Raw genomic sequence first — 52,394 nt, 5'->3', positions numbered from 1 at the left:
GTAGGGCAGGTGCTCGGGGGCGCGGGGAACGGCGCGCGGGGGAACGCGGCGGGCTGTGTGCCGGGGGCGGAGGCTCGGTTGCAGGTGGTTCGCCGTGCCCGGCACGCGGGTTTGTGTCTTCCGGTTCGCGCAGTTCCTCGCGCCCCTGACTGCCCTGCGGGCAGCCCGGGCGATCGAACAGGTGGGGCGGTAGGGCAGGTGCTCGGGGGCGCGGGGAACGGCGCGCGGGGGAACGCGGCGGGCTGTGTGCCGGGGGCGGAGGCTCGGTTGCAGGTGGTTCGCCGTACCCGGCACACGGGTTTGTGTCTTCCGGTTCGCGCAGTTCCCCTGACTGCCTCCGGGCAGCCGGGGCAGCCCGGGCGCGGCGGGTGGGTAAGGGCTGGTCGGGTGGGGTGATCGGGTGGCTTCGGGGTTGATCGGATGGGTATCGATCGTGTGCGGGTGGATGTTGCCCGGAGGAGGGGACGCCTCCGGTTGGTGCGAGTTACGGTCCAGCGGAGGTCCGGCCGCCTAGGATGCGAAACGGTGCACCAGGCGGACGGGGCACACGGCTCACGCCCGCGGCTGGCGCCCACGAGGAGGTCCGCGGCAGTGACCAGTCAGGTGGATCAGGCAGAGGCAGTGGACGGCTCGGACGACGAGGGCCGGGCGGGCCCGGCCTCGCCACCGGGTGTGCGGCAGCGCGCGGCGGCGAAGCCGGTCCGGAAGCTCGACCGGGTGATCATCCGCTTCGCGGGGGACTCCGGCGACGGGATGCAGCTCACCGGGGACCGCTTCACCTCGGAGACCGCGTCCTTCGGCAACGACCTCTCCACCCTGCCGAACTTCCCGGCCGAGATCCGGGCCCCCGCCGGCACCCTGCCGGGCGTCTCGTCCTTCCAACTGCACTTCGCCGACCACGACATCCTGACCCCGGGCGACGCGCCCAACGTGCTGGTGGCGATGAACCCCGCCGCCCTCAAGGCCAACCTGGCCGACCTGCCGCGCGGCGCCGAGATCATCGCCAACACCGACGAGTTCACCAAGCGCGCCCTGGCCAAGGTCGGCTACGCCGCCGACCCGCTCACCGACGGCTCGCTGGAGGCGTACCACCTGCACCGGGTGCCGCTCACCACGCTGACCCTGGAGGCACTGAAGGACTCCGGGCTGGCCCGGAAGGACGCCGAGCGGGCGAAGAACATGTTCGCGCTCGGGCTGCTGTCCTGGATGTACCACCGGCCGACCCAGGGGACCGAGGCGTTCCTGCGGCGGAAGTTCGTCAAGAAGCCCGACATCGCCGAGGCCAACATCCTTGCCTTCCAGGCAGGTTGGAACTTCGGCGAGACCACCGAGGACTTCGCGGTCTCCTACGAGGTCGCGCCGGCCAAGCTGCCGCCCGGCACCTACCGGAACATCTCTGGGAACCTCGCGCTCTCCTACGGGCTGATCGCGGCGGGGGAGCGCTCGGGGCTGCCGCTCTTCCTCGGGTCTTACCCGATCACCCCGGCCTCGGACATCCTGCACGAGCTGTCCCGGCACAAGAACTTCGGCGTGCGGACCTTCCAGGCCGAGGACGAGATCGCCGGGATCGGCGCCGCGCTGGGGGCGGCCTTCGGCGGGGCGCTCGGTGTCACCACCACCTCCGGGCCGGGCGTGGCGCTGAAGTCGGAGACCATCGGGCTGGCGGTCTCGCTCGAACTCCCGCTGCTGGTGGTGGACATCCAGCGTGGCGGGCCGTCCACGGGGCTGCCGACCAAGACCGAGCAGGCCGACCTGCTGCAGGCGATGTTCGGCCGCAACGGCGAGGCGCCGGTGCCGATCGTGGCGCCGGCCACCCCGGCGGACTGCTTCGACGCGGCGCTGGAGGCGGCCCGGATCGCGGTCACCTACCGGACCCCGGTGTTCCTGCTGAGCGACGGCTACCTGGCCAACGGATCAGAGCCGTGGCGCATCCCGGCGGTGGACGAACTCCCGGAGATCGCACCGGACTTCGCCACCGGACCGAATCGCGAGGACGGCTCGTTCTGGCCCTACCAGCGCGACCCGCAGACGCTGGCCCGCCCGTGGGCGGTGCCCGGCACGGCGGGGTTGGAGCACCGGATCGGCGGCATCGAGAAGCAGGACGGCACCGGGAACATCTCCTACGACCCGGCCAACCACGACTTCATGGTCCGCACCCGGCAGGCCAAGATCGACGGCATCACCGTCCCGGACCTGGTGGTCGACGACCCGTCGGAGGGCGCGCGCGTCCTGGTGCTCGGCTGGGGCTCCACCTACGGCCCGATCACCGCCGCCGTCCGCCGGGTGCGCGCCGACGGCGGGCAGGTGGCCCAGGCGCACCTGCGCCACCTCAACCCCTTCCCGGCCAACCTCGGGGCGGTGCTGAAGGCCTACGACCGGGTGATCGTGCCGGAGATGAACCTCGGTCAGCTCGCCCTGCTGCTGCGGGCCCGCTACCTGGTGGACGCCCAGTCCTACAACCAGGTGCGCGGACTCCCGTTCAAGGCGGCCCAGTTGGCGGACGTGCTGACCGCCGCCATCGGCACCCTGGAGGAGAACTGATGGAGAGCCTTCGACTGGTGCCCAAGGCCGACGGGCCGCAGAGCGCCAAGGAGTTCAAGACCGACCAGGAGGTGCGCTGGTGTCCGGGCTGCGGTGACTACGCCATCCTGGCGGCCGTCCAGGCGTTCATGCCGGAGCTCGGCATCCGCCGGGAGAACACCGTCTTCGTCTCCGGCATCGGCTGCTCCTCGCGCTTCCCGTACTACATGAACACCTACGGGATGCACTCGATCCACGGCCGCGCCCCGGCCATCGCCACCGGCCTGGCCGCCTCCCGGCCGGACCTGAGCGTCTGGGTGGTGACGGGGGACGGGGACGCGCTGTCGATCGGCGGCAACCACCTGATCCACGCGCTGCGGCGCAACGTCAACCTCAAGGTGCTGCTCTTCAACAACCGGATCTACGGGCTGACCAAGGGTCAGTACTCGCCCACCAGCGAGGTCGGGAAGATCACCAAGTCCACCCCGATGGGCTCGCTGGACCACCCCTTCAACCCGCTCTCGTTGGCCATCGGCGCCGAGGCCACCTTCGTCGCCCGGACCATCGACTCCGACCGCCAGCACCTCACCTCGGTGCTGCGGGCGGCGGCCGAGCACCGGGGCACCGCACTGGTGGAGATCTACCAGAACTGCAACATCTTCAACGACAACGCCTTCGAGATCCTCAAGGACCCGGGCACCCGGGACGAGGCGCTGATCCGGCTGGAGCACGGGCAGCCGGTCACCTTCGCCGGCCGGGGCGTCTTCCGCGGCCCCACCGGCGAGCTGTACGTGGCCGAGGTGACCGAGGCCAACCGGGGTGAGGTGCTGGTGCACGACGCCCACCACGCCAACCCGGCGCACGCCTTCGCGCTCTCCCGGATCGCCGACGCGGACACCCTGCACCACACCCCGATCGGGGTGCTGCGCAGCGTCGGGCGGCCCGTCTACGACGAGCTGATGACCGGTCAGCTGGAGCGTGCGGAGGAGCAGCACGGCCGGGGCGACCTGGCCGGGCTGCTCACCGGCCGGGACACCTGGACGGTGGCCTGACGGTCACGGGCGGCCGTCAGCGCGCGTCGTACGCCTGACGGTTCGCCAGCACGCCGGGCGTCTGCCGCTCGACCCAGTGCGCGAGGCCGCCGACCATGTCGGCGGCCTCGCGGCCGAGCGGGGTCAGCCGGTAGTCCACCCGCGGCGGGATCACCGGGTGCGCCTCGCGCTCGACGAAGCCGTCCCGCTCCAGGGTCTGCAGGGTCTGGGCGAGCATCTTCTCGCTGACCCCGGCCACCCGGCGGCGCAGCTCGCTGAACCGGTACTCGCGCTCGGCCAGCGCGATCAGCACCAGCACGCCCCAGCGGCTGGTGACGTGCTCCAGCACGCCGCGCGAGGGGCACATCCGGTCGTTCACGTCGGGGGCGTGGACCAGTGCTTCGACACTTACCTTCATGTCAGTACCCTACTTCAAAGTGCGTACTTCCGATTGGTAAGTGCAGTACATACGGTGAGTGTGGAAAGCGCAAGACCACACCGACCAGGGAGTACCTGATGATCGTCGTCACCGGAGCCACCGGACAGCTCGGCCGCCTCGTGGTGGAGGGCCTGCTCGCCAAGGTGCCCGCGAGCGAGCTGGCGGTCGCCGTCCGCTCGGCCGGGAAGGCCGCCGACTGGGCCGCCGAGGGCGTGACGGTCCGCGAGGTCGACTACAACCGCCCGGAGACGCTGGCCACCGCCTTCGAGGCCGGTGACCGGGTGCTGCTGATCTCCGGCAGCGAGGTCGGCTCGCGGGTGCCGCAGCACACCGCCGTGGTCGAGGCCGCGAAGGCCGCCGGGGTCGGGCTGCTCGCCTACACCTCGATCCTCGGCGGGGACGAGGCCACCTTCCGGCTGGCCGAGGAGCACCAGGCGACCGAGGCCGCGATCCGCGCCTCCGGTCTCCCCTTCGTGCTGCTGCGCAACGGCTGGTACACCGAGAACTACACCGCCAACGCGGCCGTCGCGGTCGAGCACGGCGCGGTGGTCGGCAGCAACGGCGACGCCCGGATCGCCACCGCCGCCCGGCAGGACTACGCGGACGCGGCCGTCGCGGTGCTCACCGGCGAGGGCCACGAGGGCGCCGTCTACGAGCTGAGCGGGGACGAGGCCTGGAGCTTCTCCGAGTACGCCGCCGCGCTGGCCGCGCACACCGGCAAGCCGGTCGGCTACCAGGACGTCCCGGCCGAGACGCACCGGGAGATCCTGGTCGGGGCCGGCCTGCCGGAGGGTTTCGCCGCGATCCTGGTGGACGTGGACGCGGCCATCGCCCGGGGCGAGCTGGACCGGGACAAGGGCGTGCTGTCGACGCTGATCGGCCGTCCGACCACCCCGCTGGCCGCGACGGTGGCCGCCGCGCTCTGACCCGGCTCCGGGCCGGCGTCCCGAGGGGTGGGACGCCGGCCCGGCATCCGGTCCCTGTCATGAGCAAAACCCGGATTCAGGGATGACACCCCGCCCCTCCGCCCGCTACCTTCGTCCCGAGAGCAGCGCGCGCGGAGGGCAGGCCGGTCGATGGCAGAGCAGCAACAGGCCGGTGGCAACGCCGCCGGCCTCGGGTACGGATTCGCCGCCTACGGGATCTGGGGCCTCTTCCCGCTCTTCTGGCCGCTGCTGGAGCCGAGCGGCGCGCTCGACATCCTGGCCAACCGGATGACCTGGTCGCTGGTGGCCGTCCTGGTGATGCTGGCGGTGCTGCGCAAGTGGTCCTGGATACGCCCGCTGCTGCGCCAGCCGCGCCGGCTGGCGCTCTCGGTGCTCGCCGCCCTGGTGGTCTCGGTCAACTGGGGCGTCTACATCTGGGGAGTGAACTCGGGGCACGTGGTGGAGACCAGCCTCGGGTACTTCATCAACCCGCTGGTGACCATCGGCTTCGGCGTGCTGCTGCTGGGCGAGCGGCTGCGCCGGGCCCAGTGGGTGGCGGTCGGGATCGGCGTGCTGGCGGTCGCGGTGCTCACCGCCGGGTACGGGCGGCTGCCGTGGATCGCCCTGGTGCTGGCCTTCTCCTTCGGCACCTACGGGCTGCTCAAGAAGAAGGTGGCACTCGGCGGCACCGAGAGCCTGGCGCTGGAGACGGCCGCGATGTTCCCGTTCGCGGTCGGCCTGCTGGTCTGGCTGGGCGTCACCGGCCGGGGCAGCTTCGGCACCGAGGGCCTCGGCCACACCGGGCTGCTGATGCTCAGCGGCGTGATCACCGCCGTCCCGCTGCTCTGCTTCGGGGCCGCGGCCGTCCGGGTGCCGCTGAGCACCCTGGGGCTGCTCCAGTACCTGGCCCCGGTGCTGCAGTTCCTGCTCGGCATCACGGTCTTCCACGAGCAGATGCCGCCCGCCCGCTGGGCCGGCTTCGCGCTGGTCTGGGCCGCGCTGGCACTGCTCACCTTCGACGCGCTGCACCGGCTGCGGGTGAGCCGGGCGGAGCTCGCGGACGCCCTGCCCACCCCCGTCCGCGAGCCGGAGCGGACGGTGCTCCAGGGGTGCGCCGACTGACGCTCCGTCAGCTTCCGGCGGACGGTGAACAACTCGTTTCGAGATCTCCTCAAGCCGCCCGCAACCCTGCTAACGTCCGGGGTGCCCGCAGCCGACGGCGGCGGGTTGGCACCCCCTCGCCAGGGCCACGGGAGGAGTCGCGATGGTCCCGCTGAAGGCACCGCTGCCCCGGGCCCTGCCCCGGCCGTTCCGCCGGTCGGCGGCGGCCGACGGAGCCGCCGTGCTGGCCTCCGGAGGAGCGCTCCGGGTGCCCGCCGTGCGGCGCGAGATGGACGCCGCCGAGACCGGCGAACTGCTGCTGAGCGCCGACCGCCCCGGCGGCCCGGTCACCATCCGCTGGCAGCGCCCCGGCCGCCCGCCGATCACCCTGCAGGCCCCCAGCCGGCTCGACCGGGTCGAGCTCAAGGGCTCGCACCGGGCCCGGCTGCACGGGCTGACCGCCGGGGTCCGGCTGGTCTGCCACGGCTGGTCCCCGCTGTTCCTGGTCGCGCCCGCGCAGCTGCCGGTGCTGGCCTGTGCGGCGGCCAGCTCACGAAGTGACGTCGCGGGCCGTGAATCGGGCCCAGGCCGCTGAGCCGAAGACCGCCACGTAGAGCGCCTGGAGCCCGAGGTTCTTCAGCACCTCGTCCCAGTACATCGGCTGCCGCAGCAGGTCGCCGAAGCTCAGCCAGTGGTGGGTGAGCAGGTAGGGCTGGATCGCGTGCAACTGCGGGAAGGCGTCCAGGATCTGCACCGTGATCACCAGCACCACGGTGGTGGCCATCGCGGCGATCCCACTGCCCGTCAGGGTGGAGACGAACAGGCCGACCGCCACCAGCCCGGCCAGCGAGGCCGCCACCACCAGGGCCACCAGCACCGCCCGGAGCAGGGCCTCGCCCGGCCCGATGGTGTCGCCGGAGAGCAGCGTGACGTCGCCCAGCGGGAACAGCACCGCGCCGGTGGCCAGCGCGGAGGCCGCCACCGTCAGGGTGGCGCCCAGGCAGAACGCCAGCCCGGCCAGGAACTTGGCCACCAGCAGCCTGGTCCGCCCGGCCGGGGCGACCAGCAGGTAGCGCAGGGTGCCGGCCGAGGCCTCGCCCGCGATCGCGTCGCCCGCCACCACGCCGACCGTCATCGGCAGGAAGACCGGCAGGGTGACGGCGAGCGAGGTGAAGACCAGGAACATGCCGTTCTGGGTGACCTGGGCGATGAAGGCCGGGCCGCCACCGCCGCCCTCGCCGTCGGTCTGCCACCTGATCACCGAGCCGATCAGCACCGGCAGCCCGGCCAGGATGGCCAGCAGGGTGACGGTGCGGGCCCGCCGGAAGGTCAGCGCCAGCTCGCTGCGCAGCAGCGAGGGCGAGAGCGCGGCGGCCAGGGTGCCGGGCGTCCGGTGCCCCGCCCCGGGCCTCCGTGACGGTCCGTCGGGAGCCGGCGGCGGTCCGTCGGGGAGCAGCTCAGCCTGCGACATCGAAACCCTCTCCGGTCAGCGCCACGAAGGCGTCCTCCAGCGTGCCGCGCTCCACCGCGAAGCCCTGCACCCGTACGCCCGCCGCGACCAGGGCCGCGCACAGCCCGGGCAGCGCCTCGTCGGGCGGTGCGTCGGCGGTCAGCCGTCCCTCGCCGCCCTGCACGCCCGGGACCTGATGTCGAGTCAGCACCTCGGCGGCCCCCGCCACGTCCGGGGTGCGGACCACCAGGCGGCCCTGCGCCCGGGCGGCCAGCCCGGCCACCGTGCCCTGCACCAGCAGCCGGCCCTTGGACATCACGGCGGCGTGCGTGCAGACCTGCTCGATCTCGTCCAGCAGGTGCGAGGAGAGGAAGACCGTGGCCCCCTCGGCCGCCAACTCCCGGATCAGCGCCCGGATCTCCCGCATGCCCTGCGGGTCCAGGCCGTTGGTCGGCTCGTCCAGCACCAGCAGCTCGCGCGGGCGCAGCAGGGCCGAGGCCAGCCCCAGCCGCTGCTTCATGCCGAGCGAGTAGGCGCGGGCCTTCTTGCCGGCCGCGGCGGTCAGGCCGACCCGGTCGAGCGCCTCGGCCACCCGGCGGGCGCGGGTGCGCGGGTCGGTGGTCGGATCGGCCGCGTCGAACCGGGCCAGGTTGTCCCGGCCGGTCAGGAAGCCGTACAGGGCCGGGCCCTCGATCAGGGCGCCGACCCGGGGGAGCACGGCGGCGGTGCCGCGCGGCATCGGCTCGCCGAGCACCACCGCCTCGCCGGAGCTCGGGGTGATCAGGCCGAGCAGCATCCGGATGGTGGTGGTCTTGCCGGAGCCGTTCGGCCCCAGGAAGCCGAAGACGCTGCCCCGGGGGACCGTCAGGTCCAGCCCGTCGACGGCGAGTTGGCCGCCGGGGAAGCGCTTGGTCAGCCCCCGGGTGCGGATCACCTCGGCCGGAGCGGCCGGGCGGCCCGCAGCCGCCCGGCCGTCCGGCCGTTCCAGCAGGTCGGTCATCCGGGTCTTCCTCCTCGGCAGGGCCGGGCCGGGCGCCATCGGGGCGCGCGGCCCGGCGTTCTCTGGTCGGTCGCCGGTCCCGGTCAGGGGCTTCCTCCCCGGCGGCACCGGCGGCACCAGCGGGACCGGCGCACGCGCCGTGGCGACGCCCGCCGATCCGGCCCGACCGGGGAGGTGCCCGCTACTTCGCCCCGGCCGCGCTCTGCAGCACCTGCGGGGTGACGGCGCCGGCGAACACCCGGCCGTCGTCGGTGAGCAGCACGTTGACCACCTTGGTGGAGATCAGTTGGCCGCCGCCGACCGGCTTGCCGAGCGCCTTGGCGAAGCCGCCGGCCTCGCCGCCGGGAGCACCGGCCGCCTCGCTCGGGAGCTTGGCGCTGAGCACGGTGGTCCAGCCCTTGCCGGTGACCCGGAAGCCGCCGTCCTCGACGGCCTTCCCGGCCTTCGCCGGCTCCTCCGGGGAGGGGGCGGCCTGCCCGCGGGCGGCGTCGTGGCCGGCCCCGTCGGCCTGCTGCTCCGTCACCTTGGCGCCCTTGGGGGCGGTGAAGCGGAAGGTGTCGGCCGACGGGGTGGCGAACGAGACCTCGCTGAAGCGGGCGTCCAGCACCTTGGTGGAGCCGGCCCTGACCTGCACCGCGAGCGGCACGCCGTTCTCCGCCGCGACGGCGATCCGGACCTCGGTGATGGTGGAGCCGCTCTGCTCGGGCTTCACCCGCAGCTCGTAGGCGTCCTGGCCGGCGATGGTGGTGGTGCCCGCCACCGCGACCTCGGTGGTCCCCGCGCCCAGCTCCAGGAACTTCTTCGCCGCCTCCTGCGGGGTGACCGGCAGCGGCAGCTCCGGCTTCGCCTGCTCGGCCGCGCCGAGGCCGGTCAGGTGCACCGCCTCGTTGCTCTTGCTGTCCCAGGCCCAGGCCTCGGCGCCGTCGTGCACCAGCTCGTAGCCGGACAGACCGCCGATCAGGCCGAGCCGCTGGCGGTCCGGGCCGTCCACCGCGATCCGCAGGGTGTGCTCACCGCCCAGGAGTTGGAGCAGCTTGGACCCGGGGTCGGCGGACGAGCCGCCCCGCTCGCCGCCGTGGCCGCCGGCCGCGCCGCCGGGCAGGCCGCCGCCGAGCAGCTGGGTCGGCAGGCCGAGGTCGGCCTTGATCTTGACCGTGCCGGAGAGCGCCCGGGCGTCGGAGCCGAGCGCCTTGGCGACCACCTGCTCCGCGGTCAGCTCGGGCAGCTTCGGCCCGGACTCCCCGGCCATCGCGGGCACCAGACCGATCCCGGCGGCGGCCAGTGCCACCACACCGGCGGGCACCAGCACCCTGGCGGCCTTGCGTCGCGTGGTCCGTTCCATGACTTCCTACCCCTCATCAGGCGTCAGAACTACCGTGCTACCGCTCCATTGGACCCCGGGAGGCGGCCCCGCGGCATCGCTCCAGAGGGCCGGATCCGTCTACACCCAGCGTCGCACGTGACCCTGAGCACGTCTCAGGGTCGGGTCGTCCGGCAGGACGAACGGGCGAGCCGCCACCCGTTATCGTCGGCCCATGGACGCTACCGATCCCCGCCCCACCGCCAACTCGATGCGCCGTGCGCTGCGCAGAGCGCGGGACGGGGTGGCGCTGGACGCCGCCGAGGCGACGGTGCTGCTCCAGGCCCGGGGCGAGGAGCTGCGCGACCTGTGCGCGAGCGCCGCCCGGGTCCGCGACCAGGGGCTGCTGGCGGCCGGGCGGCCCGGGGTGATCACCTACTCGAAGAAGGTCTTCATCCCGCTCACCCGGCTCTGCCGGGACCGCTGCCACTACTGCACCTTCGTCACCGTGCCCGGCAAGCTCCGCAAGGACGGCCACGGCCTCTACCTCTCGCCCGACGAGGTGCTGGAGATCGCCCGGCAGGGCGCCGCGCTCGGCTGCAAGGAGGCCCTCTTCACCCTGGGGGACCGGCCCGAGGACCGCTGGCCCGAGGCCCGGGAGTGGCTGGACGCGCACGGCTACGACGACACCCTGGCCTACGTGCGGGCGATGGCGGTCCGGGTGCTGGAGGAGACCGGCCTGCTGCCGCACCTCAACCCCGGGGTGCTGAGCTGGACCGACTTCCAGCGGCTCAAGCCCGTCGCCCCCTCGATGGGCATGATGCTGGAGACCACCGCCACCCGGCTCTGGTCCGAGCCCGGCGGCCCGCACCACGGCTCGCCGGACAAGGAACCGGCCGTCCGGCTGCGGGTGTTGGAGGACGCCGGCCGCAGTGCGGTGCCGTTCACCACCGGCGTGCTGATCGGCATCGGAGAGACGTACGAGGAGCGGGCCGACGCGCTGTTCGCGATCCGCCGCACCGCCCGGTGCTACCAGGGCGTCCAGGAAGTCATCGTGCAGAACTTCCGGGCCAAGCCCGACACCGCGATGCGGGCGATGCCGGACGCGGAGCTGGAGGAGCTGGCCGCCTGCATCGCGGTCGCCCGGCTGGTACTCGGCCCCGGCGCCCGGATCCAGGCCCCGCCGAACCTGGTGGACGGCGAGCTCCCGCTGATCATCGGGGCCGGCATCGACGACTGGGGCGGGGTCTCGCCCCTGACGCCCGATCACGTGAACCCGGAGCGGCCCTGGCCGCAGATCGAGGAGCTGGCGGCGCGGACCGGCGCCGAGGGCTTCGCGCTGCGCGAGCGGCTGACGGTCTACCCGGAGTACCTGCTGCGCGGCGAGCCGTGGCTCGACCCGCGCGTCCTGCCGCACGTACGGGCCCTGGCCGATCCGGAGACCGGCCTGGCCCGGGAGGACGCCCGGCCGGTCGGGCTGCCCTGGCAGGAGCCGGACGAGCCGCTCACCGCCCGCGGCCGGACCGAGCTGCACCGGGAGATCGACGAGACCGGGCGCACCGGGGACCGGCGCGGTGACTTCGAGGAGGTCTACGGGGACTGGGCCGAACTGCGCGAGCAGGCGGCCGGGTTGGCCGCACCCGAGCGGCTGCCGGGGGACGTCCGGGCCGCGCTGGCACAGGCCGCCGACGATCCGCAGAAGCTGACGGACGCCCAGGCGCTGACGCTGTTCGAGGCGGACGGGGCGGCGCTGGACGCGCTCTGCGCCATCGCGGACGCGGTGCGGCGGGATGCGGTGGGGGACACCGTCACCTACTGCGTCACCCGGAACGTCAACTTCACCAACGTCTGCTACACCGGCTGCCGGTTCTGCGCCTTCGCCCAGCGGCGCACCGACGCCGACGCCTACACCCTCTCGCTGGACCAGGTCGCCGACCGGGCCGAGCAGGCCTGGGAGGTGGGCGCCACCGAGGTCTGCATGCAGGGCGGCATCCACCCGGACCTGCCGGGCACCGCCTACTTCGACATCGCCCGGGCGGTGAAGGCCCGGGTGCCCGGCATCCACGTGCACGCCTTCTCCCCGATGGAGGTGGTCAACGGGGCGACCAGGACCGGTCTTTCGATCCGGGAGTGGCTGACGGCGGCCAAGGAGGCCGGGCTGGACTCGATCCCCGGGACGGCCGCGGAGATCCTGGACGACGAGGTGCGGTGGATCCTGACGAAGGGGAAGCTGCCGGCCGCGACCTGGGTGGAGGTGGTCAGCACCGCGCACGAGCTGGGGCTGCCGTCCTCCTCCACGATGATGTACGGGCACGTCGACAACCCGTCGCACTGGCTGGCGCACCTGCGGCTGCTGGCCGAGATCCAGCAACGGACGGGCGGCTTCACGGAGTTCGTCACGCTGCCGTTCGTCCACACCAACGCCCCGGTCTACCTGGCCGGGATCGCCCGGCCCGGGCCGACGGCCCGGGACAACCGGGCGGTGATGGCCATGGCGCGGCTGCTGCTGCACCCGCACATCCGCAACGTGCAGACCAGCTGGGTCAAGCTCGGGGCGGAGGGTGCGGCGGAGATGCTGCGCTCGGGGGCGAACGACCTGGGCGGGACGTTGATGGAGGAGACCATCTCGCGGATGGCCGGTTCGTCGTACGGGAGTTACAAGTCGGTCCGGCAGCTGGAGGCCATCGCGGAGGCGGCCGGCCGGCCGCACCGGCAGCGGACCACCACCTACGGCGAGGTCCCGGCGGAGCGGCGGGCGGCGGCGCTGGCCTCGGACGGGCACCTGCCGGCACTGCTGCCGGTCCTCGACTGAGGACGGATGCACCGCGGCGCGCCGTCCGGGAGGGCAGTCAGCGCGGCGCGGCCTTCGGGAGGGCAGTCAGCGCGGGCCGGCGTCCGGGAGGGCAGCTACCGCGCCGCGCCGTCCGGGAGTGCAGCTACCGGACGCGACGTTCGGGAGAGGGCAGGCGCCCGGGGGCGCGGGGAACTGCGCGCGGGGGTACGGCAGCACCTGCAACTGGCTGATGGTGGGTCAGTTGCAGGTGGGCCGCCTTCCGACCCGCGCAGTTCCTCGCGCCCCCGGGCGCTGCATGGTTCTCGTGCCGGGGAAACCGGGCGCTGCATGGTTCTCGTGCTGGGGAAACCGGGCGCTGGATGCGTCTCGTGCCGGGGAGGCCGGGTGCTGCGTCGGCCTCGTGCGCTCGGGTCAGCCGACCAGGAGGTTGTCCTGGAGGTGGCGGAGCTCGTTGCGGTCGAGGCCGAGGCCGTTCTTCAGGTAGCGGTCGAAGGTGCCGTACTTGGCGGTGACCTCGTCGTAGCCGGAGTTGAGGTACTCCGGACGGACGTCCAGCAGCGGCTTGTAGACGGCCTGGTAGGGCGCCGGGAGGTGGGCGAGGATCGCGGCGTTGGCGGCGGCCCGGTAGTCGTTGCTGGCCAGGTAGTCGGCTTCGACGGTGGCCTTCGGGACGCCGAGGGCGGTGAGCAGGGAGGCACCGGCCCAGCCGGTGCGGTCCTTGCCCGCGGTGCAGTGGAAGAGGATCGCGCCCCGGTCGTCGGCGGCCCGCAGCACGCTGCGGTAGGCGGACTTGGCGCTGGCCGCCGAGACCATCACCTTCTCGGCGTCGATCATCGCCTGCACGGCGGCCTGCGGGGAGGTGACGTTGAACGCCCCGGTGTCCTCGACGCCGAGCACGTTGGCGTTGGTGACGGTGGCCCCGGCCGGGATGCGGTCCGGGGCGGCCTTCTGCTCGGCGGGGGTGCGCAGATCGAAGACCTGCTTGATGCCGAGGCGGCGGAGCTTGGCCAGGTCGGCGTCGGTGAGCTTGGAGAGGTCGTCCGAGCGGTAGACCTCGCCCATCCTCACCCAGCGGCCGTCGGTGGTCCGGTAGCCGCCCGCGTCACGGAAGTTGGGGGCCGAGGCCAGGTGCAGCGAGCGGTCCGCGACGGTCAGCGACTCGCCCCGGTCCGGGACCAGCTCGAAGTACCAGCGGTCGGCGGTGGCCAGGCCGGAGACGGTCACGGTGGCCGAGCCGGTGCCCCGGGCGACGGGGGTGCGGTGGCGGATGGCGTCGCGGTCGGTGCCGGCGTAGACGGTGACCCTGCGGGCGGTGGGGGCGGCCCAGGTCAGGGTGAAGCTGCCGTCGGCCCGCTGCGTGACGGTGGCGGCGGTGAAGGGGATGCGGTGGGAGGCCTGCTGGGCGTGGCGGCCGGTGGAGTCGGCCAGGGCGGGGGAGGCGGCCAGCGCGGTGGTGCCGAGGGTGAGGGCGCCGGTCAGGGCGACGGCGACGGCGAACCGGGTGCGGGTGGTGGTCATGGAGCGGACCGTAGGAAGTCCGTCGCGCGGTCCGGTGGCTCCGGGATGACGAGGCGGCAACGCTTTGTTGACGAGCTGGTGTTCCGGTCCCCGGCGCCTCCCGGGGTGGTATTCGAATACAGTGCGAGGGCGCTCCGGGGGGCGGGGCGAGGCAGTGGTCGAGGAGAGGTGCCGTACCCGTGATGGCCTTGTGGTCCCGAGCCCAGCAGCAGGACTTCCGCAGCCGGGTGCGCGGCTGCCTGCTCGGCGGGGCGGTGGGAGACGCACTCGGGGCCGGGATCGAGGACGACTCGCTGGAGAAGATCCGGGCCGCCCACGGCCCGGACGGGGTGACGGGCTACGTGGCCGCCTACGGCCGGCCGGGCAGCGTCACCGACGGCGCCCAGCAGACCCTGTTCACCGTCGACGGCCTGATCCGGGCGCACGCCCAGCGGGACGGCGGCAGTTGGCACCCGCCGAGCGACGTGCACCGGGCCTACCTGCGCTGGGCCGTGACCCAGCAGGACTGGGGCCCGGACGAGCGCAGGCCCGAGCTCGGCTGGCTGGGGCGTCAGGAGTGGCTGTACGCCCGGCGTTCGCCGGACCCGGCCGCGCTGGCGGCGCTGTCCGGTCCGGAGGCGGACCGACCGGGCTCGCTGGGCGAGCCGCGGAACCCGGAGTCCCGGGGGAGCGGGACGGTGGTCCGGGCGGCGCCGTTCGGGCTGCTGACGGCCTGGGACCCGGCGCTGGTCTTCCAGCTGGCGGTGGAGTGTTCGGTGCTGACGCACGGTCACCCCACGGCCTACCTGTCGGCCGGGGCGTTCGCGGTGATCGTGCACGCCGCCGCCCGGGGCGGGACGCTGGAGGAGGGGGTGCACCAGGCGCTGGCCACGCTCTCCGACCACCCGGGGCACGAGGAGACCACGGCCGCGCTGCGCCGGGCCCTGGACGCGGTCCGTTCGGGGGAGCCCGGGGCGGAGCGGGTGGAGCAGTTGGGGGACGGACGGGCGGCCGAGGAGGCGTTGGCGATCGGGGTCTACTGCGCGCTGGTGGCGCACGACCTCAAGTCCGGTCTGCTGCTGGCGGTCAACCACTCGGGGGACAGCGCCTCGACCGGTGCGCTCTGCGGCAGTCTGCTGGGTGTGGTGCACGGGGAGACCGCGCTGCCGCCGGAGCTGGTGGCCGAGTTGGAGGGCCGGGGGACGTTGCTGGAGCTGGCGGACGACTTCGTGCTGGAGCTGCTGCACGGCAGCGAGCTGCGCGGCCGGGCCTGGACGGAGCGGTACCCGATCTGACCGGGCACCGCTCCGGGGCCTGCTGTTCCGGGGGCTGCTGTTCCGGCGCTTGCCGTTCCAGGGCCCGCCGCGTCAGGAGCTGGTGCTCCGGGGGCTGCTGAGGGAGGCTCAGATCCGCCCGAAGGCGCCGGCCGCGGTGGCGGTGGCGAAGGCGGCCCAGGCGGCGTTCGAGAAGTGCAGCTGCGGGCCCTCGGGGTCCTTGGAGTCCCGCACGGCGATGGTGGAGCCGTTCGGCACGGCGATCTCGACGCAGGCGCCGTTGCCGCCGCTGTGGCTGCTCTTGCGCCAGGTCAGACTGCCTTGCGTGGACGTGGTGCTCATCTCTTGAACCCCTCTGCATAGGATCGGATCAGTGTGCGGCTCTCCGCCACGCTGAGCGCTGCGGCCCGCAGGTGGTCGTACAGATTGGTATAGCGGCGGACGTCGGCGTCCTTCTCCAGGTAGAGGTCGGCCGTCACTCCTTCGAAGTAGACGACCGTCGAATCCGCCGACTCGGGGAACTCCATCAGGGAGAATGTCCCGGTCATGCCGGGATGCGCGCCGTGGCGGAACGGGATGACCTGCAGGTTGATGTTCGGACGCTCGCTCAGTTCGATCAGCTGGTGCAGTTGGTCCGCCATCACCATCGGGCTGCCGACCTCGCGGGCCAGCACCGCCTCGTCCACCACGACCCAGAGGCTGCCCAGCGGGTTCTCACCGTTTATCCGGCTCTGCCGCTTCATCCGCACCTCGACCCGCCGCTGCACCGCCCCGGCGTCGGTGTCCGGCTGAGTGCCCTCGACGACCGCCGCCGCGTACTCCCGGGTCTGCAGCAGCCCCGGGACGAACGAGGACTCGTAGGCCCGGATCGAGCTGGCCTCGGCCTCCAGGCCGATGTAGACCGAGTACGGGATGTCGCCGAACTCGTGCCACCAGCCGCGCTGGCGGGACTCCCTGGCCATCTCCATCAGACCGGCCCGGACCCGCTCGTCGTTGACCTCGTAGACGTCGCAGAGGTCCCGGACGTCGCGCTGGCTGATCGAGCGGCGCCCGTTCTCCAGGCGGCTGATCTTCGACTGGGAGACCATCAGGCGGCCGGCCACCTCCTCGGCCGTCATGCCCCTCAGTTCGCGAAGGCGCCGCAGTTCGGCGCCGAGCCGGCGGCGCCGGACCGTCGGATTGATGTTGGCGGACACGTCGACCTCCGGCCGTACCTCTGGCGCACCGGGGTGCGGCGCGCCTCGGAAGAGTGTGGAAATTGGTACCAACCCCCCTGACGTGGAGCAGCATGCCATCCCGGCCCGTCCTGGCGTGCGGGAATGGCCTCTGCGCACATGAACGGATCATCTGAAATGCACTCAAACGGGATCTCGTCCCTTGCGCCGCAGTGCCCCGCTGCGGTAATGGGGATCGCCGTCCCCGGAACGCCAACGGGGCGGCCGTCCCAGACAGTTGACTGTCTGGGACGGCCGCCCCGCGAGCTGGTGCGCGTGTCGGCACGCCGACCGGTCGCGCGCTGGATCAGCGCGCCACCGCCCTGCCCGCCAGACCCCGGCCGGTGGCGCCGCCCGAGGTCGGACGGCTCGGTGCCGGGTGCCCGGTGGCCGCGGGACGCGACGGTGCCGCGCCCCGGGCCTGCGTGGGCAGGCCGTTCTGAACGTCCATCACCGCGTGGGCGACCATGCCGCCGAGCGGGTCGTACCGGATCAGGTCGCGCAGCCGGGACCGCGACGACCTGCCCTCGTTGCCCGGGTACAGGTGCTTGCCCAGGCCGACGGCGTGCGCCAGCGCGGCCAGCGCGGCCGTCCTGGGGTCCGGTGGGACCCCGGTCCGGATCGCGGTGTCCAGCCGCTGCTTGATGGCGGCGTTGGTGCAGTCGTCCGACGCCTGGTACCGCGTCGTCGGCAGCACGCCGCACACCTGTCCCGGCACGGCGGTCACCATGCCGCACCGCTCCAGGTGCGCCAGGTAGGTCTGCCGCAGCCCCAGGCGGGGCCCGCCGATCCAGTGTGCAGCTCGCACGGGACTGCCACGACGGCGCAGCAGTTCCAGTGCGTGGTCCAGGGTCGGATCACCGGTCGGCCGTGCCATCACCACGGCAATCCGGTCCCCGTCAGGGACGATCCGCCCGGCCAGGGACAGCTCGACGAGCTGTGCCCCGGCGAGTCCGAGGTCGAGGGTCTGCGGCTGCGCCGTGGTGCCCGTGGTCGGGTCCAGGGCGAGCAACAGGAGTTCCTCGGGAATAGTTCTACGACTCTTGCCCATCCAAGCCTCCCCGCGTGGATGAATGACAGCGTGACGCCTCTCACAGCGGCTTGTCGAGTACGCCTCCGAATTGTGACCTGGCGGTGGGGGCGGGAACCGGGCCCACCGGGCCCCGCGTCTGAGGCTTGGTATGCCCCCCGACGGGCCGGTCCGAGCGAATAACGGCCGGTCGGGCGGGGTGTGACGGTCGTTACGGTCCCGGTAGCGGAGACTGGAGAGCTAACCGGCGGGCGGAAAATCCGTTCGGCCGGTCCGGCGGACGAGGAGGATGGGTTACGTGGGCGAGTCCCCCGACAAGGTGCGGCGTGACGGGGAAACGGTGGAGGAGGAGGCAGCGGCGCCGGCCACCGTGCCGAACGGCTCCACCGTCCAGCTGAGGGTCCGCGATGTGGACAGCCGGACCACCATGCTGAGACTGCCGGTGGACAACGCGACCACGCACTTGCGGGTGCCGGACGAGTCCGCCGAGCCCGTGGAGCCCGCCGAGCCTGCGAAGCCCGTCGAGTCCGCCGAACGCGCTGAGCCCGTCGAGTCCGCCGAACGCGCTGAGCCCGTCGAGTCCGCCGAGCGCGCTGAGCCCGTGGAACCGACGGAGGAGCCTGCGGAGGCCGCCGCGGCGCCGGTCGCCGACGAGCCGCAGGCGGCCGAGGAGGCCGGGCCCGCCGGGCCGGTCGCGGCTGTCGAGTCGGTCGGGTCCGTCGAGGAGGCTGCCGAGCCCGAGCCCGCTGAGCAGCCGGAACGGCCGGCGGAGCCGGTCGCGCCCGCGCCCGCGTCGGCGGTGCCGCCCGTGCCGCCCGTTCAGGCCGTTCAGGCCGAGAAGTTCGAGAAGCCCGCCCCGGTCAAGCCGCCGGTGCAGGCGTGGAACGTGCCCGAGCCGACCGCGCCGCCGGTGGTCGAGCCGGAGCCGCTGCCCGTGCCGGAGACCACCTCCGAGGCGATGGAGGTGCTGGCCGCGCTCTCCGCCCGACCGGTCTCGCCGTTCCGACGGGCGGTCAAGCGGATCACCATCTGGACGGTCTTCCTGGCCGTGGTGATCGGTGCGGTGGTGGTGGCCCAGCTGCTCCGTCCGCTGCCGGACCCGAAGACCAAGCTCTCCCTGGCGGGTTCGTACACCTTCGCCGGGGACCAGCTGACGGTGCCGTGGCCCGCCAAGGGCCAGGCCGCCGCCGAGGTGGTCGGGGTCGGGACCCTCGGGAGCTCCGGCCCGGAGACCCCGGCGCCGATCGCCAGCGTCACCAAGGTGATGAACGCCCACCTGATCCTCAAGGCCCACCCGTTGCGGAAGGGTGAGCCGGGCCCGGTCATCACGGTCGACAAGCAGGCCGCCGCCGAGTCCGCGAACACCGACGAGTCCCGGGCCCAGCTGACCGAGGGTCAGAAGATGACCCAGTACGAGGCGCTCGAACTGCTGATGCTGCCCTCGGCCAACAACGTGGCCCGGCTGCTGGCCCGCTGGGACGCCGGCTCCGAGGCCGCGTTCGTGGAGAAGATGAACGCCGAGGCCAAGGCGCTCGGCATGACCAACACCACCTACGCCGACCCGGCCGGCTACGACAACAACACCAAGAGCACCGCGAAGGACCAGCTCAAGCTGGCCCGCGCGGTGATGGACGACGAGGTGTTCCGTCAGGTGGTCGCCACCCCGGACATGACCTTCAACAACCAGCGGATCTACAACACCAACGGGCTGCTCTCCGCCCGCAACGGTGTGATCGGCGTCAAGACCGGCTCCAGCACCCCGGCCGGCTCCTGCCTGATGTGGGCCGCCACCAAGGAGATCGGCGGCACCAAGCGGCTGATCCTCGGCGTCACCCTGGGCCAGCCCGCGACCGCCACCGACAACCTGCTGAAGGCCGCCCAGTCGGCCAGCCAGAAGATCATCACCAGCGCGCAGAACGGCCTCACCGGCCAGACCCTGGCCAAGCAGGGCGAGGTGGTCGGTCAGGTGGACGACGGCCTCGGCGGCACCGTCCCGGTGGTCGCGGCCAAGGACCTGACGGTGGCCGGCTGGTCCGGCGTCAAGGCCGAGCTGACCATGAAGACCGAGGGTCTCGGCCACACCGCCAAGGCCGGCACCCAGGTCGGTACCATCGCGGCCGGCGAGGGCGAGGACCGGGTCGAGGTGCCCGTCACGCTCCAGTCGGACCTGGCCCCGCCGTCCATCGCGTCCCGCCTGCTGCGCATCCTCTGACGCTCCGGCAGCACCCCTTCAACGAGCCCGGCCGCCCCAGCGGCCGGGCTCGTCGGTCGTACCGAGCAGCCGCGCCACGACGGGCTCCTCGGCCAGCACCCGGCCCAGCGAGATGGCCAACGTGACGGCGGAGAACAGCACGATCAGCCAGCTCAGGCTGGTGAACACCACGCCGTACGGGCCGAACCGGTCCACACTCTGGGCCACCGCGCGCGGCAGGTAGAGCTGGGCGGCCAGGCCGAGGCCGAGCACCGCCACCCCGCAGAGCACGGCACCCGGCAGCAGCGGGAACCAGCGCACCCGGTTGCCCAGCAGCAGGTGCTGGGTCCACCACCAGAGTGCGGTGGCCAGCAGCAGGTAGAGCGGCAGGCCGAGCCAGGGGCCCGCCCCGAAGCCCTTGCGCACCGGCGCCTGACCGACCAGGAAGGCCAGCCAGACCACCAGCCAGGCCAGCCAGCGCCAGGCGGCCAGCCGGACCCCGGACTTGGGCAGCTCCCAGCACCGCTCGCAGACCCGCTGCATGGCCCGGCTGAGCGCGGTGGCCGAGAGCAGGGTGACCAGCGCACCGACCACCCCGAAGCTCTGGGTCACGTCGTCGCTGCCGGCCGCCATCAGCTGCCGCACCTGCTGCTGGGCCTCGCCCTCGATGCCGAGCTGGTCCTTGAGCGAGCCGACCACCCCGTCCCGGACCGAGGCCGGGGCGAAGACCGCCACCACGAAGAGCGCGGGCAGTGCGCTGAGGAACGCCTGGGCGGCCAGCCGGGTGGCGTTGTCCAGCAGGTTCACCCGGATCAGCTGGCCGACCGCCCGGCCGACGAGCGGCACCCGGTCGGGGAGGCCCTTGGCGGTGGCCGTGAGGGCGGCGGAGCGGGCCTTGAGGCGGTCACCGCGGCTGCCGCTGCCGCTCTCCTCGCTGCTGCTGCTGTCGCGGCCGGCCGGTGGCGGCTGGGTCACCTGTACCTCCGTCTGGCTCGGCCCTGCCCCCACCGGCCATCCTCACCCGGGCGGTCCGGTGCCGCATCCGCTGGCTGACGCTCCGTCACCCGCGTGGTGACCCCGCCCCGAGGACCCCGCTCCGAGGGTTCCGCTCCGAGGTTTCCGCTCCGGGGTCACCGCCGTACCAGGAGGACGACCGTCAGGCCCCGGACGTACTGCACCCGGGCAACGGTGAACTCCGCTCGCAGGGCGACGGTCTGAGCCGACGTCAGGCCGGTGAGTGGATCGCTGACCGTCGCCAGGTTGACCACCCAGGTCCGGGGCGCGGTGCCCAGGCAGTGGGCCGGGGCCGGGCACTCCACCGGATAGAGGTCGTCCGCCTGCACGGCGCTCCGCTCGACCAGCAGCGGGGGCGGCCGGACGCCCGACGGCAGGTGGTAGGCGATGCCCGGGCCGACCATCGCCCACGCCTGCTCCCCGGCCACCGGCACGATCCCGTCGCCCGGCCGGTACCCCGCCGCGACCAGTGCGGCGGCGCCGCGGTAGTCCCGGTCATCGCTCCCGAACGCCACGTACCCGCTGTGCCCGTAGCGCTGACGCATGCTCAGCTGCGGGAAGGCGCCCAGCGCCAGCGACAGCAGCACCAGGGAGACCGCCACCGCCGCCGCCAGCCGACGGGGCGCCACCCGGGCCACCGCCGTTACGGCCGCAGCCACCCCGCCGCCGGCCAGGGCGGCCCAGGCCGGGACGGTGAAGAGCAGGTAGCGGGCGAGGAAGTAGGAGGACGGGCCCTGCGAGAGCAGCCAGACCGCGACCACCGGCAGGGTGCCGAGCAGCAGCACGCGGACGGCGGCACGGGTCCGCCCGGGCCGCAGCAGGGCGAGCCCGGCCAGCAGGCAGAACAGGGAGAGCACCTCGTGGGAGTCGAGGATGCCCGCCCACACCAGGCGGAGCTCCTCCGCCCCCGGCCGGCCCAGCCAGCCGAGTTGGCGGCCGGACTGACTCCGGCCGAGCAGCGCCACCGGGACGGCCGGCAGCAGGGCCGGCAGGACGGTCAGCAGCCACGGGCCGGTCGGTCGCCGGAAGCCGGGCGTGGCGTCTGCGGGGCTTGTGGGGGTGGGGTCTGTGGGGTCAGGGTGTGCGGGGGTGGGGTCTGTGGGCGTGGGGTCGGGTACGGGGTGGTCGGACCGACGGTGCGTCAGGACCAAGGCCGCGTGGCCGGCGAGTGCCGCCAGGGAGACCAGGTGGAGCACGCCGCCGGCCGCCACCGCCAGCCCGTACCAGGCCCAGTGGCCGACCGTCGGCCGGTCCAGTGCTCGCAGCAGCAGCCAACTCCCGGCCGCCACCGCACAGGTGACGAGGGCGTAGCTGCGGGCCTCCTGGGCGTACCGGGAGACGGTCGGCACCGTGGCCAGCAGCAGCCCGGCCGCGAGGCCGGCGGTCCCGCTGCCGTACACCCGGCGCGCGGTGAGCGCGGCGAAGGCGGCGGCCCCGGCCATGGCGAGGGCGGAGGGCAGTCGCAGGGCCGGCACGGAGGAGCCGAACAGTCCGCTCCAGACGTGCATCAGCAGGTAGTAGGCACCGTGGCTGGCGTCCACCCGGCCGAGCATGCCGAACAGCTCGGGCCAGTTGCGCGAGGTGGCGCTCCAGGTGGCGAGCTCGTCCCGCCAGAGCTCCGGGGTGCTGATCCCGAGCAGGCCGACGGCCAGCGTCAACAGGGCGGGGAGCAGCCAGGTCAGGGTGCGGTGCGGGCTCACGGTGCTCGTCTGACTGTGCGGGGCCGGGTGGTAGGAGCGCCGTCAGGGTAGGGGCGCGCTCCTGGTCGGTCGGTCGGCCGGCATCGGCCCGGGGCTCAGCCGCCGCCGAGTCGGCGGTGGCGTGCGGCCCGTGCTGCCAGGCGCTCTCCGTCCGGACGGGCCGTCAACCCGGCGAGCGCGGTACCCACCGCACGGGCGACCCGGGGTGCGAAGCCGGGGTCCGGTGCACCGTCCCCGCCCTCCGACAGGATGTGGTCGACCAGGCCCGCCGCCATCAGGTCGGCGGCCCCGATGCCCTGCGAGCGGGCGAGCTCGGCCGCGTGTGCGCCGTCCCGGTGCACGATCGCCGAGGCGCCCTCCGGCGGCAGCGGGGCCAGCCAGCCGCTGCTCGCTGCCAGTACGGTGTCGGCCGGCAGCAGGGCCAACGCCCCGCCGCCCGAGCCCTGGCCGAGCAGCACCGCCAGTACCGGTGAGCGCAGTGCCACCAGGGTCTCCAGGGTGCGGGCGATCTCCAGCGCCAGGCCGTCCAGCTCGGCACGGACCGAGAGTTCGGCACCGGAGGTGTCCACCAGCGTCACCAGCGGCAGGCCGAGCTGCTCGGCCGTCCTGGCCGTCCGGCGCACGCTGCGCAGCTCGGCGGCGGTGAACGGCCGCTCCTCGCCGGGGCGTTGTCCCACCACCAGGGCCGGCTGCCCGTCGAACCGGGCCAGCGCGCGGACCAGGGCCGGGCCGGGCGAGGCCAGCTCCAGCCACCCGGGATCGGCGGCGGCCAGCACCGCGTCCGCGCCCGGTCGCTCCGGTGCGCGGCTGCGCAGCACCGCTGCCCAGGCATCGGCGGCCACCGCCCGGTCGGCTGCCGGGGGTGGTTCGGGGGCAGCGGACGGGTCGGTGGGCGCGGCCGGCGGGTCGGCGGACGGGCCGGTGGACTGGTCGGTGGGCGCGGCCGGTGGGTCGGTGGACGGGTCGGTGCACGGGGCCGGCGGGTCGGCGAGGACGGCCAGGGCCCGGGCCACCGTCTCGGCGAGCCGCTCCGGCGGGACCACCGCGTCGATCAGCCCGTGCGCCGCCAGCGTCTCGGCCCGCTGCACCTCCTCCGGGAGCTCCACCCCGCGCAGCTCCCGGTAGACCCGGGGCCCGAGGAAGCCCAGCCGGGCGCCTGGCTCGGCCAGCACCAGGTGGCCCAGCGTGCCCCAGGAGGCGAACACCCCGCCCATGGTGGGATTGCGCAGGTAGGTCAGATAGGGCAGTCCGGCGGCCCGGTGGGCCTGCACGGCGGCGGTGATCCGCACCATGCAGAGGAACGCGGCAGTGCCCTCCTGCATCCGCGTGCCGCCGGAGACCGGCAGGGCCAGCAGCGGCAGTCGCTCGGCCGTGGCCCGTTCCACCGCCCGGGTGATCCGTTCGGCGGTGGCGACCCCGATCGATCCGCCCAGGAAGCCGAACTCCGACACCACCAGGGCCACCTGACGGCCCGCCATCCGGACCCGGCCGGTGGTCACGGCCTCGTCCAGCCCGGTCCGCTCGCGGGCCCGCAACAGTGCCGCCCGGTAGTCCGGGTCGTCCGGCGGCAGTCCCACCGGCTCGTCCCAGCAGGTGAAGCCGCCGGTCTCCGCCAGCAGCCCGATCATCCGCTCCGCCGTCAACTCACCCTCCCGGTCAGGTCCCTCCGGCACCATTCCCGGTCCGGAGGGCGTCAGCCTGTGGCGGTGCTCACGCGGGGCGCCCCGGCTGCTCGGTGGCCCGGCGGTGGCCCGGCGGCGCCCCGGCCGTCCGGGCTCGTGCCGGGGCCGCCGTGGCCGGGGCCGGGGCCGTCCGACCCTCCGTCAGTCCTGCTGGGCCGCACCGAAGGTGCCCACGCCGACCAGGCGGACCGCCGTGGCCGCCGCGACGCCGAGCAGCGAACCGGCCACCACGTCCCCGGGGTAGTGAACCCCCGTGTGCACCCGCGAGTACGCCACGGTGGCGGCCAGCAGGGCCAGCGGTACGGCGGTCTGCGGGACTTCGGCACCGACCGCCACCGCGAAGGCGAAGGCCGAGGCCGAGTGCCCGGACGGGAAGGACGCCGAGCTCGGCATCGGGACGTGCCGGGCCTCCGGCACCAGCGCACCGGCCCGGTCCGGGCGTTCGCGCCGTACCAGGTTCTTGCCCAGCAGGTTTGCGGTGGCCGAGGCCAGGCCGATCGCCGCCACTCCGAGCACCGCCGCCCGCCGGGTCGAACCGCCGCGCAGCGCCAGCAGGCCGGCCACCGCGAACGACAGCTTCGAGTGGTCGGCCGCCGCCGACAGCCGCCGCATGACCCCGTCCAGCACGGGCGTCGGCGTCGCCGCCACCGCGCCGTACACCGAGCGGTCCAGCGCCGCCAGGTCCGTCACCACCGCTTGGGACAGCGGCCACCACCTACCGGTCGTCGGGCTCCGCATCGACCGTCACCTCCCTCGTCATCACTGTCATCCTCACCCACCACCGGCCCCGACCTCCGCACCGGCACCCGTTCGGCCGCCACCATCCGGCCGTTGCCGGCCGGCCCTGACGGGCGTTCAGGCGGCCTTCCCCGGGTCCTCGCCCGCCGCGGCCTCACCGGTGGCCAGCCGCCAGACCCGCCGCCAGTCCCGCAGCGGGGCCACCGTCTCGGCGCCCGGCCGGTCCCTGGGCACCCGCACCCGGAGTGCTCCGGGCCGGATGCCGCACCGTACCGGGGTCGGCAGGGTCAGCGCCTCGCCGTCCACCGCGACCGGGATGGTGTCGGTGCCGGCCTCGGCCGTCACGGTCACCTCACGGGCCGTCAGCACCGTCAGCCCCTGGGCCTGTTCCCCCCGGAGTGCCAGCTCGGCGGCCTGCGCGGCGCCGTCCACCTTCAGGCTCAGCACCCCGAGCCGGCCGGTCTCCAGGCTGGGGCGGCTGCCCGCGCCGAGCAGGTCGCCGGTCTCGTACGGGTTGTTGCTGACCAGCACGGCCTGCGGGTCCGTCAGGCGGGTGCCGTCGGCCTCGGCGGTGAGCCGGGCGCCGATCTTGTTGGCCAGAAGGTCGGGCAGGGCGCCGAGGGCGGTGACGGTCTTGTTGTCCCGGTAGTCCGGGCTCTGCACGATCTCGGCGTAGGCGCCGAACGAGACCGTGTTCACGAACGGCAGGTCCGCCACCCGGCCCAGGTCGACCCGCAGCTCGATGCCGTCGGTCAGTGCGTCCAGGCAGGTGGACGGGTCGTTGCGGTCCAGACCGAGGTCCATCGCGAAGTGGTTCCGGGTGCCGGCCGAGATCACCAGGAACGGGAGGTCGTGCTCGGCGGCCACCTCGGCCACCAGCGCCTGGGTGCCGTCACCGCCCGCCACCCCGAGCAGGTCGGCGCCCTCGGCGACCGCCCGCCGTGCCAGCTCGGAGACGTCCTGCCCGTCCAGCAGCACCACCCGGGCCCCGCGTGCCTCGGCCTTGCGGACCAGGTCGAACTTCTCGACCTTCCCGCCGCCGGACTTCGGGTTCATGATCAGCACCGGCTTGCGGGCCCTCGGCGCGGCCGGGGTCCGGTCGGCGCGGCGGGCCCGCTTGTCCAGCCGCAGCGCCTCGGTGGCGGCGGCCATCCCGCCCGCCCAGAGCGAGACCGTCAGCACGGCCTCCAGCCCGAGCCCGCTCTGCACCAGGAAGCCCAGCACCCAGACCGGCGCCGCCACGGCCAGCACCGCGCCGAACACCCGGGGCGCCCCCCGGTGCGCCACCGCCCACCAGGCCCCGGCGGCTGCCACTCCGAGCCCGATCGCCCCGGCCAGCACCACGCCCAGACCGCGCCAGCCGATCATCAGCACCAGCACCACCGCCGCAGCCCCGGCACACCCGACCGCCACCTGGGCCAACCGCTGCACCCGCACCGCAACCTCCCGTTCCGTCACCTTCACACCCCCGTCGCCTGTACCCCCGACACACCGTCAAACCCGCATCCTGCCCCACCGGACCCACCTGCACTGCTCAACCGGCCTCGTGCCGGGGCGCGCGCCCGGGAGGGCCGGTCCTGATCGTGGTTCTCGTCATCGGTTCCGCGGAGCCGGGCTGCTCACGGCGATCGAGGTCCCCGCGCCCACGACCAGGGCTGCCCCGACCGGCCCGGCCCCGGCCGCGCCGCGGCGGCGTTCTGCAGCTGCCGGGCGGGACAGGGAGCCCCCGGCGGTCCCTGATCGACAGTCAGGGGCATCGTAGCCACGGTCGGCGCCGGGGCGGCCCGGATCGGTGCCGGACCGGTGGGGCTGATCGGCGGCAGCGCGATCCGCTAGTCTGTGTCCGGTGCTCGCTCCAGGCTGTCCGGACGGTCGCGTACGGGATCCCGGCGAGTGCACCGCAACCCCGCCTCATTAGCTCAGGGGATAGAGCACGGCTCTCCTAAAGCCGGTGTCGCAGGTTCGAATCCTGCATGGGGCACGGTAAACGCGCTGGTCAGAGGCCCTGCCGTCCACAGGACGGCAGGGCCTCTGCCGCTCTGGTACACATTGAGTACAGGTCAGGCCGGACGGTCGTCGGCCGAAGACGTGACGGAGGCCGGCCCCCCATCAGGGAGCCGGCCTCCGTTCGTGTCTGCTGAGGGGCCGTCAGGGGCCCGCCCGGGCGGGTCAGCGGCGGTGCTTGCCGTTGCCCGGGCCGGGGTCGGCGGCCGGGGCCGGGGCCGGGGTCGGGGCCGGGGTCGGGTAGGGGATGCGGAGCTTGCGGGCCAGCGGGGCGACGGCGGGGCCGGCGCCGAGCGGGCGGGCGAGCAGCAGGACCGAGGCCAGGATCAGGACCGAGCCGGCACCGAGGGAGAGCAGGGCGGCGATGACCTCGTTCGGGACGAGGTCGGAGACGGCGCCGGTGAGCCAGTAGGCGGCCAGGCCACCGGGAGCGCAGGCGGCGGCCAGCGCGAGGTGCAGCACGACCAGCTTGACGCCGTCGAGGCCGCTGCCGGCCGGGGCACGGCGGGCCCCTCCGGAGCCGAGCCCGAGACCCGTGCCGAGCACCAGGGTGGCGTCCGGCGGGAGGTCGGCCCGGGCGGGCGGTGCGGCGTGGCCGGCCGGCGCGGTGGTGCCCTCGCGGCGTAGGCGGCGGCCGAGCGCCCGGCCGGTGAGGGCCACGCCGAACAGCACGGCCAGGGTGTGGGCGCCGGCCATGCCGACGATGATCCAGCGGCCCGGCAGCACCAGGAAGGCGAGGCCGGAGAGCGCGACGTTCCCGCCCGAGATGGCGGTGGTGAGCCAGAACGGGGTGCGGGCGTCGCTCATCGCGTAGAAGCCACGGGCCAGCGCGTACTGGGCGCAGAAGGCGGGGAGGCCGATCGCGAAGGCCATCAGGACCTGGGCGATCACCTCGACGTCCTCGGCCTTGACGTTGCCGTGGCCGTAGGCGAGGCGGGCGATCGGGGTGGCCAGCGCGAGGAAGACGGCGGCGGCGGGCACGATCATCCCGGCCGAGCTGCGCAGGGTCTGGGACAGCTCCCGGCCGACCTCGGCGAAGCGGCCGGCCGTCACCGAGCGGGACATGTTCGGCAGGATCGCGGTGACCAGCGAGACGGTGATGATGCCCTGCGGGACCACGAAGAGCAGGTAGGCGTTGTTGTAGGCGGTGTAGCCGAGGCCGATGCCCGTGAAGCCGTCCGCCTCGGCGGAGGCCAGCGCTCCGGTGGCCAGGTTGGTGATGCCGAGGAAGCAGAGCTGGGTGACCACGACCAGCATCAGTGCCCAGCCGGCCGCCTTCAGCGGGGCGGTCAGGCCGGAGCCGCGCCAGTCGAAGCGGGGCCGGAAGCGGAAGCCGGAGGCCCGCAGCGAGGGCAGCAGGGCCAGGGCCTGGACCAGGATGCCGAAGGCACTGCCGAGGCCGAGCAGCAGGGCCCCGCCGCTGGAGACGGCGGAGGCGTTCTCGGCGAAGTCGAAGAGCACCATGTAGAGGCCGAAGACGGTGATCACCACGACGTTGTTCAGCACCGGCGCCCACATCATCGCGCCGAACCGGTCACGGGAGTTGAGCACCTGGCCGAGCAGGCCGAACAGGCCGTAGAACAGGATCGCCGGGAGGCAGTACCGGGCCAGGGCCAGGGTCAGCTCGCGCTGGGCGGTGTCGTCCGGGCCGTAGTTGGTGTAGGCGTCGACGATCGCCGGCGCGGAGAAGAAGGCCACGGCGGTGATCCCGATCAGGGCCACCCCACAGACCGTCAGCAGCCGGTTGGTGTACGCCACGCCCTTGTCGGCGTGCTGCTGGGCGGCCCGGACCAGCTCGGGCACGAAGACCGAGTTGAGCACCCCGCCGATCAGCATGATGAAGATGGTGTTCGGCAGCATGGTGGCCACCGCGTAGCCGTCGCCGACCTTGGCGACGCCGATCGCGGCGGCGATCACGGCCGCCCGGACGAAGCCGAGCGCGCGGGAGCTGAGCGAGCCGAGCGCCATGATCATGCCGTTGCGGGCGGTCCGGCCGGCCTTGGCGGCCTCGGACTCGGCCTCGGGCTGCTGCTCCGGCCGCGGTGCCTGGGGCCGCGCGGGCGCGGTGGCCGGTACGGCGGTCAACTGCATGGTGGCGTCCGGCATCCCGCCCCCGGCGACCGGGACCATCGGGGCGACCACCGGGACGGCGGGTGGCATCGGCGGAGCGGACGGCATCGGGGGAGCCGCCTGCTGACCCGGTCCCTGCGTCTGGCCCGGGTACGGCGGCCGGGGCCCGGGGAGCTGGGACTGGCCGAACTGCATGGTGGGGTGGCTGAGCGGCTGGCTCAGCTGCATCGTCGGGTGGGGCTGCGGCTGGACCTGGCCGAGCTGCACGGTCGGCTGGGCCGGGGGCTGCTGGCCGGGGATGCCGTACGGGCCGGGGGCGTCGTAGCCGTAGCCGTAGCCATCGGGGCCCGGGACGGGGCCGGGCGGAGCAACGGGAGCAGCGGGTGCGGCGGCGGGTTCGTCGCGGAAGAAGCCCTCGGGGAACCGGCTGTCGGGCACCTGGCCACTGCCGCCCTGGCCATCGGGGCCGGGGACGTCCGGGCCGTGGTGGAACGGCCCGGCGGGCGGCTCGCCGTAGGGGTTGGCCGGCTCGTCCGTCCTGTGCATGGTCATCCGACCCCCGTCACTCGGTGCCTGGGCAGCGGAAGTGCGGCGACTGCCCGGCCCGGCCGGGCGCAGGCACACCCGGCCGGAGAAGTCTGCCGCACCGTGGCACCGACTGGGGAGCCCCGTGCCGTGTGCCGGAAATCTCTCCGGCCCGGGCGGTCGGCATGCTGACGGAGCGCCGTGCGTCGTGAAAGTGCCGGTTCAGGGTGATTTTTCCGCTGCCGATAGGGAGTGAATTGGTTGATGATGCCCTGCCCGATCCCTCCCCATGCCGCCCGGAGGTCTCCATGTGATCCTTCTCACGATCCGTCAGGAGTGCGGTCCGGTACCGGTCCTGGGGTCCGAAGCGGGACCGGGGGTGCGGCCGGGGTCCGGTGCGGGGGGTCGGTGCGGGCTGTCGGCCGAGGTGGCGAGGGGTGGCGGTGCGGGGAGCGGGGCGTCGGAGGCCGGGGCCGGAGCCGCGAGCACCCGCTGCACCCGGGGTCTGGTCCGCCAGCCGACCCGGCGGACGTCCCGGGAGAGCGCACCCGGCCGCCAGAGCTCGATCGCCAACGTGACGCCGCCGATCACCAGGACGGCGGCCAGCCAGCCGGCCAGGACGTCGCTGGGCCAGTGCAGTCCGAGCGCGATCCTGGTCCAGCCGATCGTCAGCACGGACAGGCCGGCCACGGTGCAGGCGGCGATCCGGCCGGTCCGGTCGGCTCGGGGCCAGACCAGGATCACCAGGGCCCCGCAGGTGATCGCGGAGGCGAGTGCGTGCCCGGAGGGGAGGGCGAAGCCGTCGGCGGAGGCCACCGGATCGCGGAAGGCCGGGCGCTCACGGCCCGTCAGCTCCTTGCCGAGCGCGCTGGTCAGCCAGCCGGTCAGTATCAGGGAGGCCGCCCAGCCGCCCAGGGTGCGGGCCCCGATGGCCCAGAGCCAGAGTGCCGCCAGGGTGAGCAGCCCCCGCATGGTCACGGTGCTGCCGATGTCGGCCAGGGTCTGCATGGAGGCCGACCACATCGGGTGGTCGACGGCGTACTCGTGCAGGGCGGTGATCCAGCTCCGGTCCAGGTGCCGGAGTGGTCCCCAGCCGCCGAGGACCAGCAGGACCAGCACGGCCAGCAGGGTGGCCGAGCCCAGGCTCGCGGCGGTGCAGGTGAGCAGTTGCCGCCGTCGGCGCAGCGCGGCCCGGCCCTCGGGGGTCCGCTGGTCGGGGCTCCGGCCGCCCGGGGGCCGGCCGCCGACGGACCGGCCGCCCCGGCCCCGACCGCCGAAGGACCGGCGGGGCAGGCCGTTCGGGGGCACGACCTGGGCGCGGGCGCCGGAAATGGGCGGGTACATGACTAACACCTTCCCAGTGGGGGTGCTGGTTCGGGGGTGGTGCGGATCGCGATTCGGCATCTTTTGTGCGGAGAAGCTGCGGATGGCGGGTGTCCGTCCGTTGTGCGGACTGGGGGGTGGTTCGGGGCTCCGCAGGTCAACGCCCCGTAGTCCGTGCATCACACACCGTCGACCACCGCGCGGGAAAAGTCGCAGGATACTGCATGCCGGGAAGAAACTGGGCGAGTTGGGAATGTTGTCCTATTTCTGTGCGTTGGATCGTTACGTGTGAGCCTCCTGGGGCCCGCACACCTTTGCCCCGGCTGACACCCGGCGGGGAGGGATCCAGGCAGATCGGCACCAGCAGCAAGGGAGCAAGCATGGCCACTCGTGCCGTCGTTCGCGACAAGGCCGACCGGACTCGCACCGCCCGGCCGAACAACCTTGAGGCCGACCGTGACCTCGTCGGCATGTACCTCGACGAGATCGCGCGCACGCCGCTGCTCGACGCCGCCGAGGAGGTGGAGCTGTCACTGCGAATAGAGGCGGGCGTCTACGCCCGGCAACTGCTGGAGGAGGGCACGCTCCCCAAGGGCGTCAAGCGCGAGGAGCTGGAGGCGATAGCCGAGGACGCCGAGCGGGCCAAGGACGTCTTCATCCGGTCGAACCTCCGGCTGGTGGTGGCGGTGGCCCGGCGGTACCCGCGCAGCGGTCTCCCGCTGCTCGACCTGATCCAGGAGGGGAACGCGGGCCTGGTCCGGGCGGTCGAGAAGTTCGACTACTCGAAGGGCTTCAAGTTCTCCACCTACGCGACCTGGTGGATCAGGCAGGCGATCACCCGGTCGATCGCCGACCAGTCCCGCACCATCCGGCTGCCCGTGCACCTGGTCGAGGAGCTCGGCCGGATCCGCCGGGTGCAGCGCGAGAAGTCGAAGGAGCTGGGCCGCGAGGCCGATCCGGCCGAGGTGGCGGCCGAGCTGGACACCACCGAGCAGCGCGTCAAGGACGTGCTGGACTGGGCCCGTGACCCGGTCAGTCTGAACATGTCGGTCGACGACGAGGGCGAGACCCAGTTCGGCGACCTGGTCGAGGACACCGGCGCGGTCTCGCCGGAGGACGCCGTCATGGTGATGCTCCGACGGGAGGAGCTGGACGGGCTGATCGGCCGGCTGGACGACCGGACGGCCTCGATCATCCGGTCCCGGTACGGGATGGAGGACGGTCGGGAGCGGACGCTCACCGAGGTCGGCAAGCAGCACGGGCTGACCAGGGAGCGGATCCGCCAGATCGAGAAGCACGCGCTGGCCGAGTTGAAGAAGATCGCGGACCACGCGGGCTTCGAGGCGGCCTGATCGCCGGCCAGCAGGTGGGCAGGTGATCGGCGGACGCGTGGCCGACGGCAGGTCGGTGGCGTCGGGTCGGCGGTTCGGACGGACCCTGCCGGGGCTTCGGCCCCGGCAGGGTCCGTCCCCGTTGCGGCCTAGGCTGGGTGGCGAGCGGGCGGGACCGAGCTGAGGAGTGGTGGCAGTGACCGAGCAGGTGGAGGAGCCGGGCCAGGGGGCCGAGCAGGAGAAGGGGGCGGAGTCGAAGGCGCGGCGCAAACTGGTCTTCGAGGATCCCTTCGACCGGCAGACCAGTGACGACACCGACCGGGGTTGGGGCGGCTCCGAGGGTGGTGGCGGCGGTGACCGGGGGCTGGACTGGTACCTGAGTCAGCGGCCACCGCACCACGGGGGATGACGGCGCGGCAGCCGCAGGGGGAGGGGACGGGGTGAGGCGCCGTCAGCGCTGGCGGACCAGGGCGTCGCGGATCTCGGTGAGCAGTTCGACCTCCTTGGCCTCCGCCTCGGCGGCCTCCTCGGTCGGGCTCTTGTAGCGGGCCATCACGCGCTTCATCGGCACGATCAGCGCGAAGTAGACCACCGCCGCGGTGATCAGGAAGGTGATCAACGCGCTGATCACCGAGCCCCAGAGGATGAGGATGCCGGACGTGACCTTCCCGTCGGCGTCCACCGCGCAGGGGCCCTTGAGGCAGGACGAGTAGGCCGACAGGTCTTGGGCGCCGAACGCCCCGACCAGCGGATTGATGACGCCGTCGACGAAGGCGTTGATGACTTTGGTGAAGGCCGCGCCGATCACGACGGCTACGGCGAGGTCGATGACATTGCCGCGAAGCAGGAATTCCTTGAAGCCCTTCATGTCGCGCTGAACGACGGTCGACGCGGATGGTCACGGGTGAATTCCACCGCTGCCGGTTGACGGATCGTCACTGGTCAGGACGGTGGGGCGGAACCGGTGCAGCGGGGCAGGGCGACCGCCTCGGCCGCGGGGACCGGCCCGGAGGGCGGGCGCAGCGGGCCGGCGGCCAGGGCGGTGGCGGCGGCCAGCAGGCCGGTGGCGAGCAGGCCCGGCCGGTGCCGGACGGCCTGCTGGAGGCGGTGGCGCCCGCCGGAGCCGCGGCGGATGGGCGGGAAGGCCGGGACCTCCCGGCGCGGCGGGACGGCGGGGGCGGCGGCCGGGGTGGTCGCCCGGGCGCCGGAGGCACGGGTGTGCGGGGTGGTGGTCATGGGGCACCGACTTCGATCCGGCCCCCGCCTGCTGCGGGAGCGTCGCGGGATCAGAGTGCGGCGCGGGGGAGGAGAGCGGCCGGGGTTGTCCACTGCCTGTGGACAACCTGTCCCTGTGGACAACGGGCTTCACCCGCACGGAGGAGGGGCTGAGCCCCCTGGGGCGGGAGGGGCTGTCGGGACGAGCGCCCGAGCAGGGTGCCCGAGCGGAGCGCCCGGGCAGGGGAGGGACCGGCAACCGGCCCCCTGGGCCTGGAGGGGCTGTCGGGACGAGCGCCGAGCGGAGCGCCCGGGCAGGAGAGGGGCCGGCAACCGGCGGCGAGTGAGCCCCCCGTGACGGCAGGGGGAACGCCGACGGCCCGGCACCTTGCGGTGCCGGGCCGGACGGGAAGGATCGATTCAGCCGGCCGAACCGGAGCCGGAGCTGCTGCCGCCGCTCGACGCGGCCGGAGCGGCCGACGGGGTCGAGGACGACGCCGGGGTCGACGAGGTCGAGGTCGAGGACGACGACGAGGAGCTCACCGAGCTGCTCGACGACGACCGGCTGTCGGTGCGGTAGAAGCCGGAGCCCTTGAACACCACGCCCACCGCGGAGAACACCTTGCGGAGCTTGCCCTGGCAGTCCGGGCACGTGGTCAGGGCCTCGTCCGTGAACTTCTGGACCGCCTCCAGGCCGTGGCCGCACTGGGTGCACTGGTACTGGTACGTGGGCACGTGTTCTTCCTCCTGGCCGTCCCCCTGGCACTCTCACCTGGTGAGTGCCAACAGTGGTCAATGATGCGGCATTCCGCAGGATCAGTCCAGCGCCGCCGATGTGAGAACCGCCGCCTGCCCACCCGCGCGCTGCCCGCCCCGGGCCACGGTACGGCTCGCGGGGCTCGGCGGGACCAGCAGGTGGCGCAGCGTCAGCAGGGCCACCAGGCCCAGGCCGACGCCCACCAGCGGCACGGTGAAGCCGGCCGAGGCGCCGTGGCCGTCGATCAGCCGGCCGGCCGCCGTGGAGCCCAGGGCCAGGCCTAGGCCGATCGCGCCGGTGAGCCAGGTGAAGGCCTCGGTCTTGGCGCCGTCGGCGACCAGGGTCTCGACCAGGGTGTAGCCGGTGATCAGGGTCGGGGCGATGGCCAGGCCGCAGAACAGTGCGGCCACGGTCAGGGTGGCCAGGTTCGGCATCGCCCACAGGGTGGAGCAGCCGGCCAGCAGCAGGGCGTAGCAGGCGAGCAGTCGCTGACGGGCCGAGCGGCGCCAGTTGACCAGCCCGTAGATCACGCCGGCCACCATCGAGCCGCCGGCGAAGATGCCGTAGACGATGCCGTTCATGTCCGGCTGGCCGACGTCCTTGGCGAAGGCGGTGATGGAGACCTGGAGGGCACCGAAGACGGTGCCGACGCCCAGGAAGGAGGCGGCCAGCAGCTTGACGCCGGGGGAGGCCAGCGCGGAGACGTGGGCGACGCCCTCGGTGCGCGGGTGGCGGGCCGGGGCGGTGGCGCGCTGGGCCGCGAAGGCCAGGCCGCCGACCACGGTGAGCGCGGCCTCGGCGATCAGCGCGGCCGAGGGGGAGACCCCGGCGGCGATGCCGGTGGCCAGCACCGGGCCGATCACGAAGGTGAACTCGTCGGTGACGGACTCGAAGGCGAAGGCGGTGTTCAGCGTCGCCGGGGAGTCGGAGAGCTTGGCCACCCAGCGGGAGCGGACCATCGCGCCGATCTGCGGCACGCTGGCACCGGCCGGGGCGGCGGCCAGGAAGAGCGCCCAGACCGGGGCGTGGCCGAGGGCCAGGGCGATCAGCGCGCCGACCGAGACCGCGTGCACCGCGACGCTCGGCAGCAGGACGGCGGACTGCCCGTAGCGGTCGGCCAGCCGGCCGGTCTGCGGGCCGATCAGGGCCTGCGCGACGGCGGAGACGGCGGCCACGGTGCCGGCCGTGCCGTACGAGCCGTGGGTCTCCAGGACCAGCAGCACGATGCCCAGGCTGAGCATCGCGTAGGGCAGGCGGGCCACGAAGGCGGGTGCCAGGAACGTCCAGGCGCCGGGGGTGCGGAGCAGGGCTCCGTACCCGACGCGGGTGGGGTCGTCGACCGTTCGGCGGGCCGTCACGGTCGGTCCTTCCTGCTGCCTGGTAGCGCAGTGGGGGTGTGGGTGACCCCGACCGGCGCCGAGAGCCGTCCTCTCGCGCGTCGACCGGGGTTGTTACCGGCCCGGAGGGCCGTGGGTGGGCCTCCGGGCGCAGCCGCCGAGCGGTCGCGCCAACTCTGCTTCAGGCAGATGTAGCGGGTGTTTTCAGTTCGGTGCTTCAGAAGATCTACTGGCTCATTCTACGCGGGTAGCGTCGCTCCGCCACCCCTCCGCGCCGGTGAATTCACGGTGAACACCCACGCGGAGGAAGGAAAGCCAGGTCAGGAGCGGGACCGCCCGCGCAGCCAGCCGGCCAGCTTGCCGCCCTCGTCCACCGCGCGCAGCCGCTTCTCGGCGGCCTCGCTGACCTCCTCGGTGGTGACCACCAGCAGCTCGTCGTGGGCCCGCAGCACGGTGGCGCGGTCGGGGACGAAGCTGCTGCCGTCCCGGACGACGAGGGTGACGGCGGCGCCGGGCGGCAGCCGCAGCTCGCCCACCTCGACGCCGGACATCCGGGAGTCGGCGGAGAGCGCGACCGAGAGCAGCTGGCCGTGCAGCCGCTCCAGCGGGGCGGACTCGATGCCCAGGTCGTGGCCCATCGAGCCGTCGCCGATCTTCAGCCACTTGGCGACCAGCGGCAGGGTCGGGCCCTGGAGCAGGGTGAAGACCACGACCAGGATGAAGACGATGTTGAAGACCTCGTTGGCCAGCGCCGAGTCCTGCTGGAGCACCAGCGGGATGGTGGCCAGCACGATCGGCACCGCGCCGCGCAGTCCGGCCCAGCTGAGCAGGGCCTGCTCCTGCCAGGGGAGTCGGAACGGGGTCATGGTGGCGAAGACCGAGGCGGGCCGGGCGACGAAGACCAGCACCGCGCCGATCACCAGGGCGGGCACGATGGCCGAGCCCATGTCGGCGGGGGTGCAGAGCAGGCCGAGCAGGACGAACATGCCGATCTGCCCGATCCAGGCCAGCCCGTCGGCGAAGCCGCGCACCGCCGGGCCGTGCGGGAGCTTGGAGTTCCCGAGCACCACGGCGGCGATGTAGACGGCCAGGAAGCCGGAGCCGTGCAGCAGCGCCCCGCCGGCGTAGGCGCCGACCGCGAGCGACATCACGGCGATCGGGTAGAGGCCGGAGGAGGGCAGCGCCATGTGCCGCACCGCCCAGGCGCCGAGCTTGCCGACCGCCAGGCCGACGGCCGCGCCGATCGCCAGCTCGGCGATGATCGTGCCGAGCAGCACGTACCAGGAGTCCAGCGGGCCGGTGGTGGCGAAGGCCACCACCAGGATCACCACGGGGGCGTCGTTGAAGCCGGACTCGGCCTCCAGCAGGCCGTTCAGCCGGGACGGCAGCGGGACGGTGCGCAGCACCGAGAAGACCGCGGCGGCGTCGGTGGAGGAGACGATGGCGCCGAGCAGCAGCGAGGTGCGCCAGTCGAAGCCGGCCAGCAGGTGGGCGCCGAGCGCGGTGACCCCGACGCTGACCGCGACCCCGAAGGTGGCCAGCACGGTGGCGGCGGGCATCACGGGTTTGATGGACCGCCAGCTGGTCTTCAGTCCGCCCTCGGTGAGGATCACCACCAGGGCCGCGTAGCCGAGCACCTGGGTCAGCTCGGCGTTGTCGAAGGCGATGCCGAGCCCGTTCTGGCCGAGTGCCACGCCGATGCCGAGGTAGATCAGCAGGCTGGGGAGGCCGGTCCGGGTGGAGAAGCGCACCGCGACGACCGCGAAGAGCAGCACCACGGCCACTTCGAGCAGGAAGCGGTTCAGGTCGTCGACAGTCACGCAGTGGCACCTCGGCGCAGTCGGGGGCTGGCGGTCGGGGGAGCTGGCTGTGCTGATGGGGCGTCTGGAGGCGGTCCCGGCAAGGGGATCTGACGCTCGGTCAGCCAGGGATCGTTACCGAGTCTAACATTTTACCTGGTCTTTTACATCTGGCCGGACGGGTTCCGCTTTCCCGGGGGCCGGTAGGGTCCACCTGACCCGGCCACGGGCGCCCCGAGTGCATCCGTGGAACCGCACGCGCCCTAATGTGGTGGTCTGTCACGGCCGCCCGTCTCCCAGCCAAGGACTCAACCAGATGCCCCGCTCGAAGAGGTTCCGGCGCGCTCGTCTGCTCGTGATCGTGCTGGTCGTGCTGTTGGTGGCCGGCTCGGCCGGTGGCGGCTGGTTCGCCGTGCACACCGTCCGCGCCTCCTTCCCACAGCTGGACGGCACCGTCAAGGTGGCCGGGATGACCTCGCCGGTGGACGTGAAGCGCGACGCCAAGGGCGTGCCGCAGCTGTACGCGGACACCTCCGAGGACCTGTTCCGGGCCCAGGGCTACGTGCAGGCCCAGGACCGCTTCTGGGAGATGGACGTCCGACGGCACGTCACCTCCGGCCGGCTGTCCGAGATGTTCGGCGACGGCCAGGTCGAGACCGACTCCTTCCTGCGCACCATGGGCTGGCGCAAGGTGGCCCAGCAGGAGTTCGACACCCAGCTCTCGGCCGACACCAAGAAGTACCTCCAGGCGTACAGCGACGGCGTGAACGCCTGGCTCGCCGAGCACCCCGGCGGCAGCTCGGCCTCGCTGGAGTACGCCCTGCTGGGCACCGTGAACGGCGACTACAAGCCCGAGCAGTGGACCCCGGTGGACTCGGTGGCCTGGCTCAAGGCGATGGCGTGGAACCTCTCCGGCAACCTGCAGGAGGAGATCGACCGCTCGCTGCTGGCCCAGGACTTCAGCGCCGAGAAGATCGAGCAGCTCTACCCGCCGTACCCGTACGACCGCAACGGCACCATCGTGAAGACCGGCAAGGTCGGCCCCGACGGCACCTACCGCCCGGCCGACGGCCAGACCACCGCCGCACCCGCCGCCGCGACCGGCCAGGCCCGGGCCGCCACCGCCTCGCTGCTCACCGACGTGGCCGACCGGATGGCGACCATGCCGCAGCTGCTGGGCCGCCAGGGCCAGGGCATCGGCTCGAACTCCTGGGTGGTGGACGGCAAGCACACCACCACCGGCAAGCCGCTGCTGGCCAATGACCCGCACCTCGGTCCGGCCAACCCGTCCATCTGGTACCAGATGGGCCTGCACTGCCGCACCACCGGCCCGGCCTGCGGCTTCGACACCGCCGGCTTCACCTTCGCCGGCATGCCCGGCGTGGTGATCGGCCACAACAAGGACGTGGCCTGGGGCTTCACCAACCTCGGCGCCGACGTGACCGACCTCTACCTGCAGAAGGTCACCGGCCCGGACACCTACCTGGTGGACGGTCAGGAGCGGAAGTTCGAGACCCGCAAGGAGACCATCAAGGTGGCCGGCGGCGAGGACCGCACCATCGTGGTGCGCACCACCGACCGGGGCCCGCTGATCTCCGACAAGTCCACCGAGCAGCAGAACGTCGGCAAGTACGCCCCGGCCGACTCCGCGCCCGACCGGGCCGGCGGCTACGGCGTTGCCCTCCAGTGGACCGCGCTGATCCCCGGCCGGACCATGGACGCCGTCTTCAAGCTCAACCAGGCGTCCAACTGGGACCAGTTCCGGGCCGCCGCCGCCGACTTCGCGGTGCCCGCGCAGAACCTGATCTACGCCGACACCAAGGGCAACATCGGCTACCAGGCCCCCGGCATGATCCCGCAGCGCACCAAGGGCGACGGCCGCTACCCGGCGCCGGGCTGGGACTCCTCCTACGGCTGGAAGAACGAGTTCGTCCCCTTCAAGTCGCTGCCGTACGTGCTCAACCCGGCCGAGGGCTACATCGTCACCGCCAACCAGGCCGTGGTGGACCCGAGCTACAAGACCCTGCTCACCACCGACTGGGAGTACGGCACCCGCGCCAAGGAGATCACCGACCAGATCACCGACCGCCTGAAGAACGGCGGGAAGATCTCGCCGGACGACATGAAGGTGATCCAGCTCGACAACACCAGCGTGATGGCCAAGACCCTGGTGCCGCTGCTGCTCAAGGTCCGGATCGACGACCCCTACGTCCGCGAGGCCCAGGACCTGCTGAAGGACTGGAACTTCAACCAGGACGCCGACTCGGCCGCCGCCGCCTACTACAACGGCGTCTGGCGCCAGCTGCTCACGCTGGCCTTCGGCCAGAAGTTCCCGGCCGGTCTGCGGGCCGAGGGCGACTGCCTGCTGGTCCGTCAGAAGTCCGCCGACATGCTGCCGCAGGACGACCTGAACGACAATCCGGTGGTCACCGTCTGCGGCACCCGCGACCCGGGCCAGGCCCAGCCGGACGGCGGCGACCGCTGGACCGAGGTGGTCCGCCGGCTGCTCGCCCAGCCCGACAGCCCGTGGTGGGAGTACAAGGACTCCAACCGGCAGGCCCGGAAGGGCCTGGGGAACCTGCTCGCCGAGGCGCTGAAGAACGCCCGCCAGGACCTGACGGCCCGTCTGGGCAAGGACATCTCCACCTGGAGCTGGGGCCGGCTGCACACCCTGGAGCTCAAGGAGCAGACGCTCGGCTCGGACGACTCCTCGATCGCCTCCGGCCTGGTGCACCGCCTGCTCAACCGCGGCCCGTACCGCCTCTCCGGCGGCACCGCCGCCGTCAACGCGGCGGGCTGGAACGCGGCGGCCGGCTACCAGGTGGACTGGATCCCGTCGATGCGGATGGTGGTCGACCTGAGCGACTTCAACGCCTCCCGCTGGATCAACGTCGGCGGCGCCTCGGGGCACGCGTACCACGACAACTACGACGACCAGACCGCTCTCTGGCAGAAGGGCGAGCTGCTCGCCTGGCCCTACTCCCCGGACCAGGTCGACCAGGCCACCAAGCACCGCCTGACCCTGACGAGCGGTTAGCCCCGCACGACCCGGCACCGGCCCGCACCACCCGGCACCGGCCCGCAGGACCCCGCGTGACCCAGCACCACCCCACGGCCCCCCGGCCGCGTCGGCCCGCAGCGCCGCGCACCGGGGGGCCGTGCGTGCTCCCGGCACTCCGGCGGCGGCCCGGACCGGGACCGGCGTCCTCCGGCCGGCTCGGATGCCTGCCCGGGAGGGCCGTCCTGCGGGCAGTCCGTCGTGCCCCTGCGGCCCCGCCCCCCGGGGGGCGCGTCGGCCGGGGTCAGGGCCGCCCGGCCGGGGAGAACCAGTGGACGCCCGCCGGGGTGACGGCGGCGTGGACCGGGAGGTCGTGCGGTTCGGCGGGGACCTCGGGCAGCAGCTCCGGCTCGTGCAGCAGGGTGGCCAGCACCGGGGAGGCACCGAGGCGGGCCAGGCGGGCCAGCACGCGGTCGTAGGAGCCGCCGCCGCGGCCGAGCCTGACGCCCCGTCGGTCGACCGCCAGGCCCGGCAGCAGGACCAGCGCGGCGGTGGCCACCGCGTCCGGGCCGAGCCGGGGGCCGGTCGGCTCCAGCAGGCCGCGGGCCGCCGGAGCGAGCGCGTCGGGGCCGGTGTACTCGGCCCAGTCCAGGTCGTTGTCGGACAGCAGGACGGGCAGCAGCACCCGGACGCCGGCCGTCCGCAGGGCGTCCAGCAGCGGGCGGGTGCCGGGTTCGCCGCCGACCGAGACGTAGGCCGCCACGGTCGCGCCGGGCCGGGCCAGCGCTCCGGCGTGCGCGGCGAGCGCGGCGGCGGTGTGCGCCCGCTGCTCGGGGGTGAGCGCCCGCCGTTCGGCGAGCAGCCGTGTCCTCAGCCCGGCCTTGTCGTTGTGCACGGGATACTCCCTGGTCCGCTCCGGCCCGGTCGGCGCGATCCCCGCCGGGTGCAGAGAGCCTGACACGTGGAAGGCCCCGGATGTCGACCCCGTTGCTCCTCCAGGCGCTGGCCGGGCTCAGCCTGCCCGCGCTGGGCGCCGCCGTGCTGACGGGTGGTCGGCTGCGCCGGTCGGCCGCCGCCGCCGAGGCGAGGGAGGCGGAGCTGCGGGAGCGGCTGGCCGAGCTGACCGCCGAGCGGGACGCGCTCCAGCGCACCGCCTCCTGCGATCCGCTCACCGGGGTGTGGAACTACCGGCACCTCCAACTCACCCTGGACCGTGAGGTGGAGAGGGCCCGCCGGGTCGAGCCGGGGGCACCGCTGCGCCCGCTGGCGCTGCTGATGCTGGAGATCGCCGGCTTCGACGCGGTGGTGGCCGAGCACGGGCGGGGCCGGGGGAACGCGGTGCTGCGCGATCTGGCGCAGCGGCTGAGCGTGGAGATCCGCCGCTCGGACACCCTCGGCCGGTACGGCGGCGAGGAGTTCCTGGTGGTGCTGCCGGACACCGGCCCGGAGGGTGCGGCGCACGTGGCCGAGCGGCTCTGCTGGACGGTCCGCCGCCACCAGCTGCTGGACTGGTCCCCGGCCGGCCCGGCCCCCCGGCGTCCGGTCAGCGGGAACGGGCTGACGGCGGCGGTCGGCATCGCGGTGCTGCCGGAGGACGGCGCGCACGCGGCGCTGCTGCTGCGGGCGGCGGACCGGGCGCTGGCGGTGGCCCGGGAAGCGGGCGGCGACTGCTGGCGCGGCCTGACCGGGGAGCCCGGCCGGGACGGGCGCCCGGCCGTACCGCGGGCGGTACAAGGGGAAGGACACCGGACCGACCGGGCGCCGGACCACGGGCTCGACCACGGGCTCGACCAGGGGCCGGACCGGGCGCCGGAGCACCCGACCGAGCACCCGGCCGAGCACCCGATCGAGCACCCTGCGGAGCAGCGCGAGCGGCCCGCCGGAGCGGGCCCGGACGGGCACGGCGACCGCCGGCGCCCGGTGCAGGGGGAGGGCATCGGGAGTGAGCCCGTCGATACTCAGCGCACCGACCTGCAACAAAACCCCGGTACTCTGTCGCCCTGTACCGGCCAGGTCACCCTCACCGCGGCCGGTGCTGTCCAGACTCCGGTCTCCGCCGCCGAGTCCGCTTCCTGACGGATCGGCAGTTCACGATCGGTTCACCCAGCTCTCAGTGTGGCGGATTTCCGCCCCGATAAGGTCTGACACATGACGACGAACGCCCGCATGCCCGTGACCAAGGCCGTGGTGCCCGCGGCCGGGCTGGGGACCCGCTTCCTCCCCGCGACCAAGGCCACCCCGAAGGAGATGCTGCCGGTCGTTGACAAGCCCGCGATCCAGTACGTGGTGGAGGAGGCCGCCGCCGCCGGCCTCTCCGACATACTGATGGTCACCGGCCGGAACAAGCGCGCCCTCGAGGACCACTTCGACCGCGCCTACGAGCTGGAGGAGCTGCTCGCCCGCAAGGGCGACCAGGACAAGCTGCGCCGCGTGCAGGAGTCCGTCCAGCTGGCCAACATGCACTACGTCCGCCAGGGCGACCCGAAGGGCCTCGGCCACGCCGTCTCGGTGGCCGAGCAGCACGTGGCCGGTCAGCCGTTCGCGGTCCTGCTCGGTGATGACCTGATCGACCCGCGCGACCCGCTGCTGGCCCGCATGATCGAGGTCCAGCAGGAGCTGGGCGGCTCGGTGGTGGCCCTGATGGAGGTCGAGCCGGAGCAGATCCACCTCTACGGCTGCGCGGCCGTCAAGGCCAACGGCTTCGGCGAGGACGTCTTCCGGATCACCGACCTGGTGGAGAAGCCGGACACCGCCGACGCCCCGTCGAACTACGCCGTGATCGGCCGTTACATCCTCGACCCGGCCGTCTTCGACGTGCTGCGCGAGACCGAGCCCGGCCGTGGCGGCGAGATCCAGCTGACCGACGCGCTGCGCACGCTGGCCGCCCGCGACGAGACCGACGGCGGTCCGGTGCACGGCGTGCTGTTCAAGGGCCGCCGCTACGACACCGGTGACCGCGCCGACTACCTGCGCGCTATCGTCCGACTGGCGTGCGAGCGTGAGGACCTGGGCCCGGAGTTCCGTACCTGGCTGAAGGACTTCGTCGGCGCCGAGATGCAGGACTGACCAGAAGAGGGCGAGTGATGGCGATGACCGGGACCACTGCTGATTCCTGCTGCGAAGAGGTCCCGGCACCGCCGCGCACGTGGAGCGTGGCCGAGCACCTGGCCGACGTGCTGTCAGGTGTCGGCCCGCTCCCGGCGATCGAGCTCCAGCTGCTCGACGCCCAGGGCTGCCGGCTGGCCGAGGACGTGGTGTCCGGGGTCGACCTGCCGCCCTTCGACAACAGCTCGATGGACGGCTACGCCGTCCGCACCGCCGACACCCAGGGCGCCACCGAGCGGTACCCCTCGGTCCTCCCGGTGGTCGGCGAGATCGCCGCCGGGGCCGCTGAGCTCCCGAAGGTGAGCCCGGGTCAGGCGGCCCGGATCATGACCGGCGCCCCGATGCCGCCCGGTGCCGAGGCGGTCGCCCCGGCCGAGTGGACCGACGGCGGCACCGGCAGCGGCGCCCCCGCCGAGGCGATGACCGCCGCCCCCGAAGGGCCCGAGGAGGTCCGGGTGTTCCGCCCGGTCGACGCGGGTGCGCACGTCCGCCGCCGGGGCAGCGACCTGCCGGCCGGCGAGAAGGTGCTGGAGGCGGGCGCCCTGCTCGGCCCGACCCAGCTCGGTCTGCTGGCCGCCATCGGCCGGGCCACCGTCCGCGCGGTGCCGCGCCCCCGGGTGGTGGTGCTCTCCACCGGCAGCGAGCTGGTGCCGCCCGGCGAGCCGGTCGGCCCCGGCCGGATCTCGGACTCCAACAGCTTCACCCTGACCGCCGCCGCCCAGGCGGCCGGTGCCATCGCCTACCGCGTCGGCGGGGTCCCCGACGACGCCTCGGTGCTCCGCTCGGTGCTGGAGGACCAGCTCGGCCGGGCCGACCTGATCGTCACCTCCGGCGGGGTCAGCGTGGGCGCGTACGACGTGGTCAAGGAGGTCTTCGCCGAGTACGGCGAGATGGACTTCCGCAAGCTCCGGATGCAGCCCGGCAAGCCGCAGGGCTTCGGCCGGCTCCAGGGCACCCCGCTGCTCGCCCTGCCGGGGAACCCGGTCTCGGCGTACATCTCCTTCGAGCTCTTCGTCCGTCCGGTGATCCGCACCATGCTCGGCGCCGCCGACGTGCACCGCCCGGTGGCGCCGGCCCGCACCACGGCCGACCTGCGCTCGCCCGCCGGACGGCGGCAGTACCTGCGCGGCTGGTACTCCCCGGACGGCACGGTGGCCCCGGTCGGCGGCGAGGGCTCGCACCTGGTCGGTGCGCTGGCCCGGGCGAACTGCCTGATCACCGTCCCGGAGGAGGTCACCGAGCTGGCGGCCGGCTCCGGCGTGGACGTGGTCCTGCTCACGGATTGAGCCCCGGCGGGCTGTACGGTAGCGCGGTATTCGCCTGCGCCACCGTGGAGTTCCCGTGTCCGAAACGCCCAGCACAGCCCGCCTGACCCACGTCGACGAGACCGGCGCCGCCCGGATGGTGGACGTCTCGGAGAAGGCCACCACCGTCCGCACCGCCGTCGCGGCCGGGCGGGTCAGGGTCGCCCCCGAGGTGGTCGCGCTGCTGCGCGGCGCCGGCGTGCCCAAGGGCGACGCCCTGGCGGTGGCCCGGATCGCCGGGATCATGGGGGCCAAGAAGACCCCCGAGCTGATCCCGCTCTGCCACCCGATCGCCATCTCCGGCGTCACCGTGGACCTGACGGTGGCCGACGACGCGGTGGAGATCACCGCCACCGTGCGGACCGCCGACCGGACCGGCGTCGAGATGGAGGCGCTGACCGCCGTCGCGGTGGCCGGGCTGACCGTGATCGACATGGTCAAGGCGGTGGACAAGGGCGCGAGCATCGAGGCCGTCCGGGTGCTCTCCAAGACCGGTGGCAAGAGCGGGGACTGGGCGGTGTCCGAGTGAGGGCGCTCGCGGTCACCGTCTCCAACCGGGCCTCCGCCGGAGTGTACGAGGACCGGGGCGGCCCGGCGGTCGCCGAGGGCCTGCGGGCGATGGGCTTCGCGGTGGACGGCCCGCAGGTGGTGCCGGACGGCGAGCCGGTGGAGGCCGCGCTGCGGGCGGCCGTGGCGGCCGGTTACGACGTGGTGGTGACCACCGGCGGCACCGGCATCTCGCCGATGGACCTCACCCCGGAGATGACCGCCCGGGTGATCGACCGTCAGATCCCGGGCATCGCCGAGGCCATCCGGGCGTACGGTCGGGAGAAGGTGCCCACCTCGGCGCTGTCCCGGGGGCTGGCCGGGCTGGCCGGACGTACCCTGATCGTCAACCTGCCGGGCTCCACCGGGGGCGTCAAGGACGGTCTCGCCGTGCTGACGCCGCTGCTCCCGCACGCGGTGGACCAGCTCGGCGGCGGGGACCACCCCCGCCCGGCCGACGGCCCGGCCGACGCGGGCCCCGCCGGTGCCGGGCCCGCCGCCGCTGATGAGGGGAGCACCTCCTGAACACCTCCTGGCAGGTCGAACTCCTGGAGGGCGAGGTCGCGTTGCGCCCGATCCGGGTCCGCGACCAGCGGGCCTGGCAGGAGCTCAGCCAGCGCAACCGGGACTGGCTGCGCCGCTGGGAGGCCACCGTGCCGCCGGCCGGCCCGGCCCGCCCGGCCTCGGCCCGGCCGACCTTCCGGCAGATGGCCCGCTACCTGCGGCACGAGGCGGCGGCCGGTCGGATGCTGCCCTTCGTGGTGCTCCACCGGGGCCGCCTGGTCGGCCAGTTGACGGTGGGCGGGATCACCTGGGGCTCGATGTGCTCGGCCAACGTCGGCTACTGGGTGGACGAATCGGTGGCCGGGCGGGGCATCATGCCGACTGCCGTCGCGCTGGCCGTGGACCACTGCTTCACCGGGCTGGGGCTGCACCGGATCGAGGTCTGCATCCGGCCGGAGAACCGGCCGAGCCGCCGGGTCGCCGAGAAGCTCGGATTCCGGGAGGAGGGAATGCGACCGCGCTACCTCCACATCGACGGCGACTGGCGGGACCACCTGGTGTACGCACTGACCGCCGACGAAGTCCCGGAAGGCATGCTGAACCGCTGGCGGTGGGTCAGGGGCCAGGGCACGCGCGATAATTGAATGTGTGTTCGATAATTGATATCGATATGGCATCGCGCTCGGGGCGAGTGGTCACAAATACCGGCAAAATAGTCGGAGAATCAGCTTGACCGCACGACACGCCGCGCCAAATTGCTGCCGGGCCTTCCCCCGCGCCCGTACCGTGTGAAACGTGAGCAGTAGCGGCCTTATCTACGCGGTCATCGTAGGAGCCTGGGCCGCCTATCTGGTGCCGATGTGGCTCCGCAGGCAGGACGAACTCAACGAGGCCCGTCCGACGGAACGCTTCAGTACCGCGATCCGCCTGCTAGCCGGACGGTCGGCCATGGAGCGGCGGGCATCCAAGGCACTCGGCGAGGAGACCTCCGGGTCCGACGACGGTGAGGAACCCGTCGCCGGAGACACCGGTCGGTCCGGCGATCCCGCCGAGCCGCGCGCGGCGGCCGACCCCGCCGGCGCAGCCCCGACTCCGCCTTCCCCCGCCGTCCCGTCCGCGGTCCCGTCCGCTCCGTCGCGCGAGGCCGCGCGCGGTTCGGTCGAGCGCCGGGCCCGGTTGCTGGCCCGCCGCCGGCGGATGGTCACCACCCTCTTCCTGGCCTTCGCGGCCGGTGCGGTCGCCGCCGCCGTGCTCGGCGTGGCGTTCCTCTGGATCCCCGCCGTGCCCGCGCTGCTGCTGACCGGCTACATCGGCCACCTGCGCCGACTGGAGCGCCAGCGCTACGAGGTCAAGCTCGACCGTGCCCGGGCGGCGAACGCCGCCGAGCGGCTGCACGAGCGCGAGCACACCCGGGCCGCCTCCCGGATGCCGGCTCCGGCTCCGGAGCCCGCTCCGGCCGAGCCCGCGGCCCCGACGGACCGTCAGGCCGCCCGGCCCGTCCGGGAGGACGGCCGCCCGCACCTGCGGCTGGCCACCACCGACTCCGCCCTGGTCGAGGCCACCGACCACGAGGAGTGGGTGGACGGCATGCGGGACCGCGCCCCGGCCGGCCCCGACTCCTGGGAGCCCGTCCCCGTCCCGCTCCCCACCTACGTCACCGCCCCGGTCGCCCCCCGCACCACCCCCGGCCTGGACCCCCGGGCCACCGCCTGGGACTCCGGCCGCGCCAACACCCCGCTCTTCGACCAGTACGCCGAGCCCCGCCCCGAGCCGGCCGCCCATCCGGACCGGGCCGCCCGGCCCCGGGCCGCGAACGAGTAGCCAGGTGAGGGGTGGTCACGAGCCCCCTCGAAGAGGTGCTAGAGTTTCTTCTCGTTGGGGCTGTGGCGCAGTCCGGTAGCGCACCTCGTTCGCATCGAGGGGGTCAGGGGTTCGAATCCCCTCAGCTCCACCAACAAGTCCCGTCCAGGGTTCACCTGGGCGGGACTTCTCGTTTGCCGGAGCGAGGACGATGACCACTGACCCGCCCCCCGACCGACGACCGCACCCGGCCGCCTGGGCCGTGCCGGTCCTGGCCAACCTGGTGATGGGCGTCCCGGCCGTCGTCCCCTTCCTCCTGCTGGTGCTGTTCTTCCGGAACTTCCCGCTGGTCTGGATCGGCATCGGATCCCGGGACCCGAACGAGGACGACGGTCCGCTGCCCTGGGTGGCCGGCCTGGTCATCGTCCTCGGGGCCCTGCTGCTCCTCTGGTGGCCGGTCAACCTGCTGATCCGCAGGCTTCTGCGGCTGCGGGTGCGCGGTTACTGGCGGTCGAGCGCTGCCCTGCTCCTCGTCCCGTCGGCCGTCCTCGCCGCCCTGCCCGACGGTGCGTTGGGAGCCCTGGTGAGCCGACTCTGACGCCTCGTCGGGGGTGACCACCGGGCGTACGGTGGAGGCAGGAGTCCGCCCGGCGGGCGGTCAGGCCCGGTGGGCGGCCGGTCGAGGGAGGCCGTGATGGCTGCTCTGCTCAGGAAGAGATTCGACGAGGCCGACGAGAGCCGCCCGTTCGAGGCGGACAAGGGGCGGCTGGACCTGGTGGACGTGGGCGGCGCCCAGGTGGGGCAGGGGACCTTCGAGCCGGGGTGGCGGTGGTCGGAGCACGTGAAGCCGATCGCCGGGACGGACAGCTGCCTCTCCTCGCACGTGGGGTACTGCGTCTCGGGCCGGATGCACATCCGGATGGACGACGGTGCCGAGACCGACATCGGTCCGGGTGACGTGGTGGTGATCGAGCCGGGGCACGACGCCTGGGTGGTCGGTGACCGGCCGTGCGTCTTCCTGGACTGGCAGGGCTACGCGGACTACGCGAAGCGGTAGTCGGGGAGGCGGTGGTCGGGGAGGCGGCAATCGGGGAGGCGCCGATCGGGGAGGGCCGGTCACACTTCCCGCGCCCGGTACGTCGATGCGGTGAGAAGGGCATCGACCGAGGGAGCGGGAAGAGTCATGCGGATCACGGTATTCGCCGCCACCGGCGGCATCGGGCGGTTGCTGATGGAGCAGGCCGTCGCGGCGGGGCACGAGGTCACGGCGGCGGTGCGCCGTCCGGAAGGGCTGGCCGGCAGCGGGGCGCGGGCGGTGCGGGTGGACCTGGCGGCGCCCGGCGCGGAGCTGCGGGCGGCGGTGGCCGGGGCGGAGGTGGTGCTGTCGGCCCTGGGGGCCCGGGGGAAGGGGGACATCGGGGTGGCCGAGCGCGGCACCCGGGCGATCGCGGGGGCGATGCGCGCCGAGGGGGTGCGGCGGCTGCTGGTGGTGAGCGCGGGGCCGATCGGCACGGTGCCCTCGCCGGACCGGCCGCATCCGCCGAGGCACGACCCGGGGGACGACCTGCCGACCAGGCTGCTGCTGGCGCCGCTGGTGAAGGCGGTGCTGCGCGCGCGGTACGCGGACCTGGCCCGGATGGAGGACGCGGTGCGGGCCAGCGGGCTGGACTGGACGGTGGTCCGGCCGCCCCGGCTGACGGACCGTCCGCTGACCGGTCGTTACCGGACCGCGCTGGACCGGAACGTGCGCGGCGGCACCTCCGTGTCGCGGGCCGACGTGGCGCACTGCATGCTCGGTCTGGCGGAGCGGGCGGAGGGCGTCGGCCGGACGGTCGCGGTGGCGTCCTGACCGGAGCGGGCGGCAAGCGGAGGGGAACGGACCGTTTCGGTGCGTTCGGTGTTCACCGGACGGGCGGGTCGCTACGGTCTCCAGCACCCCGTTCCTGAGATGTTGCTGACGAACCGTCGGAGGATTCGCCCGTGAACATGAGGACCCGTCGCGCCGCCCTGGCCTCCCTGGCTGTGGCCGCCCTGACCACGCCCGTCCTGCTGGTCGGGGCCACCGGCGCCGCCGCCCACGGCGGCGGCCACGGCCCCGACCCGGCCAGGAAGGCGGCCCAACTGGCGGCCAAGCTGGTCGAGCAGAGCAGTGGCAAGGACGCCTTCCGGACCCTGGAGCAGTTCCAGCGGATCGCGGACCGCAACGGCGGGACCCGGGTGGCCGGTTCGGCCGGTCACGCGGCCTCGGCCGAGTACGTGGCCCGGCAGGCCAGGGAGGCCGGGCTGAAGGTCTCCAAGCAGGAGTTCGAGTACACCTTCGAGCAGACCCTGACGGAGAAGCTCAAGGTGCTCACCCCGGTGGCGGAGGACGTGCCGCTGATCGCGATGACCTACTCGCCCAGCGGCCCGGCGGGCGGGGTCACCGCGGCGCTGGCGGTGGTGGCGGTGGACGCCACCACCGGCTGCGAGCCGGAGGACTTCCCTGCGGGTGCGTTCACCGGGAAGATCGCGCTGATCAAGCGCGGCGGCTGCAGCTTCGCGATCAAGCAGGCCGCCGCGGCGACGGCCGGTGCGGTCGGCGCGGTGATCTACAACAACACCACCGGCGAGCTGAACGGCACCCTGGGCGACCCGGCGGCTGGCAAGGTGCCGGTCGGCGGGGTGACCCAGGCGGCGGGCGAGGCGCTGGCGGCCAAGGCGGCGGCCGGCCCGGTCACGGTGAACCTGGACGTGAAGACCCTGGTCGAGAAGCGGAAGACCTGGAACGTGATCGCCGAGACCAGGGGCGGCGACCCGGCCCAGACCGTGATGGTCGGCGCCCACCTGGACTCGGTGCTGGACGGTCCGGGCATCAACGACAACGGCTCCGGCTCGGCGGGCATCCTGGAGGTGGCCCGCAGCCTGTCGGACCGTCCGGTGAAGAACAAGGTGCGGTTCGCCTGGTGGTCGGCGGAGGAGTTCGGCCTGGTCGGCTCGGAGGCGTACGTCGCCTCGCTCTCCGAGGCGGACCGGGCGAAGGTGAAGCTCTATCTGAACTTCGACATGATCGCCTCGCCCAACGCGGCCCAGTTCGTCTACGACGGCGACGACTCCGACCACGTCGGCGAGGGGCCCGGCCCGGCCGGATCGGCCCAGATCGAGCGGCTGATCAACGGCTATCTGGACAAGCGCCAGTGGCCGCACGAGGGCACCGACTTCACCGGCCGCTCCGACTACGGCCCGTTCATCGAGGCGGGCATCCCGGCCGGCGGCACCTTCACCGGCGCCGAGGGCGTCAAGACCGCCGCCCAGGCCGCCAGGTACGGCGGCACCGCCGGGGTCGCCTACGACAAGTGCTACCACCAGGCCTGCGACAACCTGTCCAACCTGGACCGCAAGGCGTTCGACCGGAACATCGACGTGATCGCCAACGCGGTCGGCACCTACGCCTGGGACCTCTCCTCGCTGACCGCCCCGGTCGCCCCGGAGAACACCTCCGGCAGCCAGGGCAGCGGCGGCGGCCTGCACGCGGGCCACGGGGACCGTCCCGCCGAGTAGCGCCCCCGCCGCACGCCGTGCCCGCCGGAACGGCGGGCCGGCCGGGAAAACCGATGGACCGTCAGGACCGGCGCCGGGTAGCCTGCACGACGATGGCGCACCCGGCGCCAGGTCCGCCACGGGCGGAGGAAGGAGGCACCGCGATGCACACCCACGTCCCCCCGGCGCTTCCTTCCCGTACGGCCCGCTAGCGAGCGGCCGCAGCGGAAGCGCCTCCTGACTGCCCGGAGGCAGCGTGCGTTCCGTTCCGACCTTCCGTCCCACCACCCCGGCCGACCTCGACCGGGTGCTCTCCTGCACCGTCGACGAGCCCGTCTCCTGGGCCGACCCCGAGCGCTACCGCAGCATGCTCGACAGCGGCGCCTACCGCGCCGAACACACCTGGATCGCCGAGGACGCGGACGGCCGCCTGCTGGCCCGCGCGGTCTGGTGGACCTTCCCCGAGGGTGACCGCCCGCTCGCCCTCGACTGCGTCTGGACCGCCCCCGGGGTCGACGACCGGGTGGCCCTGGCCGCCGGGCTGCTGACCGCCGCCCACGGCGCCTTCCGCACCGCCGGCTGGGAACTGCCCGAGTGGCACCTCTTCCTGGCCCCCGACTGGCGTGCCGACCCGGCCGTCACGGCCGCCCTGGAGTGGCGGCTGGCGGCGGCCGTCGCCAGCGGGTTGCGCGGGCAGCTGGAGCGCTACCGGTACGAGTGGACGCCGGGCCGGCCGGTGCCGACTGCGAGCGGGCGGCTGGTCTTCAGTGCCGAGCCCGACGACGAGGTGTTCGTCGAGCTCTTCCGGCGGACGGCCGAGGGCTCGATCGACGACGACACCCGGCGCGGGCTGGCCCGGCTCGGCGCGGAGGGGCAGGCCAGGGAGACCCTGGACGGCTACCTCCGGATGCCGGGTGACCGCTCCTGGTGGCTGACCGCCCACACCCCCGGGGGAGAGCCGGTCGGCTTCGCGATGCCGTCCGCCAACCAGGCGGGCCCGGTGGTCGGCTACCTCGGGGTGCTCCCGCCGATGCGCGGACGCGGCTACGCGGACGAGCTGCTCGGCGAGATCACCCGCTTCCACGCCGCCCGGGGCGCCGAGCGCATCGCCGCCGACACCGACGCCGACAACGCCCCGATGGCCGCCGCCTTCGACCGGGCCGGCTACCACCGCTTCGGCGTCCGGCTGGTCCTGACGGAGGGTTAGCGGGGCTGGGGACGGGTGTGGGTGGTCGGGGGTCGTGGCGTGGTGGAGCAGGTGCGTGGTGCTTGGTGCTGCCGTTGTTGCTTCGGCGCTCGCCCCCCGGGTGGCCCGCTGCCAGGGCGCTGTCCTGCCGGGGGCGGGCCACTGGCGTGGTC

General features: G+C 73.7%; 44 protein-coding genes and 2 tRNA genes. 25 read left to right on the top strand and 21 right to left on the bottom strand.

Annotation, left to right across the window (positions count from 1 at the left end; translation table 11 throughout):
• The first annotated feature begins 672 nt into the window (after positions 1 to 672).
• Together ACIRBX_RS28955 and ACIRBX_RS28950 are read left to right on the top strand one after the other, a co-directional pair.
• Positions 673 to 2,541 (top strand): 2-oxoacid:acceptor oxidoreductase subunit alpha, encoded by a 1,869-nt coding sequence (locus ACIRBX_RS28955; RefSeq protein ID WP_402301249.1) that lies wholly within the window; start codon positions 673 to 675, stop codon positions 2,539 to 2,541.
• On the top strand, positions 2,541 to 3,572 hold the full coding sequence (locus tag ACIRBX_RS28950; protein WP_402301081.1) for a 2-oxoacid:ferredoxin oxidoreductase subunit beta: 1,032 nt from the start codon (positions 2,541 to 2,543) through the stop codon (positions 3,570 to 3,572). The genes ACIRBX_RS28955 and ACIRBX_RS28950 overlap by 1 nt, the downstream gene beginning before the upstream one ends.
• 16 nt (positions 3,573 to 3,588) lie before the next feature.
• Here ACIRBX_RS28950 and ACIRBX_RS28945 read toward each other — a convergent pair whose 3' ends face one another.
• Positions 3,589 to 3,969, bottom strand: a complete 381-nt coding sequence (locus ACIRBX_RS28945; protein ID WP_402301078.1) for a winged helix-turn-helix transcriptional regulator — start codon at positions 3,967 to 3,969, stop codon at positions 3,589 to 3,591.
• Between the two features lie 95 nt (positions 3,970 to 4,064).
• Between ACIRBX_RS28945 and ACIRBX_RS28940 the strand changes: the two genes are divergently transcribed.
• From ACIRBX_RS28940 to ACIRBX_RS28930, 3 genes are all read left to right on the top strand, one after another.
• Positions 4,065 to 4,916 (top strand): SDR family oxidoreductase, encoded by an 852-nt coding sequence (locus tag ACIRBX_RS28940; RefSeq protein WP_402301246.1) that lies wholly within the window; start codon positions 4,065 to 4,067, stop codon positions 4,914 to 4,916.
• Positions 4,917 to 5,066: 150 nt separating this feature from the next.
• A complete protein-coding gene (rarD, locus tag ACIRBX_RS28935) occupies positions 5,067 to 6,038 on the top strand; it encodes an EamA family transporter RarD (RefSeq protein WP_402301075.1) in 972 nt (323 codons plus the stop codon).
• A 142-nt stretch (positions 6,039 to 6,180) separates the two neighbouring features.
• Positions 6,181 to 6,612 carry a hypothetical protein gene (locus ACIRBX_RS28930; protein ID WP_402301072.1) on the top strand — a complete coding sequence of 144 codons (432 nt, stop codon included), beginning with the start codon at positions 6,181 to 6,183 and terminating at the stop codon, positions 6,610 to 6,612.
• On the opposite strand, the gene ACIRBX_RS28925 is transcribed toward ACIRBX_RS28930, so the two are convergent.
• The 3 genes from ACIRBX_RS28925 to ACIRBX_RS28915 all read right to left on the bottom strand — a co-directional run bounded on the left by ACIRBX_RS28925 (position 6,568) and on the right by ACIRBX_RS28915 (position 9,809).
• A complete protein-coding gene (locus tag ACIRBX_RS28925) occupies positions 6,568 to 7,488 on the bottom strand; it encodes an ABC transporter permease (protein ID WP_402301069.1) in 921 nt (306 codons plus the stop codon). The two genes, ACIRBX_RS28930 and ACIRBX_RS28925, sit on opposite strands and share 45 nt — an antisense overlap.
• Positions 7,475 to 8,467: an ABC transporter ATP-binding protein gene (locus tag ACIRBX_RS28920; protein ID WP_402301066.1), complete on the bottom strand. Its 993-nt coding sequence runs from the start codon at positions 8,465 to 8,467 to the stop codon at positions 7,475 to 7,477. Before ACIRBX_RS28920 ends, ACIRBX_RS28925 begins: the two co-directional genes overlap by 14 nt.
• 181 nt (positions 8,468 to 8,648) lie before the next feature.
• A complete protein-coding gene (locus tag ACIRBX_RS28915) occupies positions 8,649 to 9,809 on the bottom strand; it encodes an outer membrane lipoprotein carrier protein LolA (protein WP_402301063.1) in 1,161 nt (386 codons plus the stop codon).
• A gap of 193 nt (positions 9,810 to 10,002) precedes the next feature.
• Between ACIRBX_RS28915 and ACIRBX_RS28910 the strand changes: the two genes are divergently transcribed.
• The gene (locus ACIRBX_RS28910) at positions 10,003 to 12,579 is read left to right on the top strand and encodes a bifunctional FO biosynthesis protein CofGH (RefSeq protein ID WP_402301061.1); all 2,577 of its coding nucleotides are present in this window, start codon (positions 10,003 to 10,005) and stop codon (positions 12,577 to 12,579) included.
• Between the two features lie 393 nt (positions 12,580 to 12,972).
• Here the strand turns inward: ACIRBX_RS28910 and ACIRBX_RS28905 are convergent, their stop codons facing one another.
• A complete protein-coding gene (locus tag ACIRBX_RS28905) occupies positions 12,973 to 14,079 on the bottom strand; it encodes a tyrosine-protein phosphatase (protein WP_402301058.1) in 1,107 nt (368 codons plus the stop codon).
• A 182-nt stretch (positions 14,080 to 14,261) separates the two neighbouring features.
• Here ACIRBX_RS28905 and ACIRBX_RS28900 point away from each other — a divergent pair, with 182 nt between their 5' ends.
• On the top strand, positions 14,262 to 15,353 hold the full coding sequence (locus tag ACIRBX_RS28900) for an ADP-ribosylglycohydrolase family protein (protein WP_402301055.1): 1,092 nt from the start codon (positions 14,262 to 14,264) through the stop codon (positions 15,351 to 15,353).
• 108 nt (positions 15,354 to 15,461) lie between these two features.
• On the opposite strand, the gene ACIRBX_RS28895 is transcribed toward ACIRBX_RS28900, so the two are convergent.
• The 3 genes from ACIRBX_RS28895 to ACIRBX_RS28885 form a co-directional block, all read right to left on the bottom strand.
• Positions 15,462 to 15,674: a DUF397 domain-containing protein gene (locus ACIRBX_RS28895; protein WP_402301052.1), complete on the bottom strand. Its 213-nt coding sequence runs from the start codon at positions 15,672 to 15,674 to the stop codon at positions 15,462 to 15,464.
• Positions 15,671 to 16,528 carry a helix-turn-helix domain-containing protein gene (locus tag ACIRBX_RS28890; protein ID WP_402301050.1) on the bottom strand — a complete coding sequence of 286 codons (858 nt, stop codon included), beginning with the start codon at positions 16,526 to 16,528 and terminating at the stop codon, positions 15,671 to 15,673. The genes ACIRBX_RS28895 and ACIRBX_RS28890 overlap by 4 nt, the downstream gene beginning before the upstream one ends.
• A 325-nt stretch (positions 16,529 to 16,853) precedes the next feature.
• Entirely contained in the window at positions 16,854 to 17,597 is a 744-nt protein-coding gene (locus ACIRBX_RS28885; protein WP_402301048.1) for a GPP34 family phosphoprotein, read from the bottom strand.
• A 277-nt stretch (positions 17,598 to 17,874) separates the two neighbouring features.
• Here ACIRBX_RS28885 and ACIRBX_RS28880 point away from each other — a divergent pair, with 277 nt between their 5' ends.
• Positions 17,875 to 19,788, top strand: a complete 1,914-nt coding sequence (locus tag ACIRBX_RS28880) for a D-alanyl-D-alanine carboxypeptidase (protein ID WP_402301046.1) — start codon at positions 17,875 to 17,877, stop codon at positions 19,786 to 19,788.
• A gap of 18 nt (positions 19,789 to 19,806) precedes the next feature.
• Here the strand turns inward: ACIRBX_RS28880 and ACIRBX_RS28875 are convergent, their stop codons facing one another.
• The 5 genes from ACIRBX_RS28875 to ACIRBX_RS28855 all read right to left on the bottom strand — a co-directional run bounded on the left by ACIRBX_RS28875 (position 19,807) and on the right by ACIRBX_RS28855 (position 26,359).
• Complete coding sequence (locus ACIRBX_RS28875; RefSeq protein ID WP_402301044.1) at positions 19,807 to 20,742, bottom strand: YhjD/YihY/BrkB family envelope integrity protein; 936 nt, start codon at positions 20,740 to 20,742, stop codon at positions 19,807 to 19,809.
• Between the two features lie 155 nt (positions 20,743 to 20,897).
• Positions 20,898 to 22,481, bottom strand: a complete 1,584-nt coding sequence (locus ACIRBX_RS28870) for a glycosyltransferase family 39 protein (protein WP_402301041.1) — start codon at positions 22,479 to 22,481, stop codon at positions 20,898 to 20,900.
• A gap of 95 nt (positions 22,482 to 22,576) precedes the next feature.
• Positions 22,577 to 24,124, bottom strand: a complete 1,548-nt coding sequence (locus tag ACIRBX_RS28865) for a carboxyl transferase domain-containing protein (RefSeq protein WP_402301038.1) — start codon at positions 24,122 to 24,124, stop codon at positions 22,577 to 22,579.
• Between the two features lie 180 nt (positions 24,125 to 24,304).
• A complete protein-coding gene (locus ACIRBX_RS28860) occupies positions 24,305 to 24,901 on the bottom strand; it encodes a phosphatase PAP2 family protein (protein WP_402301036.1) in 597 nt (198 codons plus the stop codon).
• 117 nt (positions 24,902 to 25,018) lie between these two features.
• Complete coding sequence (locus tag ACIRBX_RS28855) at positions 25,019 to 26,359, bottom strand: diacylglycerol/lipid kinase family protein (protein ID WP_402301033.1); 1,341 nt, start codon at positions 26,357 to 26,359, stop codon at positions 25,019 to 25,021.
• A 450-nt stretch (positions 26,360 to 26,809) separates the two neighbouring features.
• On the opposite strand from ACIRBX_RS28855, the gene ACIRBX_RS28850 reads away from it, so the two are divergent.
• Positions 26,810 to 26,882, top strand: a tRNA-Arg gene (locus ACIRBX_RS28850).
• A 188-nt stretch (positions 26,883 to 27,070) separates the two neighbouring features.
• Here the strand turns inward: ACIRBX_RS28850 and murJ are convergent.
• Both murJ and ACIRBX_RS28840 read right to left on the bottom strand, forming a co-directional pair.
• On the bottom strand, positions 27,071 to 29,527 hold the full coding sequence (gene murJ / locus ACIRBX_RS28845; RefSeq protein WP_402301030.1) for a murein biosynthesis integral membrane protein MurJ: 2,457 nt from the start codon (positions 29,525 to 29,527) through the stop codon (positions 27,071 to 27,073).
• Positions 29,528 to 29,830: 303 nt separating this feature from the next.
• The gene (locus ACIRBX_RS28840; RefSeq protein WP_402301028.1) at positions 29,831 to 30,844 is read right to left on the bottom strand and encodes a phosphatase PAP2 family protein; all 1,014 of its coding nucleotides are present in this window, start codon (positions 30,842 to 30,844) and stop codon (positions 29,831 to 29,833) included.
• 359 nt (positions 30,845 to 31,203) lie between these two features.
• Between ACIRBX_RS28840 and ACIRBX_RS28835 the strand changes: the two genes are divergently transcribed.
• Together ACIRBX_RS28835 and ACIRBX_RS28830 are read left to right on the top strand one after the other, a co-directional pair.
• Positions 31,204 to 32,175, top strand: coding sequence for a sigma-70 family RNA polymerase sigma factor (locus ACIRBX_RS28835; protein ID WP_402301026.1), 972 nt, complete (start codon positions 31,204 to 31,206; stop codon positions 32,173 to 32,175).
• Positions 32,176 to 32,350: 175 nt separating this feature from the next.
• Positions 32,351 to 32,563 carry a hypothetical protein gene (locus tag ACIRBX_RS28830; protein ID WP_402301023.1) on the top strand — a complete coding sequence of 71 codons (213 nt, stop codon included), beginning with the start codon at positions 32,351 to 32,353 and terminating at the stop codon, positions 32,561 to 32,563.
• 42 nt (positions 32,564 to 32,605) lie between these two features.
• On the opposite strand, the gene mscL is transcribed toward ACIRBX_RS28830, so the two are convergent.
• The 5 genes from mscL to ACIRBX_RS28805 all read right to left on the bottom strand — a co-directional run bounded on the left by mscL (position 32,606) and on the right by ACIRBX_RS28805 (position 37,283).
• Complete coding sequence (mscL, locus tag ACIRBX_RS28825) at positions 32,606 to 33,022, bottom strand: large conductance mechanosensitive channel protein MscL (RefSeq protein ID WP_402301021.1); 417 nt, start codon at positions 33,020 to 33,022, stop codon at positions 32,606 to 32,608.
• Positions 33,023 to 33,096: 74 nt separating this feature from the next.
• Entirely contained in the window at positions 33,097 to 33,390 is a 294-nt protein-coding gene (locus ACIRBX_RS28820; RefSeq protein WP_402301019.1) for a hypothetical protein, read from the bottom strand.
• 399 nt (positions 33,391 to 33,789) lie between these two features.
• A complete protein-coding gene (locus ACIRBX_RS28815; RefSeq protein ID WP_402301017.1) occupies positions 33,790 to 34,104 on the bottom strand; it encodes an FmdB family zinc ribbon protein in 315 nt (104 codons plus the stop codon).
• 81 nt (positions 34,105 to 34,185) lie between these two features.
• A complete protein-coding gene (locus tag ACIRBX_RS28810) occupies positions 34,186 to 35,484 on the bottom strand; it encodes an MFS transporter (protein WP_402301015.1) in 1,299 nt (432 codons plus the stop codon).
• A 299-nt stretch (positions 35,485 to 35,783) separates the two neighbouring features.
• Positions 35,784 to 37,283 carry a potassium/proton antiporter gene (locus tag ACIRBX_RS28805; RefSeq protein WP_402301013.1) on the bottom strand — a complete coding sequence of 500 codons (1,500 nt, stop codon included), beginning with the start codon at positions 37,281 to 37,283 and terminating at the stop codon, positions 35,784 to 35,786.
• 295 nt (positions 37,284 to 37,578) lie between these two features.
• On the opposite strand from ACIRBX_RS28805, the gene ACIRBX_RS28800 reads away from it, so the two are divergent.
• Positions 37,579 to 40,299 (top strand): penicillin acylase family protein, encoded by a 2,721-nt coding sequence (locus ACIRBX_RS28800; protein ID WP_402301010.1) that lies wholly within the window; start codon positions 37,579 to 37,581, stop codon positions 40,297 to 40,299.
• A gap of 265 nt (positions 40,300 to 40,564) precedes the next feature.
• On the opposite strand, the gene ACIRBX_RS28795 is transcribed toward ACIRBX_RS28800, so the two are convergent.
• Positions 40,565 to 41,155, bottom strand: a complete 591-nt coding sequence (locus ACIRBX_RS28795) for a 5-formyltetrahydrofolate cyclo-ligase (RefSeq protein ID WP_402301008.1) — start codon at positions 41,153 to 41,155, stop codon at positions 40,565 to 40,567.
• 80 nt (positions 41,156 to 41,235) lie between these two features.
• Here ACIRBX_RS28795 and ACIRBX_RS28790 point away from each other — a divergent pair, with 80 nt between their 5' ends.
• The 13 genes from ACIRBX_RS28790 (at position 41,236) to ACIRBX_RS28730 (ending at position 52,242) form a co-directional block, all read left to right on the top strand.
• Positions 41,236 to 42,336 carry a GGDEF domain-containing protein gene (locus ACIRBX_RS28790; RefSeq protein WP_402301006.1) on the top strand — a complete coding sequence of 367 codons (1,101 nt, stop codon included), beginning with the start codon at positions 41,236 to 41,238 and terminating at the stop codon, positions 42,334 to 42,336.
• 72 nt (positions 42,337 to 42,408) lie between these two features.
• Entirely contained in the window at positions 42,409 to 43,326 is a 918-nt protein-coding gene (gene galU / locus ACIRBX_RS28785) for a UTP--glucose-1-phosphate uridylyltransferase GalU (protein WP_402301004.1), read from the top strand.
• 23 nt (positions 43,327 to 43,349) lie between these two features.
• On the top strand, positions 43,350 to 44,651 hold the full coding sequence (glp, locus tag ACIRBX_RS28780; protein ID WP_402301243.1) for a gephyrin-like molybdotransferase Glp: 1,302 nt from the start codon (positions 43,350 to 43,352) through the stop codon (positions 44,649 to 44,651).
• Between the two features lie 115 nt (positions 44,652 to 44,766).
• A complete protein-coding gene (gene moaC, locus ACIRBX_RS28775; protein WP_402301240.1) occupies positions 44,767 to 45,198 on the top strand; it encodes a cyclic pyranopterin monophosphate synthase MoaC in 432 nt (143 codons plus the stop codon).
• Positions 45,195 to 45,740 (top strand): molybdenum cofactor biosynthesis protein B, encoded by a 546-nt coding sequence (locus ACIRBX_RS28770; RefSeq protein WP_402301002.1) that lies wholly within the window; start codon positions 45,195 to 45,197, stop codon positions 45,738 to 45,740. Before moaC ends, ACIRBX_RS28770 begins: the two co-directional genes overlap by 4 nt.
• 41 nt (positions 45,741 to 45,781) lie before the next feature.
• Complete coding sequence (locus ACIRBX_RS28765) at positions 45,782 to 46,363, top strand: GNAT family N-acetyltransferase (protein ID WP_402301000.1); 582 nt, start codon at positions 45,782 to 45,784, stop codon at positions 46,361 to 46,363.
• 151 nt (positions 46,364 to 46,514) lie between these two features.
• The gene (glpR, locus tag ACIRBX_RS28760) at positions 46,515 to 47,540 is read left to right on the top strand and encodes a gephyrin-like molybdotransferase receptor GlpR (RefSeq protein WP_402300998.1); all 1,026 of its coding nucleotides are present in this window, start codon (positions 46,515 to 46,517) and stop codon (positions 47,538 to 47,540) included.
• 56 nt (positions 47,541 to 47,596) lie between these two features.
• Positions 47,597 to 47,673 (top strand) — tRNA-Ala (locus ACIRBX_RS28755).
• Positions 47,674 to 47,730: 57 nt separating this feature from the next.
• Positions 47,731 to 48,117 carry a hypothetical protein gene (locus ACIRBX_RS28750; RefSeq protein WP_402300996.1) on the top strand — a complete coding sequence of 129 codons (387 nt, stop codon included), beginning with the start codon at positions 47,731 to 47,733 and terminating at the stop codon, positions 48,115 to 48,117.
• Between the two features lie 96 nt (positions 48,118 to 48,213).
• Positions 48,214 to 48,576, top strand: coding sequence for a cupin domain-containing protein (locus tag ACIRBX_RS28745; protein WP_402300994.1), 363 nt, complete (start codon positions 48,214 to 48,216; stop codon positions 48,574 to 48,576).
• Between the two features lie 126 nt (positions 48,577 to 48,702).
• Positions 48,703 to 49,368 (top strand): NAD(P)-dependent oxidoreductase, encoded by a 666-nt coding sequence (locus tag ACIRBX_RS28740; RefSeq protein ID WP_402300992.1) that lies wholly within the window; start codon positions 48,703 to 48,705, stop codon positions 49,366 to 49,368.
• A 137-nt stretch (positions 49,369 to 49,505) separates the two neighbouring features.
• The gene (locus ACIRBX_RS28735) at positions 49,506 to 51,056 is read left to right on the top strand and encodes a M28 family metallopeptidase (RefSeq protein ID WP_402300990.1); all 1,551 of its coding nucleotides are present in this window, start codon (positions 49,506 to 49,508) and stop codon (positions 51,054 to 51,056) included.
• A gap of 235 nt (positions 51,057 to 51,291) precedes the next feature.
• The gene (locus ACIRBX_RS28730; protein WP_402300989.1) at positions 51,292 to 52,242 is read left to right on the top strand and encodes a GNAT family N-acetyltransferase; all 951 of its coding nucleotides are present in this window, start codon (positions 51,292 to 51,294) and stop codon (positions 52,240 to 52,242) included.
• Positions 52,243 to 52,394 lie beyond the last annotated feature (152 nt).

This window comes from Kitasatospora sp. NPDC096147, assembly GCF_044763225.1.
GTDB lineage: Bacteria > Actinomycetota > Actinomycetes > Streptomycetales > Streptomycetaceae > Kitasatospora.
The sequence above is the reverse complement of the archived record's forward strand: the minus strand, read 5'-3'. Positions and strand labels throughout refer to the sequence as shown.

Coding starts and splice junctions, on each gene's coding strand:
- ACIRBX_RS28950 (WP_402301081.1), top strand. CDS start 2,541: ATGGAGAGCCTTCGACTGGTGCCCAAGGCCGACGGGCCGCAGAGCGCC.
- ACIRBX_RS28945 (WP_402301078.1), bottom strand. CDS start 3,969: ATGAAGGTAAGTGTCGAAGCACTGGTCCACGCCCCCGACGTGAACGAC.
- rarD (WP_402301075.1), top strand. CDS start 5,067: ATGGCAGAGCAGCAACAGGCCGGTGGCAACGCCGCCGGCCTCGGGTAC.
- ACIRBX_RS28930 (WP_402301072.1), top strand. CDS start 6,181: ATGGTCCCGCTGAAGGCACCGCTGCCCCGGGCCCTGCCCCGGCCGTTC.
- ACIRBX_RS28925 (WP_402301069.1), bottom strand. CDS start 7,488: ATGTCGCAGGCTGAGCTGCTCCCCGACGGACCGCCGCCGGCTCCCGAC.
- ACIRBX_RS28920 (WP_402301066.1), bottom strand. CDS start 8,467: ATGACCGACCTGCTGGAACGGCCGGACGGCCGGGCGGCTGCGGGCCGC.
- ACIRBX_RS28915 (WP_402301063.1), bottom strand. CDS start 9,809: ATGGAACGGACCACGCGACGCAAGGCCGCCAGGGTGCTGGTGCCCGCC.
- ACIRBX_RS28910 (WP_402301061.1), top strand. CDS start 10,003: ATGGACGCTACCGATCCCCGCCCCACCGCCAACTCGATGCGCCGTGCG.
- ACIRBX_RS28905 (WP_402301058.1), bottom strand. CDS start 14,079: ATGACCACCACCCGCACCCGGTTCGCCGTCGCCGTCGCCCTGACCGGC.
- ACIRBX_RS28900 (WP_402301055.1), top strand. CDS start 14,262: ATGGCCTTGTGGTCCCGAGCCCAGCAGCAGGACTTCCGCAGCCGGGTG.
- ACIRBX_RS28895 (WP_402301052.1), bottom strand. CDS start 15,674: ATGAGCACCACGTCCACGCAAGGCAGTCTGACCTGGCGCAAGAGCAGC.
- ACIRBX_RS28885 (WP_402301048.1), bottom strand. CDS start 17,597: ATGGGCAAGAGTCGTAGAACTATTCCCGAGGAACTCCTGTTGCTCGCC.
- ACIRBX_RS28860 (WP_402301036.1), bottom strand. CDS start 24,901: ATGCGGAGCCCGACGACCGGTAGGTGGTGGCCGCTGTCCCAAGCGGTG.
- murJ (WP_402301030.1), bottom strand. CDS start 29,527: ATGACCATGCACAGGACGGACGAGCCGGCCAACCCCTACGGCGAGCCG.
- ACIRBX_RS28840 (WP_402301028.1), bottom strand. CDS start 30,844: ATGTACCCGCCCATTTCCGGCGCCCGCGCCCAGGTCGTGCCCCCGAAC.
- ACIRBX_RS28835 (WP_402301026.1), top strand. CDS start 31,204: ATGGCCACTCGTGCCGTCGTTCGCGACAAGGCCGACCGGACTCGCACC.
- mscL (WP_402301021.1), bottom strand. CDS start 33,022: ATGAAGGGCTTCAAGGAATTCCTGCTTCGCGGCAATGTCATCGACCTC.
- ACIRBX_RS28820 (WP_402301019.1), bottom strand. CDS start 33,390: ATGACCACCACCCCGCACACCCGTGCCTCCGGCGCCCGGGCGACCACC.
- ACIRBX_RS28800 (WP_402301010.1), top strand. CDS start 37,579: ATGCCCCGCTCGAAGAGGTTCCGGCGCGCTCGTCTGCTCGTGATCGTG.
- ACIRBX_RS28790 (WP_402301006.1), top strand. CDS start 41,236: ATGTCGACCCCGTTGCTCCTCCAGGCGCTGGCCGGGCTCAGCCTGCCC.
- galU (WP_402301004.1), top strand. CDS start 42,409: ATGACGACGAACGCCCGCATGCCCGTGACCAAGGCCGTGGTGCCCGCG.
- glp (WP_402301243.1), top strand. CDS start 43,350: ATGACCGGGACCACTGCTGATTCCTGCTGCGAAGAGGTCCCGGCACCG.
- moaC (WP_402301240.1), top strand. CDS start 44,767: ATGGTGGACGTCTCGGAGAAGGCCACCACCGTCCGCACCGCCGTCGCG.
- ACIRBX_RS28750 (WP_402300996.1), top strand. CDS start 47,731: ATGACCACTGACCCGCCCCCCGACCGACGACCGCACCCGGCCGCCTGG.
- ACIRBX_RS28745 (WP_402300994.1), top strand. CDS start 48,214: ATGGCTGCTCTGCTCAGGAAGAGATTCGACGAGGCCGACGAGAGCCGC.
- ACIRBX_RS28740 (WP_402300992.1), top strand. CDS start 48,703: ATGCGGATCACGGTATTCGCCGCCACCGGCGGCATCGGGCGGTTGCTG.
- ACIRBX_RS28735 (WP_402300990.1), top strand. CDS start 49,506: ATGAGGACCCGTCGCGCCGCCCTGGCCTCCCTGGCTGTGGCCGCCCTG.